Raw genomic sequence first — 57671 nt, 5'->3', positions numbered from 1 at the left:
AGGTGCTGGTCCAGCTGCCCGGCGAGCGCGAACTGCGCGGCGAGGCGGTGGCGGTGGACGGCGACGGCCGGCTGGTGGTGCGCACCCCGGACGGCACCCGCCAACCGGTCGGCGCGGGCGACGTGTTGCACGTCAGGCCGCAGCCCAAGCAGGGCTGAAGCAGGGCTGAAGCAGGGGTGCTCGGGTCCGGATGCCCCGGATCGGGCGATTCCGTGCGACCATTCCACCTGGCAACGGTGTGAGGCGCGCCACTGTCGGACCGACGGTGCCGGCCTCACCGCGGAAGCAGGACATCGAGGCAAGTGCGACGACCGCACGGGGACGGACCGGTGGCAGACGAGGACGGCAGGCACCAGCCGGAGGACAGCCCGAACGGCGACGGCCCGAACGGTGACAACGGTCAGAGCGGCCAGAACGGCAACGGGGGCCCCGAGGAGGCGGACCACACCGTCGCGCTCGATCTGGAGCGGCTGATCCTGGGGGCGCCGCGCCGCTACACCCCCTACCAGGCGGCCCGCACGGCCGAGGTGCCGATGGAGTTGGCCACCCGGTTCTGGCGGGCGATGGGCTTCCCGGACATCGGCCAGTCCCGGGCGCTCAACGACGGTGACGTGATCGCGCTGCGCCGGCTGGCCGGCCTGGTGGAGTCCGGGCTGATCAGCGAGTCGATGGCGATCCAGGTGGCCCGGTCGACCGGGCAGACCACCGCTCGGCTGGCCGGCTGGCAGATGGACACCTTCCTGGAGAACCTGACCCAGCCGGTCGAGCCGGGGATGACCCGGGCCGAGGTCGCCTACCCGCTGGTCGAGCTGCTGCTGCCGGAGCTGGAGCAGTTCCTGGTCTACGTCTGGCGCCGGCAGCTGGCCGCGGTCACCGGCCGGGTGGTGCAGGCCGCCGACGACGTCGAGATCACCAGCGGTCGGCTGGCGGTCGGCTTCGCGGACCTGGTCGGCTTCACCCGGCTCTCCCGGCGGCTGGAGGAGGAGGAGCTGGGCTCGCTGGTGGAGACCTTCGAGTCCACCTGCGCCGACCTGATCGCCGGTCAGGGCGGCAGGCTGATCAAGACCCTGGGCGACGAGATCCTCTACGTCTCCGAGGACCCGGTGACCGCGGCCGAGATCGCGCTCAGCCTGGTCGAGACGCTGACCGAGGAGGAGAGCATCCCCGCGCTGCGGGTCGGCATGGCCTTCGGCACGGTCACCTCGCGGATGGGCGACGTCTTCGGTACCACGGTCAACCTGGCCAGCCGGCTGACCTCGATCGCGCAGAAGGACGCGGTGCTGATCGACGGTGAGTTCGCCGCCGCGCTGGAGCAGGCCGGGGCGGCCTCCCGGGGTGGCGCGGACGGCTCCGGGACGGCCCAGGCCCAGCTGGCCGAGGCGCTCGCGGCGGCCTCCGGGACGCCACTCGGCACGCTGGGGCAGCGGGCCGGGGAGGTCGAGGCGGCCGGCGGGCCGCGCTTCCAGCTGCACCCGATGTGGCGCCGGCCGGTGCGCGGGCTCGGGCTGGTCGAGCCGTGGCTGCTGGCCCGCCGGACCAAGGGGCCGCACGGCTGACGGCGGCCGGCGCGCGGCCGATCGCCCGATCGCCGCCCGCCGCTCACCCGGTCGGCCCAAGCCCCACCGTTCTCCACGAACCGGGCATATCCTCAGCAAACACCCCTACGCTGGTGCCTGGGCCGGAATGGTGACCGTTCCCGGAACGGTGCTGCGGCAGGACGGTAGGGGCGAGCGTGGGCGGTGCGCAGGTGATGGCGGAACTCGGACACCCAGAACCGGCCCCGGGCCCGGCGGCCCCGGGCGAGGGCAGTGCCGCCGGGCCGGACCAGGTGACGGCCGTCGGCCTGGACCACCGGTTGCAGGCCGTGGTCGAGCTGGCCCAGGACATGGCCGGCGCGCAGAGCGCCCTGGAGGCGGTCCGGTCCGCCGCCGGCCGGGCCACCGAGGCGCTGGAGGCCACCATGGCGGCGATCTCGGTCTGGGACCGGGAGTCCGGCCGGCTGCGGGTCCTGGTCAACCACGGGGAGCTGGCCGCCGGGGAGGAGGAGATCCCGGAGGACGAGTCCTACCCGGTGGCCGACTTCCCGGAGATCGTCACCTATCTGGAGGAGCACTGGAGCACCGGCCGGCTGCCGCGCGCCTGGGTGCAGACCGCCGATGACCTGGTGCCGCACGCCGTCCACGCGCATCCGGGCGCGGGCGCGTTCTGTCAGCAGCGCGCCGCCGGTCTGCGCCGGCGCGGGCGGTCCTGCTGCCTGGTGGCCCCGATCGTGCTGCACGGCCAGGCCTGGGGCGAGCTCTACCTGGCCCGCGGCGAGGGGCTGCCGGTCTTCACCGAGTCGGACGCCCAGTACGCCACCCTGCTGGCGGCGCAGATCTCGGCCGGGCTCGCGCAGACCGAGCGGCTCGCCGACCTGCGCCGGCTGGCCTACACCGACCCGCTGACCGGACTGGCCAACCGGCGCGCGGTGGACGCCCGGCTGGAGGCCGCGCTGGCCACCCACAACCGCGACAACACCGTGGTCACCCTGGTGGTCTGCGACGTCAACGGGCTCAAGCGGATCAACGACCAGCACGGCCACGAGATGGGCGACCGGCTGCTGGAACGGTTCGCCAACCAGCTCTCGATGGCCGGTGCCAGGCTGCCCGGCTCGCTGGCCGCGCGGCTCGGCGGCGACGAGTTCTGCCTGCTGGCGGAGGGCCAGAAGGCCGACCAGGTGGTCGCGGTGGCCGAGGAGCTGTGCGCCCGCGCGCTGCAGCTGGCCGACGGGGAGGGGGTGGCCTGCGGGATCGCCTCGACCGGCGACTCGATCGGCCCGGTCTCCACCCCCGCCCGGCTGTTCCGGCTGGCCGACGCGGCGCAGTACCGGGCCAAGGCGGCCCGGTCGGCCCACCCGGTGGTGGCCGGCCGCAGCCACGGCCCGGGCCTGGAACCCGATCCGACCGTGCTGCTCGCCGACGCCGCCGACCCGCGGCACCGCGCGGACGGCCGGGGCCGGCCCGGCCCGGTCGCCGGTCGCGGCCCGCACGGCGACCGCCGTCGGATCCGCGGCGCCGCGCACAGCGCCGACCCGGGGCAGCTGCTGACCGGCGTGCTCGGCGCGCTGGACCAGCAGGAGGGCACCCTCCGGCTCAGCCACCCCGCCGACACCCTGGGCCGGCTGACCACCGTCGCGGAGACCGCGGCCCGGCTGCTGGACGCGGTGGCTTGGTGGGTCTCCTACGTGCCGCCCGGCTCGCAGCTGATGCGCACCACGCAGCACGCCGTCTACCGGATGACCAAGGGGCCGTCCGCCTACGGCGAGAACGCGGTGTCACCGGGTGCGGCCCGCCGGGCGGAGGACCAGCGCGCCCGGATCGAGGCCCCGGACGCCGTCTTCGACCTGCGCCACTACCCGCTGACCCGGCGCGCGGTGCGCGGCGGCAGCTTCGCGCTGCGCACCGGCACGCCGGGCAACGACCCGGCCGAGGAGGCGGTCCTGGTGGTCGGCGGCTACCGGGGGATGGTCGCGGCGGGTGGTGCCAATCCGGCCGGCGGCTGGCTGTTGGAGCTGTTCGCGGACGACTCCACGCTGCCGCTCGGTCAGATCGCGCCGGCCCTGCGCACCCTGGTCGCGGTGGCGCTGTCCGGTCCGGCCTCACCGCCGCCGAGCTGACGGCGGTCTCAGCCGATCCGGTCCGGCCGGGTGTAGACGTTGGCGCGCTCCCCGCGCAGGAAGCCGACCAGGGTGAGCCCCAGCTCCTCGGCCAGGTCCACCGCGAGCGAGGAGGGCGCGGAGACCGCGGCGAGCAGCGGCAGCCCGGCCAGCGCGGCCTTCTGGGTCAGCTCGAACGAGGCCCGGCCGCTGACCAGCAACAGGTGGCCGGTGAGCGGCAGCCGGCCCTCGCGCAGTGCCCAGCCGACCACCTTGTCCACCGCGTTGTGCCGGCCGACGTCCTCGCGGGCGCAGAGCAGCTCGCCGTCCGGCCCGAACAGGCCGGCCGCGTGCAGGCCGCCGGTGCTCTCGAAGGTGCGCTGGGCGGCCCGCAGCCGGTCCGGCAGCGCGTAGAGCAGCTCGGGACGGACGGTCAGCGGGTCGTCGGCGGGCTTCCAGCGGACGTGGGTGCGCACCGCGTCCACGGTGTCCCGGCCGCAGAGCCCGCAGGCGCTGGTGGTGAGCAGGTTGCGGTGGGCGGAGAGCGGCAGCGGACGGTCGCCGCGCAGCGTCGCGTCCACGATGTTGTAGCTGTTCGCGCCGGAGCCGTTCCCGCCGGAGCCGTTCGCCCCGTCCGGGTCGGTGCCGGCGCAGTAGCGCAGGGCGGCCAGCTGCTCGGCCTCGTGCAGCAGGCCCTCGCCCACCAGGAAGCCCGCCACCAGGTCGAAGTCCTGGCCCGGGGTGCGCATGGTGACGGTGAGTGGCTCGCCGCCGATCCGGATCTCCAGCGGCTCCTCGGCGGCCAGCGCGTCCGGCCGCAGCCCCCGCTCGGTCCCGTGCAGCCGTACCACCCGTCGCCGTGCCGTCGCCCGTGCCATGCCGTCCGCCTTCCGCCGCTGCCGTTCTCCCTCCAGGATGGGGCACGGAGCATCGTGCGATCCTCTGGTTGTCATATCTCCATTCAGCTGATCTGATAGTGCATATGGATATGCACAGTGCTGTGGCCCCCGACGCGCCCCTCGTCCAGGTCGGCAAGGCCGACGTCAGTGCCGAGGACGTGCTCGCCGTCGCGCGGGGCAACGCCCGGGTCGAGATCGGCCCCGACTCGCTGGCCGAAATGGCCGCCTCCCGCGCCCGGATCGACGCCCTGGCCGCCGAGCCGCGGCCGGTCTACGGCGTCTCCACCGGGTTCGGCGCGCTCGCCGTCCGGCACATCAGCCCCGAGCTGCGCGCCCAGCTGCAGCGCTCGCTGGTCCGCTCGCACGCGGCCGGCATGGGCCCGGCCGTCGAGCGCGAGGTCACCCGCGCGCTGATGTTCCTGCGCATGAAGACCCTGGCCTCCGGCCGCACCGGGGTCCGCCCGCTGGTCGCCGAGACCATGGCGGCGCTGCTCAACGCCGGCATCACCCCGGTGGTCCGCGAGTACGGCTCGCTCGGCTGCTCCGGCGACCTCGCGCCGCTCTCGCACTGCGCGCTGGTGCTGATGGGCGAGGGTGTCGCGTACGGCCCGGACGGCGTCGAGCGCCCGGCCGGCGAGCTGCTCGCCGAGGCCGGCATCACCCCGGTCGAGCTGCTGGAGAAGGAGGGGCTGGCCCTGATCAACGGCACCGACGGCATGCTCGGCATGCTGGTGATGGCCTGCGCCGACCTGGCCCGGCTGTTCACCACCGCCGACATCACCGCCGCGATGTCGCTGGAGGCGCTGCTCGGCACCGACAAGGTGCTCGCCCCCGAGCTGCACGGCCCGATCCGTCCGCACCCGGGCCAGGCGCTGAGCGCCGCCAACATGCTGGCCGTGCTGAGCGGCTCCGGCCTGACCGGGCACCACCAGGACGACGCCCCGCGGGTCCAGGACGCCTACTCGATCCGCTGCGCCCCCCAGGTGGCCGGTGCGGGCCGGGACACCCTGGCGCACGCCCGGCTGGTGGCCGACCGCGAGCTGGCCGCCTCGGTCGACAACCCGGTGGTGCTGCCGGACGGCCGGGTGGAGTCCAACGGCAACTTCCACGGCGCGCCGGTCGCCTACGTGCTGGACTTCCTCGCCGTCGCCACGGCCGACCTCGGCTCGATCGCCGAGCGCCGCACCGACCGGCTGCTCGACAAGGCCCGCTCGCACGGCCTGCCGGCCTTCCTGGCCGACGACCCGGGCGTGGACTCCGGTCTGATGATCGCCCAGTACACCCAGGCGGCCCTGGTCAGCGAGAACAAGCGGCTCGCCGTGCCGGCCTCGGTGGACTCGATCCCGTCCTCGGCGATGCAGGAGGACCACGTCTCGATGGGCTGGTCGGCCGCCCGCAAGCTGCGTCAGGCGATCGACAACCTGGGCCGGATCCTGGCCGTCGAGTTGACCGCCGCGGCCCGCGCGCTGGAGATCCGCGAGCAGGCGCACGCCGGCGGCGAGGGCAGCCCGCTGGCGCCGGCCACCGCCGCCGCGGTCGCGGTGGCCCGGGAGGCCGGGGTCGGCGGTGCCGGCCGGGACCGGTTCCTCGCCCCGGACCTGGCGGCGGCCGAGGAGCTGGTCGCCTCGGGCGCGCTGGTGCGCGCCGTCGAGGCGGTCACCGGGCCGCTGGCCTAGTCGTCGTTCGGGCGCGGGTGAGCGGGCCTCAGGCCCACTCGCTCCGCCCGATCCGCGAGCGCCGCTCCTCCTCCTGGCGGTCGCGGCGCTGGCCGAGCGCGGCGGCGAAGTTGACCCCGACGATCCCCGCCCAGCACAGCAGCGTCCCGGCCAGACCGCTGGTGGTGGCGATGCCGGTCAGCGGGACCGCCATCACCAGCGAGATCGGCACCATCGTGTTGCCGCCCCAGCGGCGGCGCTCGCGGCGGGGCCGGTCGGTCTCGTACGGCGCGGGACCGTACGAGGCCAGCCGCTCGCCGACCCGCTGCTCCACCCGGGCGTCCAGCCGGGCGTCGATCCGGGCGAGGAAGGAGTCGACCAGCTCCGACTCGTACTCGGCGCCGAGCTCCTTGCGGGTGTGCAGGGCGGCCTCGAGATCGCGCTTCAGTTCTGACGGGCTGTCACCGGAACGGGTTTCCATGGTGGACAGCCTGAGCCCCGGCGGGCCCCGCGGTCCAGCCGGAGGCGGCCCTCTCAGGGGGAAATCAGGGTCTCCCCGGAGGGACCCGGAGAGAGCCCCCGGACGGGCTCCGGCGTCCCGGCGGGCGAGACGTTATTGCCTGCCCGGGGCCGCTGCTGCACAGTCGAGCCGACCAGCATGGTCCGCACCTCCTCGAAGGGACCGCCGATGTCCGAGACCGCCGAGCCGTCCCTGGGCCCGTCCGCCCGTCTGCTCGACCTGTTCGACAAGCAGCGGCTGACCCCGACCCAGCGTCGGATCGCCCACGCACTGGTCCGGCACGCCGCCGAGGCGCCCTTCCTGTCCAGCGTCGAGGTGGCCGAGCTGGCCGGGGTCAGCCAGCCGTCCGTGACCCGGTTCGCGGTGGCGCTCGGCTACGACGGCTACCCGGCGCTGCGCAGGCGGCTGCGCGAGCTGGGCGGTGGCGAGCCGGCCGCGCCGGAGAGCGCCGACGAGGCGGTGCGCAACGAGCACCAGCAGGCGGTGCTGGCCGAGATCGCCCACCTGCGGCGGCTGGCCGAGCTGCTGGCCGACCCCGAGCCGATCGTCCGGGCGGCCCGACTGCTGGCCGCCTCCCGACCACTGCCGGTGCTCGGCCTGCGGGCCGCCTCGGCGCAGGCCGGCGGCTTCGCCTACTTCGCCGCGAAGGTGCACCCGGACATCCGGCTGCTGAACGAGGGCGGCAGCCTGCTCGCCGACCTGATCGAGCAGGCCGCGGCGGCCGGCGCGAGCGCGCTGCTCTGCTTCGCGCTGCCGCGCTACCCGCGCGAGCTGATGGACGCCCTGACGGTGGCCCGGGACTGCGGGCTGACCGTGGTCACCGTCGCCGACAGCGCCTTCGCGCCGGTCGCCAAGCTCTCCGACCTGATGCTGCCGGCCGAGGTGGGCACCGGCCTGGTCTTCGACACGGCCTGCGCGCCGATGGTGCTGGGCCGGGTGCTGCTGCAGAGCATGTGTGACGAACTCCCGGACGCGGAGGCCAGGTTGGAGGCCATCGAGCAGTCCGCCGCGGCCCGCGGACTGTTCCTGGAGTAGGGGTACGGACCCGCGGTGGCGGGCATCCTTCGGAGAGGTGAACGGGGGTGTCCGCGATGCGCGTGATCCACGAAATGAGACCGGTCGGCAGACTCTCCTCCGGGGCCGAGGAGTGGGCCTGTCCCAGCTGCGGCCGGCGGGTCGCGCTGGGCGGTGGGCAACCCGGGCTCACCGTGCTGGACCCGGGCGACGAGAGCGCGGTGCACATCGGCATCGTGGATCCCCGGCCGGCCGCGGGGCCGGCCGAGCGCTACGGGTTGGGCCCGGTGCAGGAGATCCCGCGCCCGACGTCGCTGCCGATGACCCCGGCGGATCCGGCCGAGACGGCCGAGCGGGACCGCGCGTGGCTGGCCGAGATCGGCATCGACTGGGACGGCGACAGCGCGGCCTGAGGCGTGCCCGCGCGCCCTGGCGGGTCGGTGCCCGGACTGATCAGATGGTGGGAGGTGGGGTCTGGTCGGCGGCCGTTTGTTTGGATATATTCAGGCCGACCGATCGTGAATGAATCTATCCGCAAGGAGGCCGGAAGCATGGTGCAGCAGACGAGCGGCCCGCGCGAGGTGCGCGCGGCCCGTGGGACCAACCTCAGCGCCCAGGGCTGGCAGCAGGAGGCCGCCCTGCGGATGCTCATGAACAACCTCGACCCCGAGGTCGCCGAGCACCCGTCCAAGCTGGTCGTCTACGGCGGCACCGGCAAGGCCGCCCGTGACTGGCGCTCGTACGACGCCATGGTGCGCACCCTGCGGACCCTGAAGCAGGACGAGACCATGCTGGTCCAGTCCGGCCGCCCGGTCGGCGTGATGCAGACCCACGAGTGGGCGCCGCGGGTGCTGATCGCCAACTCCAACCTGGTCGGTGACTGGGCCAACTGGGAGGAGTTCCGCCGGCTGGAGAGCCTCGGCCTCACCATGTACGGCCAGATGACCGCAGGTTCGTGGATCTACATCGGCACCCAGGGCATCCTCCAGGGCACCTACGAGACCTTCGCCGCCGTCGCCGCCAAGAAGTTCGGCGACAGCCTGGCCGGCACCATCACCCTCACCGCCGGCCTCGGCGGGATGGGCGGTGCCCAGCCGCTGGCCGTCACCATGAACGGCGGCGTGGCGATCTGCATCGACTGCGACCCGTCCCGGATCTCCCGCCGGATCGAACACCGCTACCTGGACGTCGAGGCCAACGACCTGGCCCACGCGCTCGACCTGGCCACCAGCGCCCGCGACCGCAGGCAGCCGCTCTCCATCGGCCTGCTCGGCAACGCCGCGGAGCTGTTCCCGCAGCTGCTCGCGATGGACGCGCCGATCGACATCGTCACCGACCAGACCAGCGCCCACGACCCGCTGAGCTACCTGCCGATCGGCGTCGACTTCGACGACATGGCGGACTACGCGGCGAGCAAGCCGGCCGAGTTCACCCAGCGCTCGCGCGAGTCGATGGCCAAGCACGTGGAGGCCATGGTCGGCTTCCAGGACAAGGGCGCCGAGGTCTTCGACTACGGCAACTCGATCCGCGGCGAGGCCCAACTCGCCGGCTACAACCGGGCGTTCGATTTCCCCGGATTCGTCCCGGCGTACATCCGCCCGCTGTTCTGCGAGGGCAAGGGCCCGTTCCGCTGGGCCGCGCTCTCCGGCGACGCCCGGGACATCCAGAAGACCGACCAGGCCGTGCTCGACCTCTTCCCGGAGAACGAGTCGCTGCACCGCTGGATCAGGATGGCCCAGGAGAAGGTGCACTTCCAGGGCCTGCCGGCGCGGATCTGCTGGCTCGGCTACGGCGAGCGCGACAAGGCCGGCGAGCGCTTCAACGACATGGTCGCCAGCGGCGAGCTCTCCGCGCCGATCGTGATCGGCCGCGACCACCTGGACTGCGGATCGGTCGCCTCGCCCTACCGGGAGACCGAGGCGATGCTGGACGGCTCGGACGCGATCGCCGACTGGCCGCTGCTCAACGCCATGGTCAACGTCGCCTCCGGCGCCTCCTGGGTCTCCATCCACCACGGCGGCGGCGTCGGCATCGGCCGCTCGATCCACGCCGGCCAGGTCACGGTGGCCGACGGCACCCCGCTGGCCGGCGAGAAGATCCGCCGGGTGCTCACCAACGACCCGGGCATGGGCGTGATCCGGCACGTGGACGCCGGCTACGACCGCGCGGTCGAGGTCGCGGACGAGCGCGGGGTTCGCGTCCCGATGGGTGAGCTGTGACCCTGGACCCCACCTCGTACCGCCGGATGTGGGCGGAGCTGCTCCCGGTGGGCCGCTCCGCCGCGTCCGGCGGCTACCGCCGGCACGCCTGGAACGCCGCCGACGCCGAGTGCCGGGCCTGGTTCGAGGAGCAGGCCCGGGCCCGCGGCCTGGCCTACGAGCTGGACCGCAACGGCAACCAGTGGGCCTGGCTCGGTGATCCCGCCGGCGACGGCGCGATCGTCACCGGCTCGCACCTGGACTCGGTGCCGGACGGCGGCGCGTACGACGGCCCGCTCGGCGTGGTCTCCTCCCTCGCGGCGGTGGACGAGCTGCGTCGCAGGGGCGCGCGGCTCGACCGGCCGCTCGCCGTGGTCAACTTCGGCGACGAGGAGGGCGCCCGGTTCGGCGTCGCCTGCGTCGGATCCCGGCTCGCCACCGGCCTGCTGACCCCGGACCAGGCCCACGAGCTGCGCGACGCCGACGGCGTCCGGCTGCCGGACGCCATGGAACGGGCCGGCCACGACCCGGCGGCGATCGGCGCCGACCCCGAGCGGCTGGCCCGGATCGGCGCCTTCGTGGAGCTGCACGTCGAGCAGGGCCGCTGGCTGACCGAGGACCAGCCGGTCGGCGTGGCCAGCGCCATCTGGCCGCACGGCCGCTGGCGCTTCGACTTCCACGGCGAGGCCAACCACGCGGGCACCACCCGGATCGACGACCGCCGCGACCCGATGCTCACCTTCGCCACCACCGTGCTGGCGGCCCGCAAGAAGGCCCGGCTGGCCGGCGCGCTGGCCACCTTCGGCAGGGTCGCCGTCGAGCCCAACGGCACCAACGCGATCGCCTCGCTGGTGCGCGGCTGGTTGGACTCCCGGGCGGCCGACGAGGCCACCCTGGACGCGGTGGTCGAGCAGATCCGACAGGCGGCCGACGAGCGCGGCGAGCGCGACGGCGTCAAGGTCGAGCTGACCCGCGAGTCCTACACCCCGGTGGTGGACTTCGACGGGCCGCTGCGGGACCGGCTGGCCCGCACCCTGGGCGGCGTCCCGGTGCTGCCGACCGGAGCCGGACACGACGCCGGGATCCTGGCATCGGCGGTCCCGACCGCCATGCTGTTCGTACGAAACCCGAGCGGCGTCTCGCACTCCCCGGCCGAACACGCCGAGGAGGCCGACTGCCTCGCGGGAGTGGCGGCACTCGCGGACGTCCTGGAGGACCTGGCATGTCAGTGACCCCGGTGTACTGGGCGGAACTCGCCTGGCTGCCGCACGTCAACGGCCCGGTGGTGGAGGCCGAGGTGCTGGTCGAGGTGGCCGCGGACGGGACGATCGCCAAGGTCACCCCGGACAGCGGCCCCTGCCCGCCGCGGGCCGTCCGGCTGGACGGCCTGCTCGTCCCCGGCCAGGCGAACGCGCACTCGCACGCCTTCCACCGGGCGCTGCGCGGCACCGTCCAGGTCGGCTCGGGCACCTTCTGGACCTGGCGGGACACCATGTACCGGTTCGCCGGCGCGCTGGACCCGGACAGCTACCTGGCGCTGGCCACCGCGGTCTACGCCGAGATGGCGCTGGCCGGGATCACCGCGGTGGGGGAGTTCCACTACCTGCACCACGCCCCCGGCGGCGGCCGGTACGACGATCCCAACGCGATGGGCGAGGTGCTGATCGAGGCCGCCGCCCGGGCCGGGATCCGGATCACCCTGCTGGACACCTGCTACCTCTCGTCCGGCTTCGGCGCCGAGCTGACCAAGCCCCAGCTCCGGTTCGGCGACGGCGACGCGCACGCCTGGGCCGAACGGGCGAGCGCGCTGCGCCCGCGCCCGCACGCCCGGATCGGCGCGGCGATCCACTCGGTGCGCGCCGTCCCGGCCGAGCAGCTCTCCACCGTCGCGCACTGGGCGGCGATGCGGCAGGCCCCGCTGCACGTCCACCTCTCCGAGCAGACCGCGGAGAACGACGCCTGCCTGACCGCGCACGGGGTCACCCCGACCCGGCTGCTCGCCGACCACGGCGTGCTCGGACCGCGCACCTCCGCGGTGCACGCCACCCACCTGAGCGACGAGGACGTCAAGCTCCTCACCGACTCCTCGACGGTCATCTGCATGTGCCCGACCACCGAGCGCGACCTGGCCGACGGCATCGGCCCGGCCCGCCGGTTGGCCAGCGCCGGCTGCCCGATCACCCTGGGCAGCGACAGCCACGCGGTGATCGACCCGTTCGAGGAGGCCCGCGCGCTGGAGCTGGACGAGCGGCTGCGCACCCGCACCCGCGGCCACTGGACGGCCAACGCGTTGCTGCGGGCCGGCACCGAGGACGGCCACGCCTCACTGGGCTGGCCGGAGGCCGGCCGGATCGAGGCCGGCGCGCTGGCCGACTTCACGGTGATCGCGCTGGACTCGGTGCGCACCGCCGGGCCGGCCCCGCGACTGGGCGCGGAGACCGCGGTCTTCGCGGCGAGCGCGGCCGACGTGCGGCACGTGGTGGTCGGCGGCCGGCCGATCGTGCTGGACGGGCGGCACCAGCTGGTCGCCGACGTCCCGGCCGCGCTGCGCGACTCGATCGGCGCGCTGCTCCGCTGACGCCCTTCGCCGACCGCCGTTCCCCTGACCGCCACCCCGCCGAGAGGGCCCCATGAGCAGCACCCTGATCACCAACATCGGCAGCCTGGTCACCAACGACCCGTCCCGCCCCGGCCTGCTCGGGACGGTCGAGCGGGCCGCCGTCGTGATCGACGGCTCGGTGGTGACCTGGACCGGTGCCGCGGCCGACGCGCCGGCCGCCGACCAGCGGATCGACGCCGAGGGCCGGGCGCTGCTCCCGGGCTTCGTCGACTCGCACGCCCACCTGGTCTTCGCCGGCGACCGCACCGCCGAGTTCAACGCCCGGATGTCCGGCCAGGCCTACACCGCGGGCGGGATCCGCACCACGGTCGCCGCGACCCGGGCCGCCGGCGACGCCGAGCTGGACGCCAATCTGGCCCGGTTCGTCGCCGAGGCGCTGCGCCAGGGCACCACCACCATCGAGTGCAAGTCCGGCTACGGCCTGACCGTCGCCGACGAGGCCCGGGCGCTGCGGATCGCCGCCGCGCACACCGCGGAGACCACCTACCTGGGCGCCCACGTGGTGGCCCCCGAGTACGCCGACGACCCGGCCGGCTACGTCGACCTGGTGACCGGCGAGATGCTGGACGCCTGCGCCCCGCACGCCCGCTGGGTCGACGTCTTCTGCGAGACCGGCGCCTTCGACGGCGACCAGGCGCGGGCCGTGCTCACCGCGGGCATCAAGCGCGGCCTGATCCCCCGGGTGCACGCCAACCAGCTCTCGTACGGCCCGGGCGTGCAGCTCGCGGTCGAGCTGGGCGCCGCCTCGGCCGACCACTGCACCCACCTGACCGACGCGGACGTCTCGGCGCTGGCGGAGGGCGAGACGGTCGCCACCCTGCTGCCCGGCGCGGAGTTCTCCACCCGCGCCCCCTACCCGGACGCGCGCCGGCTGCTCGCCGCGGGCGCCACCGTCGCGCTCTCCACCGACTGCAACCCGGGCTCCAGCTTCACCAGCTCGATGGCCTTCTGCATCGCGGTGGCGGTCCGCGAGATGGGGATGACCCCGGACGAGGCCGTGCACGCCGCCACCGCCGGCGGCGCCCGGGCACTGCGCCGCACCGACGTCGGCCACATCGCCCCCGGCGCCCGCGCCGACCTGCTCCTCCTCGACGCTCCCTCCCCGGTCCACCTGGCCTACCGTCCGGGCGTCCCGCTGACCGCCGCCGTCTGGCGGGCCGGCGTCCGCGAGGTGTGAGGCGCACGGCGAAGGGCCGGTACCCCCGCGGGGGTACCGGCCCTTCGCCGTTGTCTGCCGGACGAGCGTCAGTGCACGTCGCCCAGCAGCTCACCGATCCGCTTGCGGCCCATCCAGATCGCGAAGCCGGCCAGTGCGACGGCGACGCCCTGGATGGCGAAGGACGGGGTGCTGAGGAACGCGTTGCCCAGGAACTGCTGGAGCAGGCTCGCCACGCAGTCACCGGCGGTGACGGCGAGGAACCAGATGCCCATCATCTGGCTGGCGTACTTCTTCGGCGCCAGCTTGGTGGTGACGGACAGGCCGACCGGCGACAGGCTCAGCTCGGCGATGGTCTGCACCAGGTAGACCATGGTCAGCCAGAGCGGGGAGACCTTGACGCCACCGGAGGCGGCCAGCATCGCCAGCATCATCACGGCGAAGGAGAGGCCGATGCCGTACAGGCCGTAGACGAACTTGCTGGTGGTGGTCGGGTTCTTGCCGATGTTGGCCAGCCGGACCCAGAGCCAGGCCACGACCGGGGCCAGCGCCATGATGAACAGCGGGTTCAGCGACTGGAACCAGCTGGACGGGAACCCGATGCCGAAGAGCTTGCCCGCGGTGTTGTTGCTGGCGAAGACGGTCAGCGTGGAGCCGGACTGGTCGTAGATCATCCAGAACGCGGCGGCCGCGACGAAGAACCAGACGTAGCCGGAGACCTTGTTGCTCTCGTCCTTGGTCAGCTCGGGGTCGCGCTTGATCCGGGCGAAGACCAGGATCGGCAGCGCGATGCCGGCCAGCGACAGCGGGGTCAGCACCCAGTTGATGGTGAAGACGCCGGCCAGGCCGACGCCGCCGTAGCAGACCGCGGCGATGCCCAGCCAGAGCGCGACCTTGCGCAGCAGCGAGGTGCGGTCCTCGCTGCTCAGCGGAGCGCGGACGATGTCGCTCTCCTTGCTGAGGTGGCGCGAGCCGAGCAGGTACTGGGTCAGGCCGATCGCCATGCCGATGCCGGCCAGCGCGAAGCCCAGGTGCCAGTTGACCTTCTGGCCGACGGTGCCGATCACCAGCGGCGCGAGGAAGGCGCCCAGGTTGATCCCCATGTAGAAGATGGTGAAGCCACCGTCGCGACGCGGGTCGTTCCGGTCCGGGTAGAGGTGGCCGACCATCGTCGAGATGTTGGCCTTCAGCAGGCCGGAACCGATGGCGATGCAGCCGAGGCCGGCGAAGAAGGCGCCCTTGTTCGGCACCGCCAGCAGGAAGTGGCCGACCATGATGATGCCGCCGCCGACGCCGACGGTCTTGCGAGCGCCCCAGAGGCGGTCGCTGATCCAGCCGCCGGGCAGTGCCAGCAGGTAGACCATGGCGTTGTACACGCTGTAGATGGCCAGACCGGTGGCCGTGTTGAAGGCCAGTCCGCCCTTGGCCGCGGGGGCGACCAAGTAGAGCACCAGCAGGGCCCGCATGCCGTAGAAGCTGAAGCGCTCCCACGTCTCGGTCATGAAGAGTGTGGCGAGTCCTCGGGGGTGCCCGAAGAAGGTCTTGCCGCCAGGCGGAGCCGGCTGCACGCCGGAATCCAGGGTGGTGGTTGACGCCATCTGTAGTGGTTCCTTGCCTGAATGCGCCAGGACACCGCCGCCAACGAGGTGGGGGACGACGGTGCCCGGACAACCGAGGTTGGCCCTGCACGCTGCTCGGGCAGGGACGACCCGAGGTACATGACATGGGGACGTGACTACTGTACGTCCGGGTTTTCCGGGACATCGGAGGACAAAGAACGCCAAAGTAGTAACAGAACCGTAAAGGTAGGCTGGCTAACGATGGTAAATCCATGGTAAGTCAGCGTTAACTCCTTCGAAGTCAAGGTCCAACTGAAGAATCTTCGCCGCGGTGGGGGAGCCGACCGGATGATCGGGAGTTACCTGATCTTCACCGACGATTACTCGTTGTGAACTACCTCACAGAGCCGACCGACCGTCCGATTGGGCCGTCCGATGCAGCGCGGCCGCTCCCGGACCGCCGCCGTCGGATGGTGGAGGACTGATCGACAGGCCCCGGGCCGACTACCATCGCCCCTATGACCTGTGTGCTGCTCGCCGAGGACGACCCGGCAATCTCGGAACCGCTGGCCCGCGCCCTGCGACGCGAGGGCTACGAGGTGCTCGTCCGCGAGGACGGCCCGTCCGCCCTGGAGGCCGGGCTGGAGGAGGAGGTCGACCTGGTCGTCCTCGACCTCGGCCTGCCGCAGATGGACGGCCTGGAGGTGTGCCGCCGGCTGCGCGCCGACGGCAAGAGCTGCCCGGTGCTGGTGCTCACCGCCCGGGCGGACGAGGTGGACACCGTGGTCGGCCTGGACGCCGGCGCCGACGACTACGTGACCAAGCCGTTCCGGCTGGCCGAGCTGCTGGCCCGGGTCCGGGCCCTGCTGCGGCGCGGCAACGTGGACTCGCTCTCCACCGGGGCGCACGGCGTGCGGATCGACATCGAGTCCCACCGCGCCTGGGTCGGCGAGGAGGAGCTCACCCTCTCCGCCAAGGAGTTCGAGCTGCTGCGGGTGCTGGTGCGGGACGCCGGCCGGGTGGTCACCCGGGAGGACATCATGCGCCAGGTCTGGGACACCACCTGGTGGACCTCGACCAAGACCCTCGACATGCACATCTCCTGGCTGCGCAAGAAGCTCGGCGACGACGCGACCAACCCGCGCTACATCGCCACCGTCCGCGGTGTCGGATTCCGGTTCGAGAAGAACTGAGTCCCGAGCACCGCTCTCGAAGATCCGACCCGTTGGAGCACGTTCCGTGAAGCGCCGGATGATCAACTCGCTGCTCGGCGTGGTCCTGGTGGTCGTGGCGGTGTTCTGCGTGCCGTTGGCACTGGTCGAGAAGCAGACCATCGTCGACTCCGCGCAGGACCGGGTGGACGCCTCGGCGGTGCGGATCCTCGGGCTGGTGGAGAACCGGCTGGCGGCGGGCGAGCCGGTCACCGGCGACCGGATGAGCAGCCAGGTCACCGACGGCTCCTTCGCCGTGATCCGGATCCCCGGCCAGCCGCTGATCACGGTTGGTGACCGTCCGACCGGCAGCTCGCCGCTGACCGCCAGTGAGACCGGCGCCAGCGGTGAGACGGTGACGGTCGAGCAGTCCCGCGCGGACGTGGACCGCGAGATCGGCCGGATGCTGCTGGTGCTCGGACTGGTGGCGCTGCTCGCGGTGCAGGCGGCGGTGGCGCTGGCGGTCTGGCAGGCCCGCCGGCTGGTCCGCCCGCTCACCGACCTGGCCGAGACCGCCGAGCGGCTCGGCTCCGGGGACCCGCGCCCGCGCGACCGCCGCTACGGGGTGATCGAGCTGGACCGGGTGGCCGAGGTGCTGGACGCCAGCGCCGAGCGGATCGCCCGGATGCTCACCGCCGAGCGCCGGCTCGCCGCCGACGCCTCGCACCAGTTGCGCACCCCGCTCACCGCGCTCTCCATGCGGCTGGAGGAGATCACCGCGCTGGCGCACCAGCCGGACACCGTGCGCGAGGAGGCCACCATCGCGCTCCAGCAGGTCGAGCGGCTCACCGACGTGGTGCAGCGGCTGCTCACCAACCAGCGCGACGCGCACGGGCCGACCGCGGCCGGTTTCGCGCTGGACGAGGTGCTCCGGCAGCAGCGCGAGGAGTGGAGCGCGCCGCTGCGCGGGGCCGGGCGCCGGCTGGTGATCGAGGGGCTGACCGGGGTCATCGCGATGGGCACCCCGGGCACGGTCTCCCAGGTGCTGGCCACCCTGATCGAGAACTCGCTGATGCACGGCGCGGGCACGGTGACCATCCGGGTGCGCCCGTCCGGCAGCTCGGTGGTGACCGAGGTGCAGGACGAGGGCGCGGGGGTGCCGCCCGAACTGGGCAACCGGGTCTTCGAGCGGACGGTCAGCGGCCGCAACTCCACCGGCATCGGGCTCGCGGTGGCCCGTGACCTGGCCGAGGCGGACGGCGGGCGGCTGGAGCTGCTCTCGCTGCGTCCGCCGGTCTTCGCGCTCTTCCTGGCCCGGGCCGAGGCCGAGCCGGAGTCGGAGCAGACCCCCCGCTAGGGCCTGTCCGGCAAGATCCGCCGGACCGGCCCCAGGTGGCTACTTGGCGTAGCTGCGGGGCTGCCGCTCGTCGGCCAGGATCCGCTCGGCCTGCGCGACCACCGCGTCGGCCGGCTGCTCTTCGGTCAGCTCGGGCAGCGCCTTGAACACCCAGGTGCGGTACGAGAAGAACCGGAAGATCGTGCCCAGGCCGGTGCCGACGGCCTTGGAGACGTTGTAGGCCAGCCCGCCGGTCAGGTGCAGCGGGTAGGTGGTGAACCAGACCGTGCCGTTCTCGATCAGCATGCCGATGCCGCTGAAGATCAGGAACAGGGTGATCTCGCGGCGGCGCGAGGCCGCGTCGCTGTCCCGGTAGACCCAGTAGCGGTAGCCCAGGTAGTTGACCGCGATGGCGACCACGGTGCCGATCACCGAGCAGCGCACCGGCGCCCAGTGGGTGAGGTGCAGCACCACGTTGGAGACGCCGAAGTTCACCACGATGCCGAGCAGGCCGACTATCCCGAACTTGGCGACCTCGCCGGAGACGCCGCGCAGCCGCTGGAGCAGGGAAGGGCGACGGTGCGTGTTGGACGTCGACATGGGCGGAGGTCTCCTGTGGTCACCGAGGACGTGGCTGTTCGGACGCGGCCGAAATCCCGCGTCACCCCCTCGTCCCCGCCGTTGGTCCGAATGGCGCAGTAGCAGGTCCGGCGAACCAGGCTACCGGCTCCGGAAACCGCTTCCGGCGGTCACGGGCTTCCGCGGCCGCTCGCGGACCGCGCGCGACGGCCCGTGCACCCGCCCCGACCGGCCCGGATATCCTGGCAGCGTGACTCTCCCGGGCAGCGCAAAATTTCCAGTGCTGGGCATGATCGGCGGCGGGCAGCTGGCCCGCATGACGCACCAGGCGGGCATCCCGCTCGGGGTGCGGTTCCGACTCCTGGCGGACACCCCGCAGGACTCCGCCGCGCAGGTGGTGGCCGACACCGTGCTCGGCGACTACCGCGACCTGGACACCCTGCGCCGCTTCGCGACCGGGTGTGACGTGGTCACCTTCGACCACGAGCACGTCCCCACCGAGCACCTGCACGCGTTGCAGGCCGACGGCGTCGCCGTCCGGCCCAACCCGGAGGCGCTGGTCAACGCGCAGGACAAGGGCGTGATGCGGGCCAGGCTGGACAGCATCGGGGCGCCCCTGCCACGGCACCGGATCGTCGCCGACCCGGCCGACGTCACCGCCTTCGCCGAGGAGGGCACCGGATACCCGGTCGTCCTGAAGACCGTCCGCGGCGGCTACGACGGCAAGGGCGTCTGGGTGGTCCGCGACGAGCAGGAGGCCGCCGCGCCGTTCCTGGCGGGCGTCCCCGTGCTGGCCGAGGAGAAGGTCGACTTCGTCCGCGAGCTGGCCGCGAACGTGGTGCGCTCGCCCAGCGGCCAGGCGGTCGCCTACCCGGTAGTGGAGAGCGTCCAGGAGGACGGCGTCTGCGCCGAGGTGATCGCCCCGGCCCCCGACCTCGACCCGGCGCTGGCCGGCGAGGCCCAGGCGCTCGCGCTGCGGATCGCCGGCGAGCTGGACATCACCGGCCACCTGGCGGTCGAGCTGTTCCAGACCCGGGACGGCCGGATCCTGGTCAACGAGCTGGCCATGCGCCCGCACAACTCCGGCCACTGGTCGATCGACGGTGCGGTCACCTCGCAGTTCGAGAACCACCTGCGGGCGGTCCTCGACCTGCCGTTGGGCGACCCGCGCCCGCGCGCGCCGTGGACCGTGATGGTCAACGTGCTCGGCGGCGAGTACCCGGACATGTACCACGCCTTCCTGCACTGCATGGCCCGCGACCCGGGCCTGCGGATCCACATGTACGGCAAGGACGTGAAGCCCGGCCGCAAGGTCGGCCACGTCACCGTCTTCGGGGACGACCTCGACGACGTGCGCGAGCGGGCCCGTCACGCGGCGGCCTACCTGAGAGGAACCATCACCGAATGACCAGCACCCTGGGGACGTCCCCCGTCGTCGGCATCGTCATGGGCTCGGACTCCGACTGGCCGGTGATGGAGGCCGCCGCCCAGGCTCTGGACGAGTTCGAGGTGCCGTACGAGGTCGACGTGGTCTCCGCGCACCGGATGCCGCGCGAGATGGTCGCGTACGGCGAGAACGCGCACCGGCGCGGGCTCAGGGCGATCATCGCGGGCGCGGGCGGTGCGGCCCACCTGCCCGGCATGCTGGCCTCGGTGACGCCGCTGCCGGTGATCGGCGTCCCGGTGCCGCTGCGCTACCTGGACGGCATGGACAGCCTGCTGTCGATCGTGCAGATGCCGGCCGGGGTGCCGGTGGCCACCGTCTCGGTGGCCGGCGCGCGCAACGCGGGCCTGCTGGCGGTCCGGATGCTGGCCGCCTTCGACCCCGAGCTCACCGAGCGGATGACCGAGTTCCAGGCCGAGCTGAACACCCAGGCCACCGAGAAGGGCCGCAAGCTGCGGGCGAAGGTGGCCGGTTCGGCGGCGTTCGGCTTCAACCAGTAGGTCGTGGCGCAGGATGGGGGCATGACCGAGGATCTGCTCTCCCGCGCCCGTGCCGTGCTCGCCGACGCTCCCGTCGTGGACGGCCACAACGACCTGCCCTGGGCGATGCGTTCGCAGGTCGGCTACGACCTGGACGCCGTCGACCTGGCCACCGACCAGCGCGAGCGGCTGCACACCGACCTCGACCGGCTGACCGCCGGCGGGGTCGGTGCGCAGTTCTGGTCCGTCTACGTCCGCTCCAGCCTGGCCGGCGACCACGCGGTCAGTGCCACGCTCGAACAGATCGACTTCGTCCGGGCGTTGGTCGACCGCTTCCCCGACCGGCTCCAACTCGCCTTCACCGCCGAGGACATGGCCGGGGCCCGGGCAGCCGGCCGGATCGCCTCACTGATGGGTGCCGAGGGCGGGCACAGCATCGACTGCTCGCTGGCCACCCTGCGCGCCCTCCACCAGCTGGGCGTGCGGTACATGACGCTCACCCACAACGACAACGTGCCCTGGGCCGACTCCGCCACCGACCAGCCGGCCGCCGGCGGGCTGACCCGGTTCGGCGAGGAGGTCGTCCGGGAGATGAACCGGCTCGGCATGCTGGTCGACCTCTCGCACGTCGCCGCCAGCACGATGCGGGACGCGCTGCGGGTGAGCGAGGCGCCGGTGATCTTCTCGCACTCCTCCGCCCGCGCCGTCTGCGACCACCCGCGCAACATCCCGGACGACGTGCTGGCCCAGCTGCCGGCCAACGGCGGGATCGCGATGGCCACCTTCGTGCCCAAGTTCATCCTGCCCGCGGCGGTGGAGTGGACGGCGCTGGCCGACGCCAACATGCGGGCGCACGGGATGCACGAGCTGGAGCACACGCCCGAGGCGATGAAGGTGCACCGCGCCTTCGAGGAGCAGCACCCGCGGCCGATCGCCACCGCGGCCACCGTCGCCGACCACCTGGACCACATGCGCGAGGTGGCCGGCATCGACCACCTGGGCATCGGCGGGGACTACGACGGCACCGCGTTCGTCCCGGCGGACCTGGCCGACGTCTCCGGCTACCCCAACCTGATCGCCGAGCTGCTGCGCCGTGGCTGGTCGGAGGCCGACCTGTCCAAGCTGACCTGGGGCAACGCCGTCCGGGTGCTGCACGACGCCGAGCAGGTCGCGGCGCGGCTGCGGCGGACCCGCCGGCCGTCCATCGCCACCCTGGAGCAGCTGGACGGCTGACGTTCAGAGCAGCGGGATCTCGATCGCCGGGCAGCGGTCCATCACCATCCGCAGCCCGGCGGCCGTGGTCCGCCGGTAGGCCGCCTCGTCGAGCACGCCGAGCTGGAACCAGACCGCCTTGGCGCCCACCGCCACCGCCTGGTCGGCCACCGCCCCGGCCAGCGTGCTGTTGACGAAGACGTCGACCACGTCCACTTCGAACGGGATGTCGGCCAGGGTGGCGTACCCCGGCTCGCCGAGCACGGTCTCCGCCTTCGGGTGCACCGGCACGATCCGCTTGCCGAAGCGCTGCAGCACCTCGGCCACCCCGTAGGCGGCCCGGTGGGTGTTGCCGGACAGGCCCACCACGGCCCAGGTGTCGCCGGTCGCGGTCAGGATCTCCCGGGCGGTGGCGCGGTCCCGGTGGCCGTTCTCCTCAGGCGTCGTCATGGCTGGTGCAACGGTCGCGGCCGGGCGCCCATTCCGGACGGCTCAGCTGGGTCGACCCATCGCCCGGTAGGTCCAGCCGGCCGCCCGCCAGCGGGCGCCGTCCAGCACGTTGCGCCCGTCCAGCAGCCGGCGCTCGGCCACCACCGAGCCCAGCGCCGCCGGGTCCAGCTCGCGGAACTCCTGCCACTCGGTCAGGTGCAGCACCACGTGCGCGCCCCGGGCGGCCTCGGCGGCGGAGTCCGCGTAGGAGAGGCTCGGGAACATCTTCCGGGCGTTGTCCATGGCCTTGGGGTCGTAGACGGTGACCTGGGCGCCCTGCAGCTGGATCTGCGCGGCCACGTTGAGCGCGGGCGAGTCCCGGATGTCGTCCGAGTCCGGCTTGAAGGCGGCGCCGAGCACCGCGACCTGGCGGCCGAGGAAGCCGCCGCCGCACTGCTCACGGGCCAGCTCGACCATCCGGGAGCGGCGCCGCATGTTGATCGAGTCCACCTCGCGCAGGAAGGTCAGCGCCTGGTCGGCGCCCAGCTCGCCGGCCCGGGCCATGAACGCCCGGATGTCCTTGGGCAGGCAGCCGCCGCCGAAGCCGAGCCCGGCGTTGAGGAACCGGCCGCCGATCCGGTCGTCGTACGAGAGCGCCTTGCTGAGCTGCACGACGTCCGCGCCGGCGCTCTCGCAGACCTCGGCCATCGCGTTGATGAAGGAGATCTTGGTGGCCAGGAAGGAGTTGGCGGCGGCCTTCACCAGCTCGGCGGTCGGGTAGTCGGTGACCACGAACGGCACGCCCTCGGCGATCGGCGTGGCGTAGACCTCGCGCAGCAGTTCCTCGGCCCGGCCGCCCTCGCGCACGCCGACCACGATCCGGTCGGGGTGCAGGGTGTCGCCGACCGCGAAGCCCTCGCGCAGGAACTCCGGGTTCCAGGCCAGCTCGACGCCCTCACCGGCCGGGGCCAGCGCGGTCAGCCGCTCGGCCAGCCGGCCCGCGCTGCCGACCGGGACGGTGGACTTGCCGACCACCAGGACCGGACGGGTCAGGTGTGGTGCCAGCGCGTCCATGGCCGCCTCGACATAGGACATGTCGGCGGCGAACTCGCCCTTCTTCTGCGGCGTGTTGGTGCAGACGAAGTGGACGTCGGCGAAGTCCGCGACCTCCCGCGGGGAGTCCGTGAAGCGCAGCCGGCCGGTCGAGCCGGGGTGCCCCGCGACGTGCTTGAGCAGCAGCTCGGACAGGCCGGGCTCGTACATCGGAACCCGGCCGGCGGCCAGCGCGGCCAGCTTCTCGCGGTCGATGTCCAGGCCCAGCACCTCGAAGCCCAGCTCCGCCAGGCAGGCGGCGTGCGTGGCACCGAGGTAGCCGGTACCGATCACCGAGATGCGGAGGGCCACGGGTCTCCCCTTTGCGGGTTGGCTTTGCGGTTGGCGGCGGGTCGAGCTCGCAGCCACCGATGGTATCCGCTGGTCCGAACGAGGGAGTACGTCGTCGGCGTCCCCGCTGTTCACCGGGTGTTTCACCCATGTCGCGGAGGTCACGTGGGGGATAGGCAGAGTACGGGCCTAGAATTAGGATCTACTTAACGGTAGTTAACGTCACCCAGAGGGGCAGACCATGGCGAGCAGTGCCGACTTCGATCTCTTCCGTCTCTCGGAGGAGCACGAGTTCCTCCGGCAGACCGTGCGGGACCTCGCCGAGGCCAAGATCGCCCCCTTCGCGGCCGAGGTCGACGAGCAGGGCCGGTTCCCGCAGGAGGCCCGGGACGCCCTCGAGGCCAACGAGCTGCACGCCGTGCACATCCCCGAGGAGTACGGCGGCGCCGGTGCCGACGCGCTGGCCACCGTGCTGGTGATCGAGGAGGTCGCCCGGGTCTGCGCCTCCTCCTCGCTGATCCCCGCGGTCAACAAGCTCGGCTCGCTGCCGGTGCAGCTCTCCGGTTCGGAGGAGCTGAAGCAGAAGTACCTGGGTGCGCTGGCCCGCGGCGAGGGCATGTTCTCGTACTGCCTCTCCGAGCCGGACGCCGGTTCGGACGCCGCGGGGATGAAGACCCGCGCGGTGCGCGACGGCGACTTCTACGTGCTCAACGGCGTCAAGCGGTGGATCACCAACGCCGGCGTGTCCGAGTTCTACACCGTGATGGCGGTGACCGACCCCGAGCAGCGCTCCAAGGGCATCTCGGCCTTCGTGGTCGAGAAGGGCGACGAGGGCGTCTCCTTCGGCGCGCCGGAGAAGAAGCTCGGCATCAAGGGCTCGCCGACCCGCGAGGTCTACCTGGACAACGTCCGGATCCCGGCCGACCGCATGATCGGCGCCGAGGGCACCGGCTTCGCCACCGCGATGAAGACCCTGGACCACACCCGGGTCACCATCGCCGCCCAGGCGCTCGGCATCGCCCAGGGCGCGCTGGACTACGCCAAGGGCTACGTCCGGGAGCGCAAGCAGTTCGGCAAGCCGATCGGCGACTTCCAGGGCATCCAGTTCATGCTCGCCGACATGGCGATGAAGCTGGAGGCCGCCCGCCAGCTCACCTACGCCGCCGCCGCCAAGTCCGAGCGCACCGACAGCGACCTGACCTTCTTCGGCGCCGCCGCCAAGTGCTTCGCCTCGGACGCGGCGATGGAGATCACCACCGACGCGGTGCAGCTGCTCGGCGGCTACGGCTACACCCGGGACTACCCGCTGGAGCGCATGATGCGCGACGCGAAGATCACCCAGATCTACGAGGGCACCAACCAGGTGCAGCGCATCGTGATGGCGCGCAACCTGCCGTAGGGCGCGTTCGTCGCGGTACTTCGGCGGCACGGCCGTCCGTCCCCTCGGGGGCGGGCGGCCGTTCGCTTGCGGCCGGACCCGGCCGGTGACCCGGTTGTGACAGTGGTTACCGGGTCGGTACGGGCGCAGCGCAACTCGGTGGGACGGCGGTGGCGTGATGAGGGGTGTCAGTCCGTAAGGACCTCATGAACACCACCGGAGAGAAGACGCCATGAACCCGACCACGCTGACCCGCGGTGCCGCCGTCGCCCTGACCACGCTGGCCCTTGCCCTCGGCGTGGCCGCCTGCAACGACGACGGCTCGGGCTCCGGCGCGGCCGTGTCGGCGGCGCCGAGCGCGGGCTCCAGCGCGGCGGCGGGCGGTGGCGCGGCGACCGGCACCGGCGGCGCGGGCAGCACGGGCACCGGCTCCACCAAGACCGTTCCGGCCGGCAAGAACACCCCCGCCGCCGGCTCGACCGCGGTCGCCGCCTCGAACCGCTGCCACACCGGCGACCTGAAGGCCGACGTCCAGCTCCAGAGCGCGGGCTCGGCGATGGTCATGCTCACCAACACCTCCGCCCGCACCTGCACCGTGGACGGCTACCTCGGCTACGGCGGCCTGCTCGCCGACAACAGCCAGGTCAACCTGCCGACCAACCGGGTCGCCTACCCGGGTGCGCCGAGCCTGATCACCCTGAAGCCGAACACCACCGCGTTCTCCGGCCTGAAGTGGTCCGGCTGCGACAAGTCCGACGCCACCTGCCACGTCCTGGCCGGCGCCGTGGTCACCCCGCCGAACGAGACCACCCAGCTGACCGCGAACGTCCTCGGCACCGACGGCCAGCCGGTGACCCAGTTCGACGTCTCCAGCGCGGGCCTGACGGTCGGCTCCCTCCAGCCGAGCAACGAGGGCGTGGTCTTCCAGTAGGCCCGGCCCCGGCCCCGCCCGGTCAGCCGCGGACGGACTCCGTACCGTCCGCGGCTGACCGCCGGGTCACCAGCGCCACCGGCCCACCGCGGTCCGACCGGTGGCTCAACCCACGGTCACCGGCTGGTCGTTCTCGATCTCCTGGAAGACCTGCTTGGACTTCACCGGATCCCACTTCACCGCCGACTCGCCGGTCGGGGCCCGGTAGTCGGCGTTGCCGATCGGGATGGTGATGCTCTTGCCTCCCCCGTCACCGCTGACCGTGCGCATCGCCTCGAAGAGCGAGGCGAGGTCGGTCAGGCCGGTGTTCCTGTCCACGATCAGGGTGTCCAGGCCGGAGCCGATCAGCGGGTAGAGGGTGAACGGGTTGAGCAGGGTGGCCGGGGTGGCGGCCTGGTGGGCCAGCGCGGAGAGGAACTTCTGCTGGTTGCGCATCCGGCCGAGGTCCTGGTCGGCCATCTGGTGGCGCTGTCGGACGAAGGCGAGCGACTGGGTGCCGTTCAGGGTCTGGCAGCCGGCCTTGAGGTTCAGCCCGGAGTCCTGGTCCCGGATGTTCTGCGGGATGCACATGTGAACCCCGCCGACCGCGTTGACGATGCCCACGAACCCGGCGAAGCCGACCTCGGCGTAGTGGTCGACGTGGATGCCGGTGTTGGTCTCCACGGTCCGCACCAGCAGCTGGCCGCCGCCGTTGTCGAAGGCCGCGTTGATCTTGGAGGTGGTGGCCGGGATGGTCCGGCCGCTGCCCGCGGTGTCCAGGTGGGTCGGGATCGGCACCCAGGAGTCGCGCGGGATGCTCATCAGCGTGTTCCCGTGGTCGCCGATGTGCAGGATCATCATCGAGTCGCTGCGCTTGCCGCTGTCCGTGCCGGTGTGCATCTCCTGCTTCTGGGCGTCGGTCAGGCCGTCCCGGCTGTCCGAGCCGACGATCAGCCAGTTGGTGCCCTTGCCCGCGGCCGGTCGGCCCGGGTAGTCGACCAGCACGTTCTGCTGGTTCAGCTTGCTGTCCGCCCAGGCGTAGGTGCCGCCGGCGGTGGCCAGCACCGCGCCGACCAGGACCAGCACGCCCACCACGACCTTCCGCCGCCGTGGCCGGCGCGACCCGGTCCGCCCCCGCGCCCGGGGGCCGCGCGGGTCGAGTGACGGGGGGAGCGCCGGCTCGGCACCGCTGCCGACCGGACCGCCGTTACTTCCCTGCTGCCATGCGTTCATGTCGTCGAGGATGCCCGAACGGCGCAATCCGGACGCCTCCCCGGCGGGCCGCCCGGCGCCTTGTAGCAGAGTTGGTGCGGCGACGCGAAGGTTCCGGCGTATCTTCACCACCGGCGGCTCGCCCGCGCACGTGCCCCTGATCTCGGGAACCGGCGCCCCCGTCCCGGCCGCCGCTGACACCCGGGGACCGGTCGACCCTGACACCCCGGGAGGAGACCCCTAGGGGGAGGGCTCCGCCGACCCGTACGACTGTCGTCATTCCGGTTCCTCCCGGCGGATGACGATCGGCCGCGGGGGCGCGCCTAGCGTTGGGGTATCCGCTCGGCCTTGTCTCACCGCAGGTCTGGGGCGGGGGACCTCAGAGCCAGTAGGAGAGACCAGTGACGACGGCAGCTGCAGCCGTGCAGACATCCGAGAACCCCGGCGGTCCGTCCGCCACCGCCGCCTCCGCGCGCCAGTTGACCAAGGCGTACGGCACCGGGGAGACCCGGGTCACGGCGCTGGACGCGGTCGACGTCGACATCCACCGTGGCCGGTTCACCGCGATCATGGGCCCGTCGGGCTCCGGCAAGTCGACCCTGATGCACTGCCTGGCCGGGCTGGACACGGTCAGCGCGGGCCGGATCTGGATCGGTGACACCGAGATCACCGGCCTCAAGGACAAGCAGCTCACCCGGCTGCGCCGGGACAAGATCGGCTTCATCTTCCAGGCGTTCAACCTGCTCCCCACGCTGAACGCGCTGGAGAACATCACCCTCCCGATGGACATAGCCGGCCGCAGGCCGGACCAGGCCTGGCTGGACCAGGTGGTGGAGACGGTCGGCCTCGGCGAGCGGCTGAAGCACCGGCCGACCCAGCTCTCCGGCGGCCAGCAGCAGCGCGTCGCGGTGGCCCGGGCGCTGGCCGCCCGACCGGAGATCATCTTCGGGGACGAGCCGACCGGCAACCTCGACTCCCGCTCCGGCGCGGAGGTGCTGACCTTCCTGCGCCGCTCGGTCGACGAGCTGGCCCAGACCATCGTGATGGTCACCCACGACCCGGTCGCGGCGGGCTACGCGGACCGCGTGCTCTTCCTGGCCGACGGCGTGATCGTGGACGAGATGCACGCCCCGACCGCCGACTCCGTCCTCGAACGCATGCGCCGTTTCGACGGCAAGCGCACCAGCTGAGACGGGGCCCGGACACCATGCTGCTCAAGACCTCACTGCGGAGCTTCTTCGCCCACAAGGGCCGGATGGCGCTCTCGCTGATCGCCGTCGTGCTGTCGGTCGCCTTCGTCTCCGGCACCCTGGTCTTCTCCAACACCGCCACCAGCACCTTCAACAAGCTCTTCGCCTCGACCGCCTCGGACGTCTCGGTCCAACCGAAGACCGGCAAGCTCGACGCCTCGGTGGACCAGGGCGGCAAGGTGCCCACGCTCGCCCCGTCCGTGGTCGCCACGGTCGCCGCCCAGCCCGGGGTGAGGACCGCGCTGGGCTCGGTGCTGGTGCAGAACGCCACCCTGGTCAACCCGGCCACCAACAAGGCGGTCGGCCCGACCTCCGGCGCGCCCACGATGACCGGCGCCTGGGACGACGACCCGCGCAGCCCGCTGAAGATCACCTCGGGCCAGGCACCGCACGGTCCCGGCCAGATCCTGCTCGACGCGGACACCGCCAAGAAGGCCAAGCTCGGCCTGGGCAGCCCGCTGCGCGTGATCACCACCACCGGCGACTACACCTTCACCGTCACCGGCATCGCCACCTTCACCACCACCAACCCCGGTGCCGCGATGGCCTTCATGGACGTCCCGACCGCCCAGCAGGACCTGCTCGGCGCCACCGCCTTCACCTCGGTGAACGCCTACGGTGACGGCAGCCGCAGCGACGACCAGCTCAAGAGCGAGATCGGCGCGGCCGTCGGTGGCGGCTACGACGTCCAGACCGCCGCGGAGCAGCAGGCCGCCAGCGACAAGAACGTCGGCTTCCTCGACTTCATGAAGTACGCGATGCTCGGCTTCGCCGGGATCTCGCTGCTGGTCGGCGGCTTCCTGATCATCAACACCTTCTCCATGCTGGTCGCCCAGCGGACCCGGGAGATCGGGCTGCTGCGGGCGATCGGCGGCAGCCGCCGGCAGGTCAACCAGTCGGTGCTGGCCGAGGCACTGATCCTGGGCGTGCTCGGCTCGACCTTCGGCCTGCTGGCCGGCCTCGGCCTGGCCGAGCTGATGATCACGCTGATGAAGGCCGTCGGGATGAACCTCCAGGGCGCCCTGGTGATCGGCTGGAACGTTCCGGTGGCGGCCTACGCGATCGGCATCGTCGTGACGCTGCTGGCCGCCTGGATCCCGGCCCGCCGGGCCGGGAAGATCTCGCCGATGGCCGCGCTGCGCGACCACGGCACCCCGAGCGAGGCCCGGGCCAACCGGGTCCGGGCCGGGATCGGCCTGGGGCTGACCGCGCTCGGCGGCGGCACGCTGGGGCTGGCCGCCACCGCCAAGCGGGCCGCCACCGGCGGCGAGTACCTGGGCCTCGGCGTGGTGCTCACCCTGGTCGGCTTCGTGGTGCTCGGCCCGCTGCTGGCCACCGGCGTGATCCGGGTGCTCGGCGCGGGGCTGCCGGCGCTCTTCGGCCCCTCCGGCAAGCTCGCCCAGCGCAACGCGATGCGCAACCCGCGCCGCACCGGTGCCACCGCCGCCGCGCTGATGATCGGACTGGCTCTGGTGACCGGCGCCTCGGTGGTCACCTCCTCGATGGTCAGCTCCTTCACCTCGCAGCTCGACACCTCGGTCGGCGCGGACTACGTGGTCAGCTCGCAGCAGGGCGGGCTCTCGCCGGCCATGGTCCAGGCCGCCCGCAGCGCCCCGGGCCTGGCCCACATCACCGAGCAGAAGCTGCTCCCGGCGGACATCACCGCGCCGGACGGCCAGACCACCGAGGCCTCGGTGGCCGCGGCCGACCCGACCTTCGCGGACGACATCCACCTCCCGGTCGCGGCCGGCTCGCCCGCGGCCGCCTTCTCCGGCGGCATCTCGGTGGACCAGACCTACGCCGAGAAGCACCACATCGCGATCGGCGACAAGCTGACCATCGACTACGGCAAGGGCCACACCCAGAGCCTGCCGGTGGAGCTGATCACCACCGAGGGCAACCAGTACTCCGACCACTCCTTCTTCACCAGCCTCGCCACGGTGAACCAGGCCGTTCCGGCCGCCGACCAGCCGCTGCCGCAGCTCCTGCTCGGCAAGGCGGCGCCCGGCGCGGACGTCGCCAAGAGCCTGGACTCGCTGCAGCAGTCGCTGGCCGCCTACCCGCAGCTGATGGTCAAGGACCAGGCCGGCTACAAGAAGCTGATCGAGAGCAGCGTGGACGGCCTGCTCAACATCGTCTACGGCCTGCTCGGCCTGGCCATCGTGGTGGCGATCCTCGGTGTGGTGAACACCCTGGCGCTGTCGGTGGTGGAGCGCACCCGGGAGATCGGGCTGCTGCGGGCGATCGGCCTGTCGCGTCGTCAGCTGCGCCGGATGGTCCGGCTGGAGTCGGTGGTGATCGCGGTCTTCGGCGCGGTCCTCGGCACCGGGCTGGGGCTGGCCTGGGGCGTCACCTCGCAGCGGGTGCTGCGGACCCAGGGGCTGGACGTGCTGGCCATCCCGTACGGCACGATCGTGGCGGTGCTGATCGGCGCGGCGCTGGTCGGCCTGCTGGCCGCGCTGCTGCCGGCCTTCCGGGCCGGCCGGATGAACGTGCTGGCCGCCATCGCGACCGGCTGAGCCACCGTACGGCCGATCACCCGGGCCGTCACCGCCGGATCCCACGGCGGTGGCGGCCCGCGGCCGTACTCACGGGCAGTCGAGCTCCGCGCCGGTGCTCACCGTCGCCGGCCTGCCGGCCGGGGAAGCGGCGCCGGCGGTCGGCTGTGCCGAGGCGGTGGGACTCGGAGTCGGCGCCGGGCCCGGTCGTCCGGGGCGGCCGGGCCGGGCCGTGGACGGCTCGGCTCCCGGTCCGCGGTAGTCCGTGCCGATCAGCACCTGCAGGGTCGGGCCCTGCCCAGGCACCTTGACCAGCCTGGCCTGCGGCAGCGTGGCGGCCAGCGTCCTCGCCGACTCGTCCCAGTGCGGGTCGTAGTGGATCTCGGTGTGCTCCTGGGCCGTCACCGCGTTGGCGGCCAGCCCGCTGGTGGCGAACCCCGCCCCGCGCAGCCTGGCGTCCACCCGGCCACCCAGCCCGGCCACCCCGGAGGCGTTCAGCACCTGCACCCGGACCAGCGCCGGCGACACGCCCCCGCTCGAGGGGCCGGCGGTCGGCGGCGCCGGGCTGCTCGCGGCCGGGCTGCTCGCGGCCGGGCCGATCGGCCGTCCCGCGCGCAGCGCGTCGAAGAGCGCGGCGGCCCTGGCCCGGTCCCACCGCACGGTGGAGCCCCAGCCCGGCACCTGGTGGTCCAGTTCGGCCAGCGGGACGGTCGCGAAGTCGGCGTCGCCCGCCGAGAGCCCGCGCAGCCGGGTGGCCAGCGCCAGCAGCTCCGGGTCGGAGAGCTGGCGGTCCACGGTGACCGAGGCCAGCACGGACTCCCCGAGGGCGACCAGCCGGGCCGGGTCGGCCAGCGACCGGTCGCCGAGTGCCCGGTGCAGCAGCTCAGCCAGCAGGCGCTGCTGACGGCGCATCCGGCTCAGGTCGGAGTCGGTGTCCAGGTGCCGGGCCCGGACGTACTTCAGCGCGCCCACCCCGTCCAGCCGGCTGGTCCCGGCCGGCAGGTCGAGCCCGCTGTACTCGTCCCGGAGCGGCTTGTCGCTGCACACCGTGACCCCGCCGACCGCGTCCACGGCGGAGACGAAGCCGAGGAAGTCCATCTGCAGGTAGTGGTCGACGTGCACGCCGGTGGCCTGCTCGACGGTTCGCACGGTGAGCGTGGCGCCGCCCATCCCGAACGCCGCGTTGATCTTGCCCGGGCCGGCCGGGAGCGCCCGGCCGGTGGTCCGGTCCTGGTGGGCCGGGATCTCGACGTAGGAGTCCCGGGGCAGGCTGACCACGCTCAGCCGCCCGCCCGGCGCGGGCAGCTGGACCAGCAGCATGGCATCCGTGCAGTGGCAGGGCTCGCCGCCCGCGTGCAGGGTCTCCTTGAGCAGCTCCTCCGGAACCCCGGCCCGGTCGTCGGTGCCGACCAGCAGGAAGGTGACCGGACCCGGCCTGGCCGGCCGGTGTCCCGGGACCAGCGCGTCCACCCGCCCGAGCGCCCGGCCCACCCCGTGCAGCGCTCCCCAGCCACCGCCCGAGACGGCCAGCACCGCGGCCGCCAGGACTGCCGACAGCCGGCCCGCCCAGCGGCGGCGGCGCGGTGTCGGGCCGGCGGCGGGTGGGGCGGCGCGGCGGACGGGCACTTTTCGGATGGTAGGTCCGGCCGGGGACGGGACCTGGCAGCGACGCGGGCCATCGGGCACCGGTACGGTTGGCACCGATGAACACCATGGCTGCTGAGGAGCTGCCGGCGGTCTCCGTGATCATGCCGGTGCTCAACGAGGAACGACACCTGCGCACCGCCGTCCGGCGCATCCTGGAACAGGACTACGCCGGGGCCATGGAGGTGGTGATCGCCCTCGGCCCGTCCACCGACCGGACCGACGCGATCGCGGCCGAGCTGGCGGCCGAGGACCCCCGGGTCCGGACGGTGCCCAACCCCACCGGACGCACCCCTGCCGGGCTGAACGCCGCGATCCGTGCCTCCCACCACCCGATAGTGGTCCGGGTCGACGGCCACGGGCTGCTCACCCCGGGCTACATCGGCACCGCGGTCCGGCTGCTCGGCGAGATGGACGCGGCCAACGTCGGCGGCATCATGCACGCCGAGGGCGAGACCGAGTGGGAGAAGGCGGTCGCCGCCGCGATGACCTCCAAGATCGGGGTCGGCAACGCGGCCTTCCACACCGGTGGCCTGGCCGGGCCGGCCGAGACCGTCTACCTCGGCGTGTTCCGGCGCGAGGTGCTGGACCGGCTGGGCGGCTACAACGAGGAGTTCATCCGGGCCCAGGACTGGGAGCTCAACTACCGGATCCGGCAGGACGGCGGGCTGATCTGGTTCACCCCGCAGCTGAAGGTCACCTACCGGCCCCGGCCGAGCGTGCGGGCACTGGCCAAGCAGTACAAGGACTACGGTCGCTGGCGCCGGGTGGTGACCCGGTACCACCGCGGCTCGGTCAACCTGCGCTACCTGGCCCCGCCGGCCGCGCTGCTCGGCGTCGTGCTCGGGCTGGCGCTGGGCGCCGCGGTGCACCCGGCGTTCCTCGTGCTGCCCGCTGGCTACCTGGCGGCGATCCTCGGCGGCTCGCTGCTGGAGGGGCGCGGCCTGTCCGTCCGGGCCCGGCTGCAGCTGCCGGTAGCGCTCGGCACCATGCACCTCAGCTGGGGCTTCGGCTTCCTCACCTCACCGCGCTCGCTGGCCCGTCGGGTGATCGGCAGCTCCGCGCCGGCGGCCTCCGCGGTCGAGCCGGCCGCCTGACGGCCCGCTGGGCGGAAACGCCGACGGGCGGCGCCCCGAGGGGACGCCGCCCGTGGGACGGGGGCTCAGCCGAGCCGGACGGTCACCCGCTCCGACTCGATCCGGCTCTGCCACTGATCCTCCGTCAGGTCGGCCGAGTTGCGGCACAGCACCACCGAGGCGCCCGCGGCCAGCGGCGCGAGCAGCCCGGCCTCCAGACCGGACCAGTCCTCGTACGGGAGGGTGCTGAGCACCCGCGAGCCGCGCGACAGCCCGAGTCGGGCCGCCCCCTCGCGCGCCAGCTGCACGGTCTGCTCGCCGGAGAGCTTCAGCGGCAGCCCGTCCACCGAGGTCTCCAGCGCCACGGTCTGCGGGACCACCGGCGAGTACGGCGCGAAGCGGTCGCCCTGGCCGGGCACCTCGGCGGCGTAGTCCAGGAACCCGTCCGGGCGCTGCGGGAACCGGCCGCCGAGCGGGCGCAGCGCCAGCGCCACCCGCTCGCCCTCGCAGTCCTGCGCGGCCTGCAGCCCGTCCGGGCCGCTGACCACCAGGTCGGCTTCGGCCGGCACGCCGCCCGGCACCGCGGTGACGCCGACCGACCAGCAGGCCAGCAGCCAGACGGCGGTCTGCCAGTGGGCCGGCAGCAGCAGCGCGGCGCGGTCCTCGGGGCCGGCGTTGAGTTCGTCCTGCAGCAGGTTGGCGGTCTTGGCGACCCAGTTGTCGAAGGTCCGGACGGAGAGCTCGACTCTCTCCCCGGAGGCGTCGTCGTAGAAGGTGACCAGAGGGCGTGCGGGGTCCTCGTCGAGGGCGGCTCGCAGCAGGTCGGCAGGGGTGCGGGCGTCGGCAGCGAAAGGCGCAGTCATGGTGCACCCCAGCCTAAGGCCTCCCGGCGAGCGGAGGGGAGGTACCCCGTGGCGCGGTGATCTTGTCGATGGCTCGTCAGAAATGGCGTCGAGGGCGGGTGGCGAGCGAGGTGATATGCGCCCATGCTCCCATTTATGCGGATTTCTCTTGCCTCTTTCACCTCCGTCGCCTCCCTGCTCGGCGCCGTCCTGCTGCCCACCACCGCCGCCGCGATACCCGTCGGGACCGGTCCGCGGATACCGCGGGCGGCCGTCGCCCGGAGCACCGCGCTGCCGCTGACGCCGCTCGGTCCGACCGCGCGCGGCGCGGCGCCCGCGCCGTTCGGGCTCCGGGCGCGCGGCACGCCCCGGTACTCGCTGCTCGGGGTGAGCTGGGACGATCCGGCGGCGGTCTGGGACGGCACGGTCCAGGTCCGTACCCACCGGGCGGAGGACGGGGACGGCGGGAGCGGCGGGTGGAGCGGCTGGCGTCCGCTGGCCGTCGAGCCCGAGGACAGAACCGACCCGGGCGGTGCCGAGCCGGCCGACGGCCGGCACCCGCGCGGCGCCACCACCCCGCTCTGGGTCGGCTCCAGCGACGGTGTCGAGGTCCGGGTCGCCGGGCGGGGGCCGCTGCCGACCGGGCTGCGGGTCGACCTGGTGGACCCGGGAGCCGATCCGGCCGGCGGCGGGCCGGCCCGGGACCGGGTGCCGCCCGGCCGCGCTCCGACCTCGTCGCACGCCGCGCCCCGCCCCGCGATCGTGCTGCGCGCGGGCTGGGGCGCCGACGAGACGCTGCGCCAGCCGGGCGTCGACTACACCGACGACGTCCGGGAGGTCTTCGTCCACCACACGGACACCGGCAACGACTACCGCTGCGCCGACTCGCCCAAGGTGATCAGGTCGATCTACCAGTACCACGTGGTCGCCAACGGCTGGCGCGACATCGGCTACAACTTCCTGGTCGACCGCTGCGGCACGGTCTACGAGGGCCGGGCCGGCGGCGTCACGCTCCCGGTGCTCGGCGCGCACACCCTCGGCTTCAACAGCGACTCGGCCGGCGTGGCCGCGCTCGGCAGCTACGACTCCGACGCGCCGTCGCAGCGGCTGCTGGACGGGATCGCCCGGGTCGCGGCCTGGAAGCTGGGCCTGACCGGACAGGACGCCCGGGGCAAGGCCGCGCTGGTCTCCGCCTCCGACCGCAGCCGCTACCCGAAGGGCACCTCGCACACCTTCGCCGCGATCTCCGGCCACCGGGACGCCTTCAGCACCGACTGCCCGGGCGAGGCCCTCTACCGCCGCCTCCCGGACGTCCGCACCGCCGCCGCCCACCTCCAGGGCCGCTAGGTCCCGCCCGGGGCTCCGCCGGGCGGGTGGAGACTGGACGGGTGAACGACGCCCCGGCGGAGCGGGTCTGGCGCCCCGGCCACCCGCTCGACCTGCACCGCACCCTCGCCCCGCTGCGCCGTGGCCCGGGTGATCCGGCCTGCCGGGTCACCGGTGACGGCGCGGTCTGGCGGGCCTCCCGCACACCGGCCGGCCCCGCCACGCTGCGGGTCGCCGCCCGGTCCGGCGAGGTCCACGCGCAGGCCTGGGGGCCGGGCGCCGAGTGGCTGCTCGACCGCCTGCCGGTGCTGCTCGGCGGCACTGACGACCCGTCGGGTCTGGCACTGCCGCCGGGCCGGGTGCGCGAGGCCCAGCGCACCAACCCCGGGCTGCGGCTGTGCCGGACCGGCCTGGTGCTGGAGTCGCTGGTGCCGGCCGTGCTGGAGCAGAAGGTCACCTCGGACGAGGCCTACCGCGCCTGGCGGCTGCTGCTGCACGAGTTCGGCACCCCGGCGCCGGGCCCGGCCGAGGGCATGCGGGTGGCGCCGTCGGCCCGGGAGTGGGCGATGATCCCGTCCTGGGCCTGGCACCGGGCCGGCGTGGATCCCAAGCGCTCGGCCACCGTGGTCCGGGCGGCCCGGCTGGCTCCTCGACTGGAGGAGGCGGCCGGCTTCGACCCGGCCGCCGCGGTGGCCCGGCTGACCGCCGTCCCGGGCGTGGGGGAGTGGACGGCGGCGGAGTGCCTGCAGCGCAGCAACGGCGACCCGGACGCGGTCTCGGTCGGCGACTACCACCTGCCGAACATCGTCGGCTGGGCGCTGGCCGGCCGCCCCCGCTCGGACGACGCCCAACTGCTCGACCTGCTCGCCCCCTACGCCCCGCACCGCCACCGGGTCTGCCGCCTGATCGCCCTCACCGGCCTCCGCCCCCCGCGTTACGGGCCCCGCCTCACCCCGAACGACCACCGCTCCCGCTGACCGGCCGGCCACCGGCTGCGGGTGGGTGACCGTCGCCTCCGCACGAGGTGCGCGGCGACGTCCCGGTGGTCCCGGTACCGCGCGGCGGGCACCGGCGTGAGGCCGACCGCGGCCTCCGATCCGCCGTCACCCGGCCGGCGGACCCCGCTCAGCGCACCGTCACGAACGGGTCGGCCGGCCGGTCGGGCCGGGGCCGGGGGGCCTCGGCGGGGCGGCCGACGGCGATGGCGCCCATCGGGTCCCAGTCGGCGGGTAGGTCGAGGGTCGCGCGGACGGTGTCGCGGCAGAACATGGTGGACGACACCCAGGCCGAGCCGTAGCCCTCGCCGGCCAGGGTGACCAGCAGGTTCTGCACCGCCGCGCCGATCGCCACGGTGAACATCTCGCGCTCGGCGGTGGCCCGCCGGGCGTCCGGGTAGTCGTGCGAGCCGTCCATCACCAGGCAGGGCAGTACCAGGTACGGCGCGTTGCGCAGCACGTCGCCGCGGGCGGTGCGGCGGGCCACCTTGGCCTCGTCCCAGCCGTCCAGTTCGCGCAGGTCGCGCTGCCAGGCGGCGAGCATCGCGTCCAGCAGCTCGGTCCGGGCCCGCGCCGACTCGACCAGCACGAAGCGCCAGGGTGTGGTGTGGTGCGGAGCCGGCGCGGTGACCGCGGCGGCCACCGCCCGCCGGACCGCAGCCGGGTCGACCGGGTCCTCGGTGAACGCGCGGACGGTCCGCCGCAGGGTCACCGCCTCGCGCAGCGCCTCGGAGGTGCCGAGCCGGAACATGTCGTCGGCGGCCCGGCGGATCAGCGGCCCGGTGCCGTCGCCGTCCGCCTCGGTGACCAGCCGGGCCAGGCCGCGCACCACCGCCACCGGGGTCCCGGTCGTCTTCCCCTTGACCAGGTCGCCGGCGGCGGCGAGCTCGTCCGCGGTGGCGGTGACGGTGAGCGTCAGTTCGTTGCCGTGGCTGTCGACCCGCCCGCGGTGGTCGTCCAGCACGGAGAGGCCGGCCGCGCCGATCGCCACGTCGGTCAGGCCGTTGCGCCACGGGCGGCCGAAGGTGTCGGTGATCACCACGGCGACCTGGCGGCCGGTCAGCTCCTGGATCCGGGCCCGCAGCGCGCGGGCCGAGCCGTCCGGGTCGACCGGCAGCAGCAGCACGGTGCCGGCGGCGGTGTTGGAGGCGTCCACGCCGGCGGCGGCCATCACCAGGCCCTGCCGGTTCTCGACGATCCGGGCGCCGCCGCGCCGGGCGACCACCCGGACGGTCTCGGCGTCGATCGCCGCCTCGCGGTCGGCGGCGTGCACCAGCCGGCCCTCCGCCTTGCTGACGATCTTCGAGGTGACCACCAGGATGTCGCCGTCCGTGAGGTCGGCGGCCTTGGCGATCAGCGCGCCCAGGTCGGCGCCGGCCTCGATCTCGGGCAGCCCGGTCACCGGCAGGAGCTCGACCCCGGCGCTCACGCCCGCACCCGCTCGGCCAGCTCCAGCGCGGTCCGCGCCATCGCGGCGGTCGCGGCCGGGTCGCTCATCAGCAGCGGGACCGCCCGGCAGCGGATGCCGGCCGCCTCGACCGCGCCCACCGCGTCCGCGTCCGCCTCGTCCACCAGCCAGCCGTCCAGCAGCTCGGCGCCGTAGTGCAGCGCGACCGCCGAGGCACTCGCCTCGACGCCGACCGCCGCCAGCACCTTGTCCGCCATGCCGCGGACCGGCGCGCCGCCGATGATCGGCGAGAGCCCGACCACCGGCGCCGCCGCGCCGGCCACCGCCGCGCGGATGCCCGGCACGGCCAGGATGCTGCCGATGCTCACCACCGGGTTGGACGGCGGGAAGAGGATCACGTCGGCCGCGGCGATCGCCTCCAGCACGCCGGGCGCGGGCTTGGCGGTGTCGGCTCCGACCGGGATGATCGCCTCCGCGTCGACGGCCGCGTGCAGCTTGACCCAGTACTCCTGGAAGTGCACCGCCCGGGTGCCCGTCCCGTCGGTGATCCGGACGTGCGTCTCCACCCGGTCGTCGCTCATCGGCAGCAGCCGCACGCCGGGCTGCCAGCGGTGGCAGAGCGCCTCGGTCACCGCGCTCAGCGGGTAGCCGGCGCCCAGCATCTGGGTGCGCACGATGTGGGTGGCGAAGTCCCTGTCGCCCAGCCCGAACCAGGACGGCCCGACCCCGTAGGCGGCCAGCTCCTCCTTGACCGCGAAGGTCTCGTCGGCCCGGCCCCAGCCCTGCTCCTCGTGGATGCCGCCGCCGAGGGTGTACATCACGGTGTCCAGGTCGGGGCAGACCTTCAACCCGAACAGGTGAATGTCGTCCCCGGTGTTGCCGATGACGGTGATCTCGTCCCCGGGGGCCACCACGTCCTTGAGGCCGCGCAGGAAGCGCGCCCCGCCGATTCCGCCGGCCAGTGCCACGATACGCATGCGCCCATCCTGCCAGCCGTGGCCGCCCGACCGGGCGTCAGGAGCGGGAGGGCTCAGGACAACCGGGACGCCAGCTCGGCCACCGGTGCGCCGTACTGGTTCATCTCGGTCAGCCCCGGGGTGTAGACGTGGATGCTGACGGCGGGCTCCAACGCGGCGTTGACCACCTCGTGCAGGTAGCCGGCGGAGAAGACCCGGCGGCCGCCCGGGCGCAACGTCCGGGTCCGCTCGACGCGGGCGGCGACACCGGCGACACCGGCGACCTCCGGGTGGCTCGGCGGAACCAACGAGCGCTCCACCAGCTCGCCCTGAACCACCGTCAGCACGCCGGACGAGGCGCCGTGGTCGTGCAGCCCGCTGCTCTGCCCGGGCAGCCAGCTGAGCAGCCAGACCTCGTAGCCGGGGCCGGTCTCCAGGCGGGCGTACCAGCGGGTGAGTGCGTCATAGCGGACCAGCGGCTCCCAGCGGGCGCGGTCGGCGGCGATCTCGCGCACCAGCCGGGCGTAGCCGGCCACGGTGGTCGGGTGGCCGGGCAGGTCGGTGCGGGCCAGGTGCGGGAAGGCGAGCGGGTCGCCGGCGATGCTCACGTCGCTCAGCCCGTCGCTCCACGGACGGGCCGGGACGGGCAGCCGGACGGTGGCGCGGCGGGCGACCTTGTTGCGGTCGCGGTTGCGCTGGCGGGGGCGCGGGCTTCGCATCGGATGGTCCTCGGGTCGGCTGGTCGGGCGAGGGATCAGCCGGATCCGCGGACGGGGAAGGGGTGCGCGGGCGGCCTCGGCGGTCCTGGAGCGGCGCACCGAAGCCGGGGGAGAGAAGAAGGAGGGCCGGCGCGCCTAGCGACAACAGGAACTGAGGCGGCAACACAGAGCGCTCGCGGCGCGACGGAGCAGCACGTGGCGGCTCTGCTGGGCGAGGGACTCTGACATGCCCCCCAGGAGACAGGGCGGAGGGGGCCGATGTCAACTCGCGCTTTCCGACATTCCGGGTAGATCAGGGATGAATCACCGGATCGGGTGATAAGTCACGTGCTGATGTTTGATGCGAAGATCGCCGGGAAGGCCGTCGGATGACCTGGTTCATCCCGTGCTGGAACGGTGCGTCCGCGATTGGCGACGCCTGGCGGCAACCGGATCGGGGTCGGGCACGTCCCCTCTGAACGGGGGATGTGCGACATCTGGACGAACCGTGCCGGACGCGAGCTGCGGAAAGTCCGTTGTGTCCGGATATGTACACTATTTGTGGTGGCTTGGTTCCGGGGAGTGAATTCGCGACCCAATACCAGAGCTCGGCTTGACTGAGCCAGAGTGGCGCACATGTAATTTCAGTCGTGTCGTCAGGCCGATCCAGGTCGTGACGGCCGCACGCACGGGGACGCCAAGAGGGGCAGAGGAGGCGCGCCAATGAGCGAGCTCTTTGAGCTGTTGATCGGTGAGGACAGCGAGGAGGAAGAGGAACTCGGCTGGCAGGAAAGGGCGTTGTGCGCCCAGACCGATCCGGAGTCCTTCTTCCCCGAGAAGGGTGGCTCCACCCGCGAGGCCAAGAAGGTCTGTCTGGCCTGCGAGGTCCGCTCCGAATGCCTTGAGTACGCCCTCGCGAACGACGAGCGATTCGGAATCTGGGGCGGACTCTCCGAGCGCGAACGCCGCCGGCTCAAGAAGAGCGCGGTCTGAGCTCCGCACCCCTCTTTGCAGAATCTCTGCAGTATCCACCGCAGTTGTGCAAGCGCCTCGCCGAGACGGCGGGGCGCTTTTGCTTTTCCGTGCGCCGTCCGCGTCCGGGTACCGCCGTCCCGCCCCGCGGCGGCCGCTTCCCGTCTGCCAGGGGGCCACCGGGTGGGCAACCCTCCCAGCCACAACGGTTAGTGTGGGGCGCCACCTGCCGTCCACCGGAACCGGGTCCGCGCACTCGATGACTGCCTACAGCCACCAGAGCGGCTACTCTGACCAGCCCTCGTCCGCCCAGCTGTCCACGAGCCCCTTCGGCGGCGGGGCCCGCCCGCCCGCCTACCCCCGCCACCTGGTCACCGCCGTCATCGTCAGCCACGACGGCGCCCGCTGGCTGCCGCAGGCGCTGGCCGGGCTGCTCGGCCAGGACCGGCAGGTGCAGCGGATCACGGCAGTGGACACCGGCAGCACCGACGCCTCCCCGCAGCTGCTGAGGGACACCCTCGTCGACTGGCTCCCCTCGACCGGGCCGATCGTGCTCGGCCGGCGGGCCGGCTTCGGCACCGCGGTCGCCGAGGCGGTCGCCGCCGCGCCGCCGCTGCGCACCGAGGACCTCCCCTACCGACTCGACCCCTCCGGCTACGACCCGGTCACCGGTGGCTGGGACGACTTCGGCGACCCGCTCGCCTCCGCCGACGACCTCGTCAGCGGAGGCCCGCGGCAGACCCAGCCGGTCGAGTGGCTCTGGCTGCTGCACGACGACTGCGAGCCGCAGGCCGACGCGCTGCGCCGGCTGCTCCAGGTCGCCGACAGCACCCCGTCCGCCGCCGTGATCGGCCCCAAGCTGCGCAGCTGGTACGACCGCCGGCAGTTGCTGGAGGTCGGCGTCACGATCGCCCGTTCGGGGCGGCGTTGGACCGGCCTGGACCGCCGCGAGCAGGACCAGGGCCAGCACGACCAGGTCCGCCCGGTGCTCTCGGTCTCCACCGCGGGCATGCTGGTCCGCCGCGACGTCTTCGAACAGCTCGGCGGCTTCGACCGCGCGCTGCCTCTGATGCGCGACGACACCGACTTCTGCTGGCGGGTCAACGCGGCCGGCCACCGGGTGGTGGTCGCCCCGGACGCCGTGCTCCGGCACGCCGAGGCCGCCAGCCGCGAGCGCCGCGCGATCGACTGCGGAGCCGCGCACCCGCACCGGGTCGACAAGGCCGGCGCGGTCTACACCCTGCTCGCCAACTCCAAGCGGGCGGTCTTCCCCTACGTCCTGCTCCGACTGGTGCTCGGCACCCTGCTGCGGGTGCTGGCCAACCTGATCGGCAAGGACCCCCGCCAGGCCTTCGACGAGATCGCCGGCCTCGGCCACGAACTCGTCCGGCTGCCAAGGCTGTTGGCGGCCCGTAAGCGTCGCGCCGGGGCCCGTTCGAACGAGGCGCTGGACGACCGGAGCCTTTTCCCCGCGCCCGGCGCCACCGCCCGGCTCACGGTCGAGACCGCGATCGGCTCGCTCGGCATCGGCGGCGGGGACGACGGTGTCGGCCGGCACGGTTCGGCCGAGGCCGGTCCGGGCGACGAGGACAACGAGGTGCTGGAGGTCGAGCAGTTCGCGCTGCTCAGGAAGCTCGCCCGGCGCCCGGCGCCGGTGCTCTTCGTCTCGCTGCTGCTCTTCGCGCTGATCGCCGGGCGCAACCTGCTGGGCAGCGGTTCGCTGCTCGGCGGCGCCCTGCTGCCCGCCTCGGACGGCGCCGGCGGCCTGTGGGACATGTACGCGAGCGGCTGGCACCCGATCGGCACCGGTACCACCGCCACCGCGCCGCCCTACCTCGGGCTGCTGTCGGTGCTCTCCTGGCTGCTGTTCGACCACGCCGACCTGACGGTCACGCTGCTCCTGCTGCTCTCCGTCCCGCTCGCCGCGGTCAGCGCCTACCTGGTCTCCCGTCCGCTGATCGGCTCCCGGCTGGTCCGCGCCTGGGCCAGTGCCACCTACGCGCTGCTGCCCGCGGCCACCGGCGCGATCGCCCAGGGCCGGCTCGGCACCGCGGTGCTCGCCGTGCTGCTGCCGCCGCTGGCCCGGGCCGCCGCGGTCTCGGCCGGCCTGGGCATCCGCCGGGAGACCGCGGCCCGCGGCCTGCGCCCCGGCTGGCGGTCCACCTGGACGACCGTGCTGCTGCTCACCGCGTGCACCGCCTTCGTGCCGCTGGTCTGGGCGGTCGCGGTGCCGCTGACGCTGGCCGCGCTGGTCGCGTCGGTGCTGCGCGGCGGCGCCTACGGCAGCGGGCTCACCGCGCTGCGGCTGCTGGGCACCCGGGTCGCGGTGATCCTCGGCGCGCCGGTCCTGGTGCTGGCGCCCTGGTCGGTACAGGTGCTCACGCACCCGTCGCGGCTGCTGCTGGAGGCCGGTCTGCCGGTCTTCGACGGCCACCGGGCCACCCCGGCCGGCCTGTTGCTGCTCAACCCGGGTGGCGCGGGCGTGCCACCGGTCTGGCTCTCGGCGGGCGTGCTGCTGGCCGCGCTGGCCGCGCTGCTCCGGGCCGACCGGCGGCGCGCGGTGCTGGTCGCCTGGGCGGCGGCCGGGGCCTGCCTGCTCTTCTCGGTCGTGGTGGCCGGCACCGCCGTGACGCCCGCCTCCGGTGGTCTGCCGGTGGCAGCCTGGGCCGGCCCGGCCACCCTGCTCAGCGGCGTCGCGCTGCTGGCCGCCGCGGCGATCGGCGCGGACGGCGCCAACGCCCGGGTCGCCGGCATCGCCTTCGGCTGGCGCCAGCCGGTGGCCGCGCTGCTGCTCGCCGCGGCCGTGCTGGCCCCGGTCGGCACCGCGTTCTGGTGGGCCGTCAGCGGCGCCGACGGCCCGCTGCGCCGGACCTCCGACAGCCAGGTGCCCGCCTTCATCGCCGAGGAGGCCGGCACCAGCGACCGGGCCCGCGCGCTGGTGCTGACCGGGGACGCCAGCGCCACCTCGGTCAGCTTCGCGCTGGCCCGCGGCTCCGGCCTGACCCTCGGCCAGGCCGAGGGCACCGTGGACGACGCCGGCACCACCGGCCCGGCCCTGAACAACCTGGTCGGCAGCCTGCTGGCCGGCTCCGGCGCCGACCAGGCCACCGCGCTGGCCGGCTACGGCGTGCAGTACGTGGTGGTGCACGACCCGCTGATCGCCAAGGTCCAGAACGTGCTGGACACAACGCCCGGCCTGACTCCGATGAGCCAGGACAACGGCACCGCCATCTGGCAGGTCACCGGCGAGCCGGCGGTCCGCGCGGTGATCACCACGCCGGGCGGCGGTCCGCCGGTCCCGGTGCCGGCCGCCACCGTGGACATCGCCACCACCATCCCGGCCGGCCCGGCCGGCCGGGTGCTGCGGCTGGCCGACCAGGCCGACCCGGGCTGGCACGCCACCCTCAACGGTGCCGCGCTCACCCCGGTCACCGTGGACGGCTGGGCCCAGGGCTTCCAGCTGCCGGCCGGCGGCGGCACCCTCTCGGTCACCCGCGACGGCAGCCTGTTGCACACCGGCTGGATCACCCTCCAGGTGCTGCTGGCCGTCACCGTGCTGGTGCTCGCGCTGCCCGGCCGGCGCAACCACAACGACGACGACCTGCCGGAGGAGGCGGTCGCCGCCGCGGCGTCGGCCGCCGCCCCGGCGGAGCCCCCGGCCCCCGGCAGCCGCCGGGCCCGCCGGCTGGCCGAGCGCGGCGAGGGCGAGCCGGAGGGATCCGCCGAGGAGGTCGACCCGGGGGTCTACGGCACCGAGCCGGTCGTCCCCGCGCAGACCACCGAGGATCCGTACCCGGCGACCCCGGAGTACGACCCGTACCAGCAGCCCGCCGACTACCAGCACGCCGACCCGTACGGCTACGACCCGTACGCGGCCCAACAGCCGTACGAGGCCGGCTATCCGCCGCCGCCGCAGTACGTGTCGGACCCGTACCAGGGCTACGGCCCGGACGGCGCCGCCGCCCAGCCCTACCCGGTCGACCAGTACGGCTACGACCCGTACGCCGCCCAGGGCTACCCGGTCGACGGCCAGAGCTGGCAGCAGCCGTACCACCCCGACGACGCCTCCTACGGCGGCGGTCACCCGCACCACGACGGAGCCGACCCGCGATGAAGAAGCCCGCCCTGTCCCGCAAGACCGCGAAGACCACCGCCGCCCCCGCGCGCCTCGGCGCCCCCGGCCGCAGCCGCAACGGCCTGTCGGTGCTGGCCGCCGCCGGGGTGCTGGCCCTGGTGTTCGGTGTCGCCGAGGCCCGCCCGCCCGCGCCGCCGGCGGCGCGCCCCGCCCAGACGGCCGCCGCCGCGCAGGTCGAGCGGACGGCCGCGGTCTGCCCGGCGCCGATCCAGGGGCTGACCGGGAGCACCACGATCACCGCGCTCACCCCGGGCACCGGCGGCTCGGCCGCCGGCGGCAGCGCGACGGTGACCGACGTGAACCCGCCCGCCTCGCCCGCCCCCTCGGGCTCGCCCGCGCCGTCCGGGTCCGCCTCGCCGTCCGCCGCCGCCTCCTCCTCGGCCGCACCGGGCCAGTCGGGCGGCAGCGCCCGGCTCACCCTGGCCAAGCCCGGCGTCCCGGTCAGCGTCCAGGCCGCCTCCGGCGACAGCGCCCCCGGCACCAGCGCGGTCGCCACCGGCGCCTTCGCCCCGGGCTTCACGGTCACCCAGACCACCGCCGCCACCGACCAGACCAACACCGGCCTGTCCGGGGTGACCTGCACCCCCGACGGCACCAGCTTCTGGTTCACCGGTGCGAGCACCTCCGGCAACCGCCACGACTACGTCAGCCTGACCAACGTCGAGTCCAGCTCGGCCGTGGTCGACCTGAAGATCTACGGCGACCAGGGCGAGGTCGACTCCGACACCGCCAGCGGCATCACCGTCGCCCCCGGCAGCTCGCAGCGGATCCTGCTCTCCACCGTCACCAACGGGCAGGTCGACGACCTGGCCGTGCAGGTGCTGGTGCGCAGCGGCCGGGTGGGTGCCGCACTGCACGCCGCGGACGGCTCGGCCGGCGCCGACTGGCTGCCCGCCTCGGTGGACCCGGCACCCAGCCTGGTGATCCCCGGTCTGCCCGCCGACCTCTCCGACGCCCGGCTGATCGTCTTCGCCCCGGGCCAGGACGACGCCGACCTGAAGATCGAGCTCTCCGGCCCGACCGGCTGGTTCGTCCCCGCCGGGCACGAGTCGATCCACGTCAAGGCCGGCATGGTCAACGCCGTCGACCTCGGGACGATCACCCGGGTCGGGCAGAGCAGCAACGGCGTGGTCTCCGCGCTGCGGCTGAGCCCGACCGACCCGGCCAACGCGACCCCGGTGGTGGCCGGACTGCGGATCGACCGCGGCTCGGGCGGCAAGTCGGACTCCACCTGGCTGGCCGGCAGCCAGCCGGTCGGCAAGCGGGCCACCGTCGCCGACGTCCGCGGCGGCGGCGCGTCCACCCTGCTCCTCACCGCGACGGGTGGTGCCGCCAACGTCCGGGTGACCGCCTCGGCGAGCACCGGCGGCGGCACGCCGACCACCCAGACCGTCCAGATCCCGGCCGGCAACACGGTCTCCCTGCCGGCTCCCGAGCCGAGCGGCGGCAACGGCCCCTACGGCGTGACGGTGGAGACGCTCTCCGGCGGGCCGGTGATGGCGGCCAGGATGCTGACGGTGACCACCAACAACATCCCGATGTTCACCATCCAGGCGCTCACCGACGACCACAGCTACGTCCAGGTGCCACAGGCCGACCAGGACCCGGGCGGGCTGGTCCACTGATGCGCGGCCGGGGCGGGCGGGGGACGGCGAGGACTCGGTGTCAGTCCTCGTCGTAGCGCGGGTCGATGGCGTCCGGGGAGAGCCCGAGCAGCTCGGCGACCTGCTCGATCAGTACCTCGTGCACCAGCGCCGCCCGGTCGTCGCGCGACTTGGCCCGGATCTCCACCGGCCGCCGGTAGACCACGATCTGGCTCTTGCGGCCCTGCCGGGCGGGCAGCACCCGGCCCAGCGGCACCCCGCCGCCCGCCGCGAGCTCCGGCTCGCCCGGGCCCTGCTCGGGGACCTCGTCCACCGCGAACTCGACGTCGATCAGTTGCGGCCAGCGCCGCTCCAGGCGCTCCACCGACTCCCGTACGTAGTCGTCGAACAGCTCGGAGCGGCTGAGCGAGATCGGCACCTGCGGCGGCGCCAGCGGGCCGCGCAGGCCGCGGCCGTGCCGGTCACGGCGCCGCGGACCGTGCGGCCGACCGGTGGGCGGCTGCGGTGCGGGCGGTGGCGGTGCGGAGCTGTCCATATCAGGAACGAGCCTAGTCCTTGGAGGCCAGGAAATGGACCACGCCAACGGCAAACCGGCGGCGCTCGCGCGCGACACGAACCAACTCGGCCACCCGGGTCTTAGCCAGCCGGCCGCCGGTGCGGTACCGTCCACCCTCGTGAGCCATGTACGTCGTTGTTCGCGGACCGCGTGCGGCCGACCAGCCGTCGCGACCCTGACGTACGTGTACGCGGACTCCACCGCGGTGCTCGGCCCACTCGCCACCTACGCCGAGCCGCACTGCTACGACCTCTGTGCCGAGCACGCCGAGCGGCTGACCGCCCCGCGCGGCTGGGAGGTGGTCCGGCTGGCCACCGAGGCCGGCCCGCTGCGCCGCAGCAGTGACGACCTGGAGGCGCTGGCCAACGCGGTGCGCGAGGCGGCCCGTCCGCCGGAGCGCGCCCCCCGCCCGGAGGGCGAGCCGAACGAGGCCGGCCGCCGCGGCCACCTGAGAGTGCTGCGCTCGCCGGAGAACTGATCGCCGGAGAACTGATCGCCGGTCCGGAACCCGTCCGCACTTGGTCAACTCGGCGTTCCGGGCGCGCAACCCGTACCCGGTACGCTGCTCCCCTGCCCGGGCGGGGACTCACGGCCCTCTCACCCCGGCGACGTATCGTGACCGTGGGCAGACCAGCCCTTATCCAGACACACAGACCAGGGTGGAGCCGCAGTGCGCGACCTGAAGCAGCTCGTCAAGGCGTACGACGTCCGGGGAGTCGTCCCGGACCAGTGGGACGAGGACCTCTCCCGGGCGTTCGGTGCAGCGTTCGTCCAGGTGACCGGTGCCAAGGCGATCGTGGTCGGGCACGACATGCGGCCCTCCTCCCCGGGCCTGTCGCGCGCCTTCGCCGAGGGCGCGGCGGCTCGTGGCGCGGACGTCACCGAGATCGGCCTCTGCTCCACGGACCAGCTGTACTACGCGAGCGGCAAGCTGGACCTGCCCGGCGCGATGTTCACCGCGAGCCACAACCCGGCCCAGTACAACGGCATCAAGATGTGCCGCGCCGGTGCCGCCCCGGTCGGCGAGAACACCGGCCTGGCCGAGATCCGCGAGCTGGTGCAGAGCTGGATCAACGAGGACGACACCGTGACCGTCCCGACCGTCGAGGTCGAGCCCGGCAAGGTCACCCGGCAGGACACCCTGCGCGGCTACGCCGACCACCTGCTCGGTCTGGTCGACCTGCGCGCCATCCGCCCGCTCAAGGTCGTGGTGGACGCCGGCAACGGCATGGGCGGCCACACCGTCCCGACCGTCTTCGACGGCCTGCCGCTGGACGTCGTCCCGATGTACTTCGAGCTGGACGGCACCTTCCCGAACCACGAGGCCAACCCGCTCGACCCGAAGAACCTGGTCGACCTGCAGGCCAAGGTCAAGGAGGTCGGCGCCGACATCGGCCTGGCCTTCGACGGCGACGCCGACCGCTGCTTCGTGATCGACGAGCGCGGCGAGCCGGTCTCCCCGTCGGCGATCACCGCGCTGGTCGCGGTCCGCGAGATCGCCCGGGCCAAGGCCGCCGGCGAGCACAACCCGACGATCATCCACAACCTGATCACCTCCTGGACCGTCCCCGAGGTGGTCCGCGAGCACGGCGGCGTCCCGGTCCGCACCCGGGTCGGCCACTCCTTCATCAAGCAGGAGATGGCCGAGACCGACGCGGTCTTCGGTGGCGAGCACTCCGCGCACTACTACTTCCGCGACTTCTGGCGGGCCGACACCGGCATGCTGGCCGCGCTGCACGTGCTGGCCGCGCTCGGCGAGCAGGAGGGCACGCTCTCCGCGCTCACCCACGAGTACGACCGTTACGCCGCCTCCGGCGAGATCAACAGCACCGTCGACGACCAGGCCGCCCGTACCGCGGCCGTGCGCGCCGAGTTCGCCTCGCAGGAGGGCGTCACGGTGGACGAGCTGGACGGACTGACCATCGCCGGCGCCGACTGGTGGTTCAACCTGCGCCCGTCCAACACCGAGCCGCTGCTGCGCCTGAACGTCGAGGCCAAGGACCAGAAGAAGATGGCCGAGCTGCGCGACGCGGTGCTCGCCGTGGTCCGCGCCTGACGTCACCGCCAGACGGCCGGGGCCGCCGACGACCGCCCGCTCCTCACCCGCCTGCGGTGAGGAGCGGGCGGTCGGCCGGTAGGGTGGCTACCGGTCGGGACGTGTCGCGTCCCGCCGCCCGTCCGAAGCACTGGAGCAGCCCGCCCATGACCGTCGAACCGTTCCTCCTGGAGATCCTGGTCTGCCCGCAGTGCCGGGCCAAGCTGACCGAGGCCGGCTCCGCCGAGCAGCCCGAGCTGGTCTGCGCCGGCGACGGCTGCGGCCTGGTCTACCCGGTCCGCGACGGCATCCCCGTCCTCCTGGTGGACGAGGCCCGCCGCCCCGCCTGATCCCGTCCGCTTCTGCCAGCCCGGAGGCCGGCCGCATGCTCGACGACAGCCTGCTCGACGACCCGGCCGCCCTGCAGCGCGCCGACCGGGATCACGCCCTGCTCGCCCTGGCCGGTGCCGGGGCCCGGATCCGGACCGCGTTGCGGCAGGTCGAGCCCGGCCTGGCGCAGCTGCGGCCGGACGGCCGCCCGCGGGCCGTCCTGGTGGCCGGTCACGGCGGCGCGCTGACCGCCGCCGCCGCCGCGCTGGCCGCGCTGGCCGGCACGGGCACCCTGGTCCAGCCGGTCGCCCCGCTGGACGTCACCCCCGCCCCGCCGGGCGACCCGTTCAGTGCCGGGCTGACCTGGCAACTTCCCGGCTGGGCAGGCCCGTTGGACCTGCTGGTGATCGCTTCCGCGGCGGGCACCGAGGCCGGTCTGATCACCCTCGCCGAGCAGGCCTACGCCCGTGGCTGCGCGATCACCGTGATCGCCCCCGAGGGCCGCCCGCTGGCCCAGGCCGCCCTTCAGGTGCGCGCCCTGCCGCTGTCGTTCGTGTCGGCGACCACCGAGGAACCGGCGGCGGAGACCGCCGAGCGCGACCTGCCGGCCGAGGACCCGGCCGCGCTCTGGGCCTTCCTCACCCCGCTGCTCGCGCTCGCCGACCGGCTCGGCGTGCTGGAGCAGGGCGCCGCCGACCTGGCCGCCACTGCCGACCTGCTGGACGAGCTGGCCGTCCGCTACCGGCCGGACGCCGCCGCCTACCTCAACCAGGCCAAGGGCCTGGCCGCCCAGCTCTCCGGCACCGTCCCGCTGATCTGGAGCGAGGGTCCGGTCGCCGCGGCGGCGGCCGAGCGCTTCGCCGAACAGCTCGCCGACCGGGCCGGCCGGCCCGCCGTCACCGGACGGCTGCCGCAGGTGCTCGGCGCGCACCGCGGCATGTTCACCGGGCAGCTCGGCACCGGCGCCGACCCGGAGGACTTCTTCCGCGACCGGGTCGAGGAGCCGGACCCGCTGATGCTGCAGGTGTTGCTGCTGCGGCACACCCCGCAGGAGCCCGCGGCGGTGGAGGAGGTCCCGCCGGAGGCCGTCCCGGAGCCGGCGCCGGCCGGCCACGCGGTGCGCCGCGCCCAGCGGCTGGCGGCCGACCACGAGGTCCGGCTCACCGAGTTCGCCGGTCTGCGCCCCCAGCCGCTGGCGGCCTTCGCCGAGCTGGTGGCACTCACCGACTTCGCCGCGGTCTATCTGGGACTGGCGGGTGGGGCGGGCCGTTGAGCCCAGGTCGGTTAGGGTCTGAGGGCCCGAACCGGGAGAAAAGCAGCAGAACGGCAGCGAAGCCGCCTCGACGCAAGGAGCAGGGCCCCGCCCATGGACCGCCTCGTCAACACCGTCCGCCCCTACGCCTGGGGCTCGACCACCGCGATCCCGACCCTGCTCGGCGTACGGCCCACCGGCGAGCCGCAGGCCGAGCTCTGGCTCGGTGCCCACCCCGGCGAGCCGTCCCGGGTGGACCGCGGCGAGGGCCCGCGCTCGCTGGCCGAGGTGATCGCCGCCGACCCGGTCGGCGAGCTGGGCGCCGAGGCGGTGGAGAAGTTCGGTCCGACCCTGCCGTTCCTGCTCAAGGTGCTGGCCGCGGAGATCCCGCTCTCCCTCCAGGTGCACCCGGACCTGGCCCAGGCCAAGGCCGGCTTCGCCGCCGAGGAGGCCACCGGGGTGCCGGTCGAGGCCGGCCACCGCAACTACAAGGACGCCAACCACAAGCCCGAACTCATCTGCGCGCTGGACGAGTTCGAAGGCCTGTGCGGCTTCCGCGACCCGCTGGCGACGGCCGACCTGATGGAGCAGCTGGCCGTCCCCGGGCTGGCCCCGCTGATCGACCTGCTGCGCACCAAGCCCGCCGAGCAGGCGCTGCGCGAGGCGGTGGCGACCGTGCTCTCCACCGACCCGGCGGTGGTCGCCGTCACCGTCAAGGAGGTGGCCCTGGCGCTGGACCGGGTGCTCGTCGAGCAGCCCGGCTCGCCCTGGGCGCCCGCCTGGTCCGGCTACGCGTACGCCGCCAAGCACTTCCCGGCCGACGCCGGCGTGCTGGCCGCGCTGCTGCTCAACCACGTCCGGCTGCAGCCCGGCGAGGCGCTCTACCTGGGTGCGGGCATCCCGCACGCCTACCTCAAGGGCACCGGCGTGGAGATCATGGCCAACTCCGACAACGTGCTGCGCTGCGGTCTCACCCCGAAGCACGTGGACGTGCCCGAGCTGCTCCGGGTGGTCCGCTTCGAGGCGGGCGAGGCCGGCGTGCGCGGCCCGGTCGCGGGGGAGGACGGCGAGGAGCTGTTCGCCGTCCCGATCGACGAGTTCCGGCTCTCCCGCTACCGGCTGACCGCCGACGGCCCGCAGCGCGCGGTGTCCGGTCGGGCGGCCCAGGTCCTGCTCTGCACCGAGGGCTCGGTGCGGCTGACCGGCGCCGGTGAGACGCTGACGCTGGAGCGCGGCCAGTCCGCCTACCTGCCGGCGAGCGGGCGGGACACCCTGCTGAGCGGCGCGGGCGTGCTGTTCCGCGCCACCGTCACGCTCTGAGCGAGTCGCGGTGAGCACCGAGGGCGGCACCCGGGCTCTGGTCGCCGCGTTGAGCGCCAACCTGGCGATCGCGCTGGGCAAGTTCACCGCGTTCGCCTTCACCGGGTCGTCCTCGATGCTCGCCGAGGGGGTGCACTCGGTCGCCGACTCGGGCAACCAGGTGCTGCTGCTGATCGGCGGCCGGCGGGCGGCCCGGGTGGCGGACGAGGAGCACCCCTTCGGCTACGGCCGGGAGCGGTACGTCTACGGCTTCCTGGTCGCCATCGTGCTGTTCAGCGTCGGCGGGCTGTTCGCCGTCTACGAGGGCTACCAGAAGATCCGGCACCCGCACGAGCTGCGCGGCTGGGCCTGGGCGGTCGGCGTGCTGGTCTTCGCCATCGTGATGGAGGGCCTCTCGTTCCGGACCGCCTACCGCGAGGCGGGCCGGGCCAAGGGCACGGCCGGCTGGGTCGCGTACGTCCGCCGGGCCAAGGCACCGGAGCTGCCGGTGGTGCTGCTGGAGGACACCGGCGCGCTGATCGGGTTGGTGCTGGCGCTGACCGGCGTCGGGCTGACCGTGCTCACCGGCGACGGCGTCTGGGACGGCCTGGGCACGCTGACGATCGGCCTGCTGCTGGTGCTGATCGCGGTGGTGCTGGCGCTGGAGACCAAGTCGCTCCTGATCGGGGAGTCCGCCGACCGGTCGGTGGTGGCGGCGGTCCGGGCGGCGCTGGTGGACGGTCGCTCGCTCACCCGGGTGATCCACCTGCGCACCCTGCACCTCGGGCCGGAGGAGCTGCTGGTCGCGGCCAAGGTCGGGGTCCGGGCGGAGGCCACCGCCACCCAGCTGGCCGTGGCGATCGACGCGGCGGAGGCCCGGGTGCGGGCGGCCGTGCCGATCGCCCGGGCGATCTACCTGGAGCCCGACGTCTTCTCGGCCGAGCAGGCGGCGGCCGGCCCGGACCCGGCGGCCACCCCGGGCGGCCCGGGCCCGGCCGGGCACTGAGCCGGCCCCTCCGCGCGGCCGGATCCCGCCGTACCCGCCCATCGCCGCGGGCCCTCGGTGTAGATTCGTCCCTGAGCCGAACGTCGCTGCTGATGGCGGTCGATCGAGTGCGCGCGGTCCGCCGCCCGCCCGGTCGAGGGAGAGAGGTCCTCCGACGGATGGTGCTGGAGCGCGGCGTCCCTGCGTCGTCGCGGGCGGTGGTCGCACCGCCCGTTCGCCGTACCCGAGTAGCGGGCGCGTTCCGCGGCACCCACGGGACCTCGGTCCATCCGTTCCGCGCAGCTAGGAGCTGACGTATGTCATCCAACCCTTCCGGTGACTTCAAGGTCGCCGACCTTTCCCTGGCCCCCTTCGGCCGCAAGGAGATCGAGCTCGCCGAGCACGAGATGCCCGGCCTGATGTCGATCCGCGAGGAGTACGCGGCGGCGCAGCCGCTGGCGGGGGCCCGGATCACCGGCTCGCTGCACATGACCGTGCAGACCGCGGTGCTGATCGAGACCCTGGTCGCGCTGGGCGCCGAGGTCCGTTGGTGCTCGTGCAACATCTTCTCCACCCAGGACCACGCGGCCGCCGCCATCGCGGTCGGCCCGGAGGGCACCCCGGAGAACCCGCGGGGCATCCCGGTCTTCGCCTGGAAGGGCGAGACGCTGGAGGAGTACTGGTGGTGCACCGAGCAGGCGCTGACCTGGCCGGAAGGCCAGACGCCGAACATGATCCTGGACGACGGCGGTGACGCCACGCTGCTGATCCACAAGGGCGTGGAGTTCGAGAAGGCCGGCGAGGCGCCGGACCCGTCCACCGCGGACAACGACGAGTACCGGATCATCCTCGAGCTGCTCAACCGCACGCTGGCGGAGTCCCCGGCCAAGTGGACCGAGGTCGCGGCGACCATCAAGGGCGTGACCGAGGAGACCACCACCGGTGTCCACCGGCTGTACGAGATGCACCGGGACGGCAAGCTGCTCTTCCCGGCGATCAACGTCAACGACTCTGTGACCAAGTCGAAGTTCGACAACAAGTACGGCTGCCGGCACTCGCTGATCGACGGCATCAACCGGGCCACCGACGTGCTGATCGGCGGCAAGGTCGCGGTCGTCTGCGGCTACGGCGACGTGGGCAAGGGCTGCGCGGAGTCGCTGCGCGGCCAGGGTGCCCGGGTGATCATCACCGAGATCGACCCGATCTGCGCGCTGCAGGCGGCGATGGACGGCTACCAGGTCACCACGCTGGACGAGGTCGTCTCGATCGCCGACATCTTCGTCACCACCACCGGCAACAAGGACATCATCCTCGCCTCGCACATGGCGAAGATGAAGCACCAGGCGATCGTCGGCAACATCGGCCACTTCGACAACGAGATCGACATCGCCGGTCTGGCGAAGCTCGAGGGCATCGTGAAGACCGAGGTCAAGCCGCAGGTCCACGAGTGGCGCTTCCCCGACGGCCACACGATCATCATGCTGTCCGAGGGCCGGCTGCTGAACCTCGGCAACGCCACCGGGCACCCGTCGTTCGTGATGTCCAACTCCTTCGCGAACCAGACGATCGCGCAGATCGAGCTGTTCACCAAGACCGAGCAGTACCCGATCGGCGTGTACGTGCTGCCCAAGCACCTGGACGAGAAGGTCGCCCGCCTCCACCTGGACGCGCTGGGCGTCAAGCTCACCGTGCTGACCCAGGAGCAGGCCGACTACATCGGCGTCCCGGTCGAGGGCCCGTACAAGGCCGAGCAGTACCGGTACTGATCGCCCGTTGTCGGCCCGGCGGCCGGTGTCCCCTCGGGGGGCGCCGGCCGCCGCGCCGTTGCCCGTAGGCTTCGGTCCATGCCCAACGGCCGGTACTCGCTGTACGACCCGCACGACCGCACCCCGCTCGGGGAGGAGCGGTTCAGCTGTGCGCCCGGGCCGGCCGGGTGGCGCTACGTGTCGAAGACCTACGCCTCGGGCGGCGCGGTGCTGGGCACGGTCGACCTCACCCTGGACTCGCGCAGCCGGCCGCTGCGGATGGAGCTGCGGGCCGGCGGCTGGCAGGTGCGCGGCGGGGCGGTGGACGGGGTGGCCTGGGTCCGCACCGACCCGGCCGACCCGACGGGCGACTCGGCGAGCGAGGGGCACGACCGGGCGCACGGCTTCGCGGGGGACTCGCCGGCCTTCCTGATCGCCACCGCGCGGCTGCTGCGGCTGGCGGAGGGGGCGTCGGCCCGGGTCCGGCTGGTCGCGTTCAGCGGGGCGGCGCTGGCCCCGCGCACCTGCGACCAGGGCTGGCGGCTGGTGGAGGTGGCGAGCCACCCGACCGAGACCGGGCCGCTGGTGGTCGAGCGGTACCAGGTGGCCGACCTGGAGACCGGCGAGCAGCGGGAGGTCCACCTGGCCGGCGACGTGGTGCTGGCGGCGCCGGGCGTCGAGCTGGAGGAGCTGGATTCACCGCCGAACCCGTGGACGCCCGGCTGAGCGCTCACCCCGGGAGGGCGAAGCCCCCGTCGGTGCTCCCGAGGACGGGCTTCGGCGCGGAGGCCGGCGCCGGTGTCACCGGCTGCGGCGCGGGCACGGCCACCGGCGCCGGCCCGAACGCCCCGAGCGGCGGCGGCACCACGGCCGGCGCGTTCGCCCGGGCCCACTCGCGGCGCTGCCGCTCGGTCAGCACCGCACCCAGGTAGAGCGCCGGGTGCAGGCCGGGCGGCACCTCCCAGCGGATCCGCTGCGCCAGGTCACCGGCCAGCCGCCCGGCCATTCGCAGCGCCACCTCGCCGTCCAACTGCTCCGAGCGGGAGAGCAGTTGGCGCACCGCCAGCCACAGGCCCGGAGGTACCGCGGACAGGTCCAGCCGGACCAGCTCCGAGCCCAGCGCCTGCATCACCGGTGGCGGCGGAAGCACCGGTCGGCCCCGGTCGGCCGCCGGTACCCGCTCCCGGACCACCAGCGTCCCCGCGAAGACGTCGCCGAGCCGGCGGCCCTCGCTGGATATCAGCGAGGTGATCACCGCCGGAATCCCGGTCAGCATGACGATCTCGAAGACGCCGACCAGGCCGCGCACCAGCGCGTGCCGGAAGCGCACCGGGCCGCCGTCGGTCCGCACCACCCGTAGGCCGAGTGCCAGCTTGCCCAGTGAGCGCCCGCGGGAGAGCGTCTCCACCAGCACCGGCAGGGCGACCAGGAAGAAGACCAGCATCCCGACCATCAGCGCGGCCGCGGCGGCGCCGTCGAGGTCGGGGAGCACCGCGAGCAGCGCGAAGACGCAGAGGAAGTACGCCAGGAACTGCACCGCCAGGTCCAGCAGCACCGCGAGGGCCCTGCTCGGCAGCTTCGCCGCCCGCAGGTCGAGGACGACGGCCTCGCCCGTCACCAGGTCGCTCACTGAGGCACCCGTCCGTTCCCGTCCGAGGAGGAGACGCGGTCCACCCGCCCGCCCCCTGGTTCTTCCGATATTCCACGGTCAACATACGGGCCGCTCGCCGAGGGCGGAAAGCCCGCACCTGGGAAAGCGCCCGCGGTCGGTCCGTGCCGATCACCGCTCTGGCAAGCTGTGCCCCGGGCCGCCGGCCCGCCCGCCTATCCGCCCGCCTGCCCGCTGGGAGAGCCGCATGGACCCGGACAATCTCGTCGCCGCCCACCAGGCGGAGTGGGCGCGGCTGGAGGTGCTCTGCAAGCGGCGCCGGCTGACCGGCGAGGAGGCGGACGAGCTGGTGGCGCTCTACCAGCGGGCCACCGGCCACCTCGCCCGGGTCCAGGCGACCGCCCCCGACCCCGCGCTGGTCGCCCGGCTGACCACCCTGGTCGCCCGGGCCCGCGACGCGGTGACCGGCAGCCGATCGGCCGGCTGGCGGGACGTCGCCCGCTACTTCACGGTGAGCTTCCCCGCCGCGCTGTACCGCTCGCGCCGCTGGTGGCTCTCGATCGCGCTGGTCTCGCTGCTCGCCGCGGCGCTGGTCGCCTGGTGGGTGGCGACCCACCCGGAGGTGCGGGACAGCCTGGCCACCCCGGCCGAGCTGCGCGAGATGACCCGGCCCGGCGGTGAGTACGAGGCGTACTACTCGGATCGGCCGGCCGCCTCCTTCGCCGCGCAGGTGTGGACGAACAACGCCTGGATCGCGGCCCAGTGCCTGGTGTTCGGAGTCTTCCTGGGCCTGCCGGTGCTCTGGGTGCTGCTCCAGAACGTCCTGAACCTCGGGGTCGGCCTGGGGCTGATGGCTTCGGCCGGCCGGCTGGACCTCTTCCTCGGCCTGCTGCTGCCGCACGGCCTGCTGGAACTCACCGCGGTCTTCGTGGCCGGCGGCATGGGCCTGCGGCTGGGCTGGACGGTGATCGACCCAGGGCCGCGAAAGCGCGGCGCGGCGTTGGCCGAGGAGGGCCGGGCGACCATCGGGATGGCCCTCGGACTGGCCGCGGTGCTGCTGGTCAGCGGCATCCTGGAAGCCTTCGTCACGCCCTCCGGGCTGCCGACCTGGGCCCGGATCGGCATCGGCGGGACCGCGGAGACGCTGTTCCTGCTCTACGCGCTGGTCCTCGGCCGCCGCGCCGCCGCCGTCGGTGAGGTCGGCGACGTCGAGGCGGCCGACCGCGCAGACCTCCAGCCCGTGGCGGCCTGACCCCTTCTGACCTGCTAGTCTTCTCTTCGGTCGCCGGAGCCGTTGACACGGATCCCGGAGGCCAGTAGATTCGAACGGTTGGGACGGACTGGACACCAGTCGAAGCCAGCAGTAGGGTCTACTACACGACAGGTCGAGGCGGATGCGTCCAGCAGGATGCGGGCCCGGCAAGTCGAACCGGAAATCGAACCTCCGAAACCATTTGATAGGCTTCGCGGGTTGGTGAACGGAATCCCTCCAGCGGGAATCAGGAAGAAAAACACTGGTCAAACAGTGCGGATCGGATCTGATAAGCTGGAGACACGAAAGAACGAAACGCCCGGAGGGCCTGCGAGAGCGGTCTGAAGGAAGTGTCCGTTCCTTGAGAACTCAACAGCGTGCCAAAAGTCAACGCCAGATATGTTGACATCCCCGGCCTGGACCGTCTGGTTCGGGT

47 protein-coding genes and 1 pseudogene (1 of these 48 running past the window's edge) are annotated in these 57671 nt (G+C 73.6%); 34 read left to right on the top strand and 14 right to left on the bottom strand.

Annotated features, from left to right (window positions below):
- From ACIGXM_RS00240 to ACIGXM_RS00230, 3 genes and pseudogenes are all read left to right on the top strand, one after another.
- On the top strand, window positions 1-158 hold the end of the coding sequence (locus ACIGXM_RS00240) for a biotin--[acetyl-CoA-carboxylase] ligase (protein WP_396555225.1). It extends 739 nt beyond the left edge of the window; 158 of the gene's 897 nt are visible here — the last part of the coding sequence; its start codon lies beyond the left edge, outside the window; the stop codon is at window positions 156-158.
- A 171-nt stretch (window positions 159-329) separates the two neighbouring features.
- Window positions 330-1556, top strand: coding sequence for an adenylate/guanylate cyclase domain-containing protein (locus ACIGXM_RS00235; RefSeq protein ID WP_396555223.1), 1227 nt, complete (start codon window positions 330-332; stop codon window positions 1554-1556).
- Window positions 1557-1885: 329 nt separating this feature from the next.
- A pseudogene (locus ACIGXM_RS00230) lies at window positions 1886-3031 on the top strand (GGDEF domain-containing protein); the annotation flags it as partial.
- 632 nt (window positions 3032-3663) lie between these two features.
- Here the strand turns inward: ACIGXM_RS00230 and fdhD are convergent.
- On the bottom strand, window positions 3664-4512 hold the full coding sequence (gene fdhD, locus ACIGXM_RS00225) for a formate dehydrogenase accessory sulfurtransferase FdhD (RefSeq protein ID WP_396555221.1): 849 nt from the start codon (window positions 4510-4512) through the stop codon (window positions 3664-3666).
- A gap of 110 nt (window positions 4513-4622) precedes the next feature.
- Between fdhD and hutH the strand changes: the two genes are divergently transcribed.
- A complete protein-coding gene (gene hutH, locus ACIGXM_RS00220; RefSeq protein WP_396555219.1) occupies window positions 4623-6209 on the top strand; it encodes a histidine ammonia-lyase in 1587 nt (528 codons plus the stop codon).
- Between the two features lie 28 nt (window positions 6210-6237).
- Here hutH and ACIGXM_RS00215 read toward each other — a convergent pair whose 3' ends face one another.
- The gene (locus tag ACIGXM_RS00215; RefSeq protein ID WP_396555217.1) at window positions 6238-6669 is read right to left on the bottom strand and encodes a hypothetical protein; all 432 of its coding nucleotides are present in this window, start codon (window positions 6667-6669) and stop codon (window positions 6238-6240) included.
- A gap of 207 nt (window positions 6670-6876) precedes the next feature.
- Between ACIGXM_RS00215 and ACIGXM_RS00210 the strand changes: the two genes are divergently transcribed.
- From ACIGXM_RS00210 to hutI, 6 genes are all read left to right on the top strand, one after another.
- A complete protein-coding gene (locus ACIGXM_RS00210; protein WP_396555215.1) occupies window positions 6877-7743 on the top strand; it encodes a MurR/RpiR family transcriptional regulator in 867 nt (288 codons plus the stop codon).
- 47 nt (window positions 7744-7790) lie between these two features.
- Window positions 7791-8135 carry a hypothetical protein gene (locus ACIGXM_RS00205; RefSeq protein WP_396555213.1) on the top strand — a complete coding sequence of 115 codons (345 nt, stop codon included), beginning with the start codon at window positions 7791-7793 and terminating at the stop codon, window positions 8133-8135.
- Window positions 8136-8273: 138 nt separating this feature from the next.
- Window positions 8274-9941: a urocanate hydratase gene (gene hutU, locus ACIGXM_RS00200; protein WP_396555211.1), complete on the top strand. Its 1668-nt coding sequence runs from the start codon at window positions 8274-8276 to the stop codon at window positions 9939-9941.
- 26 nt (window positions 9942-9967) lie between these two features.
- Window positions 9968-11152: an allantoate amidohydrolase gene (locus tag ACIGXM_RS00195; RefSeq protein ID WP_396557286.1), complete on the top strand. Its 1185-nt coding sequence runs from the start codon at window positions 9968-9970 to the stop codon at window positions 11150-11152.
- Window positions 11143-12498 carry a formimidoylglutamate deiminase gene (locus ACIGXM_RS00190; RefSeq protein WP_396555209.1) on the top strand — a complete coding sequence of 452 codons (1356 nt, stop codon included), beginning with the start codon at window positions 11143-11145 and terminating at the stop codon, window positions 12496-12498. The genes ACIGXM_RS00195 and ACIGXM_RS00190 overlap by 10 nt, the downstream gene beginning before the upstream one ends.
- A gap of 52 nt (window positions 12499-12550) precedes the next feature.
- The gene (hutI, locus tag ACIGXM_RS00185; protein WP_396555207.1) at window positions 12551-13717 is read left to right on the top strand and encodes an imidazolonepropionase; all 1167 of its coding nucleotides are present in this window, start codon (window positions 12551-12553) and stop codon (window positions 13715-13717) included.
- Between the two features lie 68 nt (window positions 13718-13785).
- Here the strand turns inward: hutI and ACIGXM_RS00180 are convergent, their stop codons facing one another.
- On the bottom strand, window positions 13786-15294 hold the full coding sequence (locus ACIGXM_RS00180; RefSeq protein WP_396555205.1) for a peptide MFS transporter: 1509 nt from the start codon (window positions 15292-15294) through the stop codon (window positions 13786-13788).
- A 479-nt stretch (window positions 15295-15773) separates the two neighbouring features.
- Between ACIGXM_RS00180 and ACIGXM_RS00175 the strand changes: the two genes are divergently transcribed.
- A complete protein-coding gene (locus ACIGXM_RS00175; protein ID WP_035848478.1) occupies window positions 15774-16448 on the top strand; it encodes a response regulator transcription factor in 675 nt (224 codons plus the stop codon).
- A 46-nt stretch (window positions 16449-16494) separates the two neighbouring features.
- Window positions 16495-17763, top strand: coding sequence for an ATP-binding protein (locus tag ACIGXM_RS00170; protein WP_396555203.1), 1269 nt, complete (start codon window positions 16495-16497; stop codon window positions 17761-17763).
- A 39-nt stretch (window positions 17764-17802) separates the two neighbouring features.
- On the opposite strand, the gene ACIGXM_RS00165 is transcribed toward ACIGXM_RS00170, so the two are convergent.
- Window positions 17803-18342: a GtrA family protein gene (locus ACIGXM_RS00165; RefSeq protein WP_396555201.1), complete on the bottom strand. Its 540-nt coding sequence runs from the start codon at window positions 18340-18342 to the stop codon at window positions 17803-17805.
- Window positions 18343-18571: 229 nt separating this feature from the next.
- Between ACIGXM_RS00165 and ACIGXM_RS00160 the strand changes: the two genes are divergently transcribed.
- From ACIGXM_RS00160 to ACIGXM_RS00150, 3 genes are read left to right on the top strand one after another with little or no spacing between them, the layout of a single operon-like run.
- The gene (locus ACIGXM_RS00160; RefSeq protein ID WP_396555199.1) at window positions 18572-19729 is read left to right on the top strand and encodes a 5-(carboxyamino)imidazole ribonucleotide synthase; all 1158 of its coding nucleotides are present in this window, start codon (window positions 18572-18574) and stop codon (window positions 19727-19729) included.
- Window positions 19726-20265: a 5-(carboxyamino)imidazole ribonucleotide mutase gene (gene purE, locus ACIGXM_RS00155; protein WP_396555197.1), complete on the top strand. Its 540-nt coding sequence runs from the start codon at window positions 19726-19728 to the stop codon at window positions 20263-20265. The genes ACIGXM_RS00160 and purE overlap by 4 nt, the downstream gene beginning before the upstream one ends.
- 21 nt (window positions 20266-20286) lie before the next feature.
- Window positions 20287-21477 (top strand): dipeptidase, encoded by a 1191-nt coding sequence (locus tag ACIGXM_RS00150; protein ID WP_396555195.1) that lies wholly within the window; start codon window positions 20287-20289, stop codon window positions 21475-21477.
- A gap of 3 nt (window positions 21478-21480) precedes the next feature.
- Here the strand turns inward: ACIGXM_RS00150 and ACIGXM_RS00145 are convergent, their stop codons facing one another.
- Window positions 21481-21906: a CoA-binding protein gene (locus ACIGXM_RS00145; RefSeq protein ID WP_396555194.1), complete on the bottom strand. Its 426-nt coding sequence runs from the start codon at window positions 21904-21906 to the stop codon at window positions 21481-21483.
- Between the two features lie 42 nt (window positions 21907-21948).
- The gene (locus tag ACIGXM_RS00140; protein ID WP_396555192.1) at window positions 21949-23289 is read right to left on the bottom strand and encodes a UDP-glucose dehydrogenase family protein; all 1341 of its coding nucleotides are present in this window, start codon (window positions 23287-23289) and stop codon (window positions 21949-21951) included.
- Between the two features lie 220 nt (window positions 23290-23509).
- Here ACIGXM_RS00140 and ACIGXM_RS00135 point away from each other — a divergent pair, with 220 nt between their 5' ends.
- Together ACIGXM_RS00135 and ACIGXM_RS00130 are read left to right on the top strand one after the other, a co-directional pair.
- Entirely contained in the window at window positions 23510-24667 is a 1158-nt protein-coding gene (locus ACIGXM_RS00135) for an acyl-CoA dehydrogenase family protein (protein WP_396555190.1), read from the top strand.
- 211 nt (window positions 24668-24878) lie between these two features.
- Window positions 24879-25577 (top strand): DUF4232 domain-containing protein, encoded by a 699-nt coding sequence (locus tag ACIGXM_RS00130; protein ID WP_396555188.1) that lies wholly within the window; start codon window positions 24879-24881, stop codon window positions 25575-25577.
- A 105-nt stretch (window positions 25578-25682) separates the two neighbouring features.
- Here the strand turns inward: ACIGXM_RS00130 and ACIGXM_RS00125 are convergent, their stop codons facing one another.
- Complete coding sequence (locus tag ACIGXM_RS00125; protein WP_396555186.1) at window positions 25683-26648, bottom strand: LCP family protein; 966 nt, start codon at window positions 26646-26648, stop codon at window positions 25683-25685.
- A 521-nt stretch (window positions 26649-27169) separates the two neighbouring features.
- Between ACIGXM_RS00125 and ACIGXM_RS00120 the strand changes: the two genes are divergently transcribed.
- Both ACIGXM_RS00120 and ACIGXM_RS00115 read left to right on the top strand, forming a co-directional pair.
- Window positions 27170-27958: an ABC transporter ATP-binding protein gene (locus tag ACIGXM_RS00120; RefSeq protein WP_396555184.1), complete on the top strand. Its 789-nt coding sequence runs from the start codon at window positions 27170-27172 to the stop codon at window positions 27956-27958.
- Window positions 27959-27975: 17 nt separating this feature from the next.
- Complete coding sequence (locus ACIGXM_RS00115; protein ID WP_396555182.1) at window positions 27976-30537, top strand: ABC transporter permease; 2562 nt, start codon at window positions 27976-27978, stop codon at window positions 30535-30537.
- A 69-nt stretch (window positions 30538-30606) separates the two neighbouring features.
- Here the strand turns inward: ACIGXM_RS00115 and ACIGXM_RS00110 are convergent, their stop codons facing one another.
- Complete coding sequence (locus tag ACIGXM_RS00110) at window positions 30607-32142, bottom strand: LCP family protein (protein WP_396555180.1); 1536 nt, start codon at window positions 32140-32142, stop codon at window positions 30607-30609.
- A gap of 86 nt (window positions 32143-32228) precedes the next feature.
- Between ACIGXM_RS00110 and ACIGXM_RS00105 the strand changes: the two genes are divergently transcribed.
- A complete protein-coding gene (locus ACIGXM_RS00105; RefSeq protein ID WP_396557284.1) occupies window positions 32229-33257 on the top strand; it encodes a glycosyltransferase family 2 protein in 1029 nt (342 codons plus the stop codon).
- 65 nt (window positions 33258-33322) lie between these two features.
- Here ACIGXM_RS00105 and ACIGXM_RS00100 read toward each other — a convergent pair whose 3' ends face one another.
- The gene (locus ACIGXM_RS00100; RefSeq protein WP_396555178.1) at window positions 33323-34099 is read right to left on the bottom strand and encodes a TIGR03089 family protein; all 777 of its coding nucleotides are present in this window, start codon (window positions 34097-34099) and stop codon (window positions 33323-33325) included.
- A 135-nt stretch (window positions 34100-34234) separates the two neighbouring features.
- Between ACIGXM_RS00100 and ACIGXM_RS00095 the strand changes: the two genes are divergently transcribed.
- Complete coding sequence (locus tag ACIGXM_RS00095; protein WP_396555176.1) at window positions 34235-35425, top strand: N-acetylmuramoyl-L-alanine amidase; 1191 nt, start codon at window positions 34235-34237, stop codon at window positions 35423-35425.
- A 41-nt stretch (window positions 35426-35466) separates the two neighbouring features.
- Entirely contained in the window at window positions 35467-36381 is a 915-nt protein-coding gene (locus ACIGXM_RS00090) for a DNA-3-methyladenine glycosylase family protein (RefSeq protein WP_396555174.1), read from the top strand.
- A 148-nt stretch (window positions 36382-36529) separates the two neighbouring features.
- Here ACIGXM_RS00090 and ACIGXM_RS00085 read toward each other — a convergent pair whose 3' ends face one another.
- Genes ACIGXM_RS00085 through ACIGXM_RS00075 form a run of 3 tightly spaced genes read right to left on the bottom strand, consistent with a single transcriptional unit; the run spans window position 36530 to window position 39482 of the window.
- On the bottom strand, window positions 36530-37828 hold the full coding sequence (locus ACIGXM_RS00085; protein ID WP_396555172.1) for a coenzyme F420-0:L-glutamate ligase: 1299 nt from the start codon (window positions 37826-37828) through the stop codon (window positions 36530-36532).
- A complete protein-coding gene (gene cofD / locus ACIGXM_RS00080) occupies window positions 37825-38784 on the bottom strand; it encodes a 2-phospho-L-lactate transferase (RefSeq protein WP_396555170.1) in 960 nt (319 codons plus the stop codon). Before cofD ends, ACIGXM_RS00085 begins: the two co-directional genes overlap by 4 nt.
- Window positions 38785-38837: 53 nt before the next feature.
- The gene (locus tag ACIGXM_RS00075) at window positions 38838-39482 is read right to left on the bottom strand and encodes a cysteine dioxygenase (protein ID WP_396555168.1); all 645 of its coding nucleotides are present in this window, start codon (window positions 39480-39482) and stop codon (window positions 38838-38840) included.
- Between the two features lie 702 nt (window positions 39483-40184).
- Here ACIGXM_RS00075 and ACIGXM_RS00070 point away from each other — a divergent pair.
- From ACIGXM_RS00070 to ACIGXM_RS00060, 3 genes are all read left to right on the top strand, one after another.
- A complete protein-coding gene (locus ACIGXM_RS00070; protein ID WP_396555166.1) occupies window positions 40185-40454 on the top strand; it encodes a WhiB family transcriptional regulator in 270 nt (89 codons plus the stop codon).
- Window positions 40455-40692: 238 nt separating this feature from the next.
- Window positions 40693-44547: a glycosyltransferase gene (locus ACIGXM_RS00065; RefSeq protein WP_396555164.1), complete on the top strand. Its 3855-nt coding sequence runs from the start codon at window positions 40693-40695 to the stop codon at window positions 44545-44547.
- Entirely contained in the window at window positions 44544-46193 is a 1650-nt protein-coding gene (locus ACIGXM_RS00060) for a DUF5719 family protein (protein WP_396555162.1), read from the top strand. The genes ACIGXM_RS00065 and ACIGXM_RS00060 overlap by 4 nt, the downstream gene beginning before the upstream one ends.
- Window positions 46194-46233: 40 nt before the next feature.
- On the opposite strand, the gene ACIGXM_RS00055 is transcribed toward ACIGXM_RS00060, so the two are convergent.
- On the bottom strand, window positions 46234-46707 hold the full coding sequence (locus tag ACIGXM_RS00055; protein ID WP_396555160.1) for a metallopeptidase family protein: 474 nt from the start codon (window positions 46705-46707) through the stop codon (window positions 46234-46236).
- Between the two features lie 139 nt (window positions 46708-46846).
- Here ACIGXM_RS00055 and ACIGXM_RS00050 point away from each other — a divergent pair, with 139 nt between their 5' ends.
- From ACIGXM_RS00050 to ACIGXM_RS00015, 8 genes are all read left to right on the top strand, one after another.
- Window positions 46847-47206, top strand: coding sequence for a DUF3499 domain-containing protein (locus ACIGXM_RS00050; protein ID WP_396555158.1), 360 nt, complete (start codon window positions 46847-46849; stop codon window positions 47204-47206).
- 192 nt (window positions 47207-47398) lie between these two features.
- Entirely contained in the window at window positions 47399-48784 is a 1386-nt protein-coding gene (locus tag ACIGXM_RS00045; protein ID WP_396555156.1) for a phosphomannomutase/phosphoglucomutase, read from the top strand.
- Window positions 48785-48930: 146 nt separating this feature from the next.
- Complete coding sequence (locus ACIGXM_RS00040) at window positions 48931-49113, top strand: Trm112 family protein (RefSeq protein WP_396555154.1); 183 nt, start codon at window positions 48931-48933, stop codon at window positions 49111-49113.
- 35 nt (window positions 49114-49148) lie between these two features.
- Complete coding sequence (locus ACIGXM_RS00035; RefSeq protein ID WP_396555152.1) at window positions 49149-50366, top strand: SIS domain-containing protein; 1218 nt, start codon at window positions 49149-49151, stop codon at window positions 50364-50366.
- Window positions 50367-50459: 93 nt separating this feature from the next.
- Window positions 50460-51665, top strand: a complete 1206-nt coding sequence (gene manA / locus ACIGXM_RS00030; protein WP_396555150.1) for a mannose-6-phosphate isomerase, class I — start codon at window positions 50460-50462, stop codon at window positions 51663-51665.
- Between the two features lie 10 nt (window positions 51666-51675).
- Window positions 51676-52650 (top strand): cation diffusion facilitator family transporter, encoded by a 975-nt coding sequence (locus tag ACIGXM_RS00025; RefSeq protein ID WP_396555148.1) that lies wholly within the window; start codon window positions 51676-51678, stop codon window positions 52648-52650.
- A 296-nt stretch (window positions 52651-52946) separates the two neighbouring features.
- Window positions 52947-54395: an adenosylhomocysteinase gene (gene ahcY / locus ACIGXM_RS00020; protein ID WP_396555146.1), complete on the top strand. Its 1449-nt coding sequence runs from the start codon at window positions 52947-52949 to the stop codon at window positions 54393-54395.
- Between the two features lie 78 nt (window positions 54396-54473).
- On the top strand, window positions 54474-55100 hold the full coding sequence (locus ACIGXM_RS00015; RefSeq protein WP_396555144.1) for a hypothetical protein: 627 nt from the start codon (window positions 54474-54476) through the stop codon (window positions 55098-55100).
- Window positions 55101-55104: 4 nt separating this feature from the next.
- Here the strand turns inward: ACIGXM_RS00015 and ACIGXM_RS00010 are convergent, their stop codons facing one another.
- Window positions 55105-56004, bottom strand: a complete 900-nt coding sequence (locus tag ACIGXM_RS00010; RefSeq protein WP_396555142.1) for an RDD family protein — start codon at window positions 56002-56004, stop codon at window positions 55105-55107.
- Window positions 56005-56230: 226 nt separating this feature from the next.
- On the opposite strand from ACIGXM_RS00010, the gene ACIGXM_RS00005 reads away from it, so the two are divergent.
- Window positions 56231-57235 carry a stage II sporulation protein M gene (locus tag ACIGXM_RS00005; protein WP_396555140.1) on the top strand — a complete coding sequence of 335 codons (1005 nt, stop codon included), beginning with the start codon at window positions 56231-56233 and terminating at the stop codon, window positions 57233-57235.
- The last annotated feature ends 436 nt before the right edge of the window (window positions 57236-57671 follow it).

The sequence above is a fragment of the Kitasatospora sp. NPDC052896 genome (assembly GCF_044547075.1).
Classification (GTDB): Bacteria; Actinomycetota; Actinomycetes; order Streptomycetales; family Streptomycetaceae; genus Kitasatospora.
Note: the sequence above shows the minus strand (reverse complement) of the source record. Positions and strands in the feature narration are given on the sequence as shown.

Coding starts and splice junctions, on each gene's coding strand:
- fdhD (WP_396555221.1), bottom strand. CDS start 4,512: ATGGCACGGGCGACGGCACGGCGACGGGTGGTACGGCTGCACGGGACC.
- hutH (WP_396555219.1), top strand. CDS start 4,623: ATGCACAGTGCTGTGGCCCCCGACGCGCCCCTCGTCCAGGTCGGCAAG.
- ACIGXM_RS00215 (WP_396555217.1), bottom strand. CDS start 6,669: ATGGAAACCCGTTCCGGTGACAGCCCGTCAGAACTGAAGCGCGATCTC.
- ACIGXM_RS00210 (WP_396555215.1), top strand. CDS start 6,877: ATGTCCGAGACCGCCGAGCCGTCCCTGGGCCCGTCCGCCCGTCTGCTC.
- hutU (WP_396555211.1), top strand. CDS start 8,274: ATGGTGCAGCAGACGAGCGGCCCGCGCGAGGTGCGCGCGGCCCGTGGG.
- ACIGXM_RS00195 (WP_396557286.1), top strand. CDS start 9,968: ATGTGGGCGGAGCTGCTCCCGGTGGGCCGCTCCGCCGCGTCCGGCGGC.
- ACIGXM_RS00190 (WP_396555209.1), top strand. CDS start 11,143: ATGTCAGTGACCCCGGTGTACTGGGCGGAACTCGCCTGGCTGCCGCAC.
- hutI (WP_396555207.1), top strand. CDS start 12,551: ATGAGCAGCACCCTGATCACCAACATCGGCAGCCTGGTCACCAACGAC.
- ACIGXM_RS00180 (WP_396555205.1), bottom strand. CDS start 15,294: ATGGCGTCAACCACCACCCTGGATTCCGGCGTGCAGCCGGCTCCGCCT.
- ACIGXM_RS00175 (WP_035848478.1), top strand. CDS start 15,774: ATGACCTGTGTGCTGCTCGCCGAGGACGACCCGGCAATCTCGGAACCG.
- ACIGXM_RS00165 (WP_396555201.1), bottom strand. CDS start 18,342: ATGTCGACGTCCAACACGCACCGTCGCCCTTCCCTGCTCCAGCGGCTG.
- purE (WP_396555197.1), top strand. CDS start 19,726: ATGACCAGCACCCTGGGGACGTCCCCCGTCGTCGGCATCGTCATGGGC.
- ACIGXM_RS00150 (WP_396555195.1), top strand. CDS start 20,287: ATGACCGAGGATCTGCTCTCCCGCGCCCGTGCCGTGCTCGCCGACGCT.
- ACIGXM_RS00145 (WP_396555194.1), bottom strand. CDS start 21,906: ATGACGACGCCTGAGGAGAACGGCCACCGGGACCGCGCCACCGCCCGG.
- ACIGXM_RS00135 (WP_396555190.1), top strand. CDS start 23,510: ATGGCGAGCAGTGCCGACTTCGATCTCTTCCGTCTCTCGGAGGAGCAC.
- ACIGXM_RS00130 (WP_396555188.1), top strand. CDS start 24,879: ATGAACCCGACCACGCTGACCCGCGGTGCCGCCGTCGCCCTGACCACG.
- ACIGXM_RS00115 (WP_396555182.1), top strand. CDS start 27,976: ATGCTGCTCAAGACCTCACTGCGGAGCTTCTTCGCCCACAAGGGCCGG.
- ACIGXM_RS00105 (WP_396557284.1), top strand. CDS start 32,229: ATGGCTGCTGAGGAGCTGCCGGCGGTCTCCGTGATCATGCCGGTGCTC.
- ACIGXM_RS00100 (WP_396555178.1), bottom strand. CDS start 34,099: ATGACTGCGCCTTTCGCTGCCGACGCCCGCACCCCTGCCGACCTGCTG.
- ACIGXM_RS00095 (WP_396555176.1), top strand. CDS start 34,235: ATGCGGATTTCTCTTGCCTCTTTCACCTCCGTCGCCTCCCTGCTCGGC.
- cofD (WP_396555170.1), bottom strand. CDS start 38,784: ATGCGTATCGTGGCACTGGCCGGCGGAATCGGCGGGGCGCGCTTCCTG.
- ACIGXM_RS00075 (WP_396555168.1), bottom strand. CDS start 39,482: ATGCGAAGCCCGCGCCCCCGCCAGCGCAACCGCGACCGCAACAAGGTC.
- ACIGXM_RS00070 (WP_396555166.1), top strand. CDS start 40,185: ATGAGCGAGCTCTTTGAGCTGTTGATCGGTGAGGACAGCGAGGAGGAA.
- ACIGXM_RS00065 (WP_396555164.1), top strand. CDS start 40,693: ATGACTGCCTACAGCCACCAGAGCGGCTACTCTGACCAGCCCTCGTCC.
- ACIGXM_RS00060 (WP_396555162.1), top strand. CDS start 44,544: ATGAAGAAGCCCGCCCTGTCCCGCAAGACCGCGAAGACCACCGCCGCC.
- ACIGXM_RS00055 (WP_396555160.1), bottom strand. CDS start 46,707: ATGGACAGCTCCGCACCGCCACCGCCCGCACCGCAGCCGCCCACCGGT.
- ACIGXM_RS00040 (WP_396555154.1), top strand. CDS start 48,931: ATGACCGTCGAACCGTTCCTCCTGGAGATCCTGGTCTGCCCGCAGTGC.
- ACIGXM_RS00035 (WP_396555152.1), top strand. CDS start 49,149: ATGCTCGACGACAGCCTGCTCGACGACCCGGCCGCCCTGCAGCGCGCC.
- manA (WP_396555150.1), top strand. CDS start 50,460: ATGGACCGCCTCGTCAACACCGTCCGCCCCTACGCCTGGGGCTCGACC.
- ahcY (WP_396555146.1), top strand. CDS start 52,947: ATGTCATCCAACCCTTCCGGTGACTTCAAGGTCGCCGACCTTTCCCTG.
- ACIGXM_RS00015 (WP_396555144.1), top strand. CDS start 54,474: ATGCCCAACGGCCGGTACTCGCTGTACGACCCGCACGACCGCACCCCG.
- ACIGXM_RS00005 (WP_396555140.1), top strand. CDS start 56,231: ATGGACCCGGACAATCTCGTCGCCGCCCACCAGGCGGAGTGGGCGCGG.